This window comes from Paraburkholderia sp. CNPSo 3274 (assembly GCF_024206475.1).
GTDB lineage: Bacteria > Pseudomonadota > Gammaproteobacteria > Burkholderiales > Burkholderiaceae > Paraburkholderia.
This window is the reverse complement of sequence record NZ_JAMBPR010000030.1, coordinates 57,285-114,553: the sequence shown is the minus strand read 5'-3', so window position 1 is coordinate 114,553 and position 57,269 is coordinate 57,285. Positions and strand designations below refer to the sequence as shown.

At 62.7% G+C, this 57,269-nt stretch carries 50 protein-coding genes and 4 pseudogenes (2 of these 54 cut by a window edge); 36 read left to right on the top strand and 18 right to left on the bottom strand.

Annotated features, from left to right (window positions below; all coding sequences use genetic code 11):
- The 5 genes and pseudogenes from M3I54_RS21340 to M3I54_RS21320 all read right to left on the bottom strand — a co-directional run.
- Positions 1-230, bottom strand: a pseudogene (locus tag M3I54_RS21340) (electron transfer flavoprotein-ubiquinone oxidoreductase) (its annotated part extends 19 nt beyond the left edge of the window); the annotation flags it as partial.
- 5 nt (positions 231-235) lie between these two features.
- Positions 236-592 (bottom strand): HutD family protein, encoded by a 357-nt coding sequence (locus M3I54_RS21335; protein WP_254339543.1) that lies wholly within the window; start codon positions 590-592, stop codon positions 236-238.
- On the bottom strand, positions 589-1,530 hold the full coding sequence (locus tag M3I54_RS21330) for an electron transfer flavoprotein subunit alpha/FixB family protein (RefSeq protein WP_254339541.1): 942 nt from the start codon (positions 1,528-1,530) through the stop codon (positions 589-591). The genes M3I54_RS21335 and M3I54_RS21330 overlap by 4 nt, the downstream gene beginning before the upstream one ends.
- 2 nt (positions 1,531-1,532) lie before the next feature.
- Positions 1,533-2,306, bottom strand: a complete 774-nt coding sequence (locus M3I54_RS21325; RefSeq protein ID WP_254339539.1) for an electron transfer flavoprotein subunit beta/FixA family protein — start codon at positions 2,304-2,306, stop codon at positions 1,533-1,535.
- A gap of 45 nt (positions 2,307-2,351) precedes the next feature.
- Positions 2,352-3,539, bottom strand: a complete 1,188-nt coding sequence (locus M3I54_RS21320; protein WP_254339537.1) for an FAD-binding oxidoreductase — start codon at positions 3,537-3,539, stop codon at positions 2,352-2,354.
- Between the two features lie 190 nt (positions 3,540-3,729).
- Between M3I54_RS21320 and M3I54_RS21315 the strand changes: the two genes are divergently transcribed.
- Both M3I54_RS21315 and hutG read left to right on the top strand, forming a co-directional pair.
- The gene (locus M3I54_RS21315) at positions 3,730-4,695 is read left to right on the top strand and encodes a LysR family transcriptional regulator (RefSeq protein WP_254339535.1); all 966 of its coding nucleotides are present in this window, start codon (positions 3,730-3,732) and stop codon (positions 4,693-4,695) included.
- A 37-nt stretch (positions 4,696-4,732) separates the two neighbouring features.
- A complete protein-coding gene (hutG, locus tag M3I54_RS21310) occupies positions 4,733-5,557 on the top strand; it encodes an N-formylglutamate deformylase (RefSeq protein ID WP_254339534.1) in 825 nt (274 codons plus the stop codon).
- Positions 5,558-5,785: 228 nt separating this feature from the next.
- Here hutG and M3I54_RS21305 read toward each other — a convergent pair whose 3' ends face one another.
- Positions 5,786-6,388, bottom strand: coding sequence for a helix-turn-helix domain-containing protein (locus M3I54_RS21305; protein ID WP_254339532.1), 603 nt, complete (start codon positions 6,386-6,388; stop codon positions 5,786-5,788).
- A 258-nt stretch (positions 6,389-6,646) separates the two neighbouring features.
- Here M3I54_RS21305 and glnT point away from each other — a divergent pair, with 258 nt between their 5' ends.
- The 6 genes from glnT (at position 6,647) to M3I54_RS21275 (ending at position 14,350) form a co-directional block, all read left to right on the top strand.
- The gene (gene glnT / locus M3I54_RS21300) at positions 6,647-8,035 is read left to right on the top strand and encodes a type III glutamate--ammonia ligase (protein WP_254339529.1); all 1,389 of its coding nucleotides are present in this window, start codon (positions 6,647-6,649) and stop codon (positions 8,033-8,035) included.
- 12 nt (positions 8,036-8,047) lie between these two features.
- Complete coding sequence (locus M3I54_RS21295) at positions 8,048-8,956, top strand: class II glutamine amidotransferase (protein ID WP_254339527.1); 909 nt, start codon at positions 8,048-8,050, stop codon at positions 8,954-8,956.
- Complete coding sequence (locus M3I54_RS21290) at positions 8,944-9,633, top strand: protein glxC (protein ID WP_254339525.1); 690 nt, start codon at positions 8,944-8,946, stop codon at positions 9,631-9,633. Before M3I54_RS21295 ends, M3I54_RS21290 begins: the two co-directional genes overlap by 13 nt.
- Positions 9,634-9,659: 26 nt before the next feature.
- On the top strand, positions 9,660-11,021 hold the full coding sequence (locus tag M3I54_RS21285; RefSeq protein ID WP_254339517.1) for an FMN-binding glutamate synthase family protein: 1,362 nt from the start codon (positions 9,660-9,662) through the stop codon (positions 11,019-11,021).
- 77 nt (positions 11,022-11,098) lie between these two features.
- Complete coding sequence (locus M3I54_RS21280) at positions 11,099-12,532, top strand: APC family permease (RefSeq protein WP_254339514.1); 1,434 nt, start codon at positions 11,099-11,101, stop codon at positions 12,530-12,532.
- 114 nt (positions 12,533-12,646) lie between these two features.
- Complete coding sequence (locus M3I54_RS21275) at positions 12,647-14,350, top strand: bifunctional protein-serine/threonine kinase/phosphatase (protein ID WP_254339512.1); 1,704 nt, start codon at positions 12,647-12,649, stop codon at positions 14,348-14,350.
- Between the two features lie 204 nt (positions 14,351-14,554).
- Here M3I54_RS21275 and M3I54_RS21270 read toward each other — a convergent pair.
- From M3I54_RS21270 to M3I54_RS21260, 3 pseudogenes are all read right to left on the bottom strand, one after another.
- Positions 14,555-15,007: pseudogene (locus tag M3I54_RS21270) on the bottom strand (IS5 family transposase); the annotation flags it as partial.
- Between the two features lie 292 nt (positions 15,008-15,299).
- Positions 15,300-15,921: pseudogene (locus M3I54_RS21265) on the bottom strand (helix-turn-helix domain-containing protein).
- 126 nt (positions 15,922-16,047) lie between these two features.
- Positions 16,048-16,365 (bottom strand): annotated as a pseudogene (locus tag M3I54_RS21260) (PDDEXK nuclease domain-containing protein); the annotation flags it as partial.
- 292 nt (positions 16,366-16,657) lie between these two features.
- On the opposite strand from M3I54_RS21260, the gene sapR reads away from it, so the two are divergent.
- From sapR to M3I54_RS21220, 8 genes are all read left to right on the top strand, one after another.
- Positions 16,658-17,536 (top strand): sap1 transcriptional regulator SapR, encoded by an 879-nt coding sequence (gene sapR, locus M3I54_RS21255; protein WP_254339510.1) that lies wholly within the window; start codon positions 16,658-16,660, stop codon positions 17,534-17,536.
- Positions 17,537-17,541: 5 nt separating this feature from the next.
- Positions 17,542-18,108 carry a D-alanyl-D-alanine dipeptidase gene (gene ddpX, locus M3I54_RS21250; RefSeq protein ID WP_254339508.1) on the top strand — a complete coding sequence of 189 codons (567 nt, stop codon included), beginning with the start codon at positions 17,542-17,544 and terminating at the stop codon, positions 18,106-18,108.
- A 69-nt stretch (positions 18,109-18,177) separates the two neighbouring features.
- Positions 18,178-19,785: an ABC transporter substrate-binding protein gene (locus tag M3I54_RS21245; RefSeq protein WP_254339506.1), complete on the top strand. Its 1,608-nt coding sequence runs from the start codon at positions 18,178-18,180 to the stop codon at positions 19,783-19,785.
- An 11-nt stretch (positions 19,786-19,796) separates the two neighbouring features.
- Positions 19,797-20,867 (top strand): ABC transporter permease, encoded by a 1,071-nt coding sequence (locus M3I54_RS21240; protein WP_254339504.1) that lies wholly within the window; start codon positions 19,797-19,799, stop codon positions 20,865-20,867.
- 58 nt (positions 20,868-20,925) lie between these two features.
- Positions 20,926-21,840 (top strand): nickel transporter permease, encoded by a 915-nt coding sequence (gene nikC / locus M3I54_RS21235; RefSeq protein ID WP_254339502.1) that lies wholly within the window; start codon positions 20,926-20,928, stop codon positions 21,838-21,840.
- A gap of 1 nt (position 21,841) precedes the next feature.
- Complete coding sequence (locus tag M3I54_RS21230) at positions 21,842-22,723, top strand: ABC transporter ATP-binding protein (RefSeq protein WP_254339500.1); 882 nt, start codon at positions 21,842-21,844, stop codon at positions 22,721-22,723.
- Positions 22,720-23,487, top strand: a complete 768-nt coding sequence (locus M3I54_RS21225; protein WP_254339498.1) for an ABC transporter ATP-binding protein — start codon at positions 22,720-22,722, stop codon at positions 23,485-23,487. Before M3I54_RS21230 ends, M3I54_RS21225 begins: the two co-directional genes overlap by 4 nt.
- A 155-nt stretch (positions 23,488-23,642) precedes the next feature.
- The gene (locus M3I54_RS21220; RefSeq protein WP_254339496.1) at positions 23,643-24,344 is read left to right on the top strand and encodes an IS6 family transposase; all 702 of its coding nucleotides are present in this window, start codon (positions 23,643-23,645) and stop codon (positions 24,342-24,344) included.
- A gap of 175 nt (positions 24,345-24,519) precedes the next feature.
- Here M3I54_RS21220 and M3I54_RS21215 read toward each other — a convergent pair whose 3' ends face one another.
- Both M3I54_RS21215 and M3I54_RS45375 read right to left on the bottom strand, forming a co-directional pair.
- On the bottom strand, positions 24,520-24,927 hold the full coding sequence (locus tag M3I54_RS21215; RefSeq protein WP_254339494.1) for a hypothetical protein: 408 nt from the start codon (positions 24,925-24,927) through the stop codon (positions 24,520-24,522).
- Positions 24,928-25,356: 429 nt separating this feature from the next.
- Positions 25,357-25,503 (bottom strand): pirin-like C-terminal cupin domain-containing protein, encoded by a 147-nt coding sequence (locus M3I54_RS45375; RefSeq protein ID WP_375542181.1) that lies wholly within the window; start codon positions 25,501-25,503, stop codon positions 25,357-25,359.
- 432 nt (positions 25,504-25,935) lie between these two features.
- On the opposite strand from M3I54_RS45375, the gene M3I54_RS21210 reads away from it, so the two are divergent.
- The 16 genes from M3I54_RS21210 (at position 25,936) to M3I54_RS21135 (ending at position 46,885) form a co-directional block, all read left to right on the top strand.
- Positions 25,936-26,346, top strand: a complete 411-nt coding sequence (locus M3I54_RS21210; RefSeq protein WP_254339492.1) for a methyl-accepting chemotaxis protein — start codon at positions 25,936-25,938, stop codon at positions 26,344-26,346.
- 770 nt (positions 26,347-27,116) lie between these two features.
- Positions 27,117-27,824, top strand: coding sequence for an energy transducer TonB (locus tag M3I54_RS21205; protein ID WP_254339491.1), 708 nt, complete (start codon positions 27,117-27,119; stop codon positions 27,822-27,824).
- 75 nt (positions 27,825-27,899) lie between these two features.
- Positions 27,900-28,811 carry a MotA/TolQ/ExbB proton channel family protein gene (locus M3I54_RS21200; protein ID WP_254339489.1) on the top strand — a complete coding sequence of 304 codons (912 nt, stop codon included), beginning with the start codon at positions 27,900-27,902 and terminating at the stop codon, positions 28,809-28,811.
- A gap of 14 nt (positions 28,812-28,825) precedes the next feature.
- On the top strand, positions 28,826-29,251 hold the full coding sequence (locus M3I54_RS21195; protein ID WP_254339487.1) for a biopolymer transporter ExbD: 426 nt from the start codon (positions 28,826-28,828) through the stop codon (positions 29,249-29,251).
- A 9-nt stretch (positions 29,252-29,260) separates the two neighbouring features.
- Positions 29,261-29,692 (top strand): biopolymer transporter ExbD, encoded by a 432-nt coding sequence (locus M3I54_RS21190; RefSeq protein ID WP_254339486.1) that lies wholly within the window; start codon positions 29,261-29,263, stop codon positions 29,690-29,692.
- A gap of 14 nt (positions 29,693-29,706) precedes the next feature.
- Positions 29,707-30,912: a lipopolysaccharide assembly protein LapB gene (locus M3I54_RS21185; protein ID WP_254339485.1), complete on the top strand. Its 1,206-nt coding sequence runs from the start codon at positions 29,707-29,709 to the stop codon at positions 30,910-30,912.
- Between the two features lie 292 nt (positions 30,913-31,204).
- Entirely contained in the window at positions 31,205-33,961 is a 2,757-nt protein-coding gene (locus M3I54_RS21180; protein ID WP_254339574.1) for a TonB-dependent receptor, read from the top strand.
- Between the two features lie 163 nt (positions 33,962-34,124).
- A complete protein-coding gene (locus M3I54_RS21175) occupies positions 34,125-36,023 on the top strand; it encodes an extracellular solute-binding protein (protein WP_254339484.1) in 1,899 nt (632 codons plus the stop codon).
- Positions 36,024-36,031: 8 nt separating this feature from the next.
- Positions 36,032-37,087 (top strand): microcin C ABC transporter permease YejB, encoded by a 1,056-nt coding sequence (locus M3I54_RS21170; protein ID WP_254339483.1) that lies wholly within the window; start codon positions 36,032-36,034, stop codon positions 37,085-37,087.
- Positions 37,041-38,153 carry an ABC transporter permease gene (locus M3I54_RS21165; RefSeq protein WP_254339479.1) on the top strand — a complete coding sequence of 371 codons (1,113 nt, stop codon included), beginning with the start codon at positions 37,041-37,043 and terminating at the stop codon, positions 38,151-38,153. The genes M3I54_RS21170 and M3I54_RS21165 overlap by 47 nt, the downstream gene beginning before the upstream one ends.
- A complete protein-coding gene (locus M3I54_RS21160) occupies positions 38,153-39,784 on the top strand; it encodes an ABC transporter ATP-binding protein (protein ID WP_254339472.1) in 1,632 nt (543 codons plus the stop codon). Before M3I54_RS21165 ends, M3I54_RS21160 begins: the two co-directional genes overlap by 1 nt.
- Complete coding sequence (locus tag M3I54_RS21155) at positions 39,781-41,217, top strand: TldD/PmbA family protein (protein ID WP_254339471.1); 1,437 nt, start codon at positions 39,781-39,783, stop codon at positions 41,215-41,217. The genes M3I54_RS21160 and M3I54_RS21155 overlap by 4 nt, the downstream gene beginning before the upstream one ends.
- Positions 41,217-42,578 (top strand): TldD/PmbA family protein, encoded by a 1,362-nt coding sequence (locus tag M3I54_RS21150; RefSeq protein ID WP_254339470.1) that lies wholly within the window; start codon positions 41,217-41,219, stop codon positions 42,576-42,578. The genes M3I54_RS21155 and M3I54_RS21150 overlap by 1 nt, the downstream gene beginning before the upstream one ends.
- A gap of 74 nt (positions 42,579-42,652) precedes the next feature.
- Complete coding sequence (locus tag M3I54_RS21145) at positions 42,653-43,150, top strand: GNAT family N-acetyltransferase (protein WP_375542178.1); 498 nt, start codon at positions 42,653-42,655, stop codon at positions 43,148-43,150.
- Between the two features lie 5 nt (positions 43,151-43,155).
- On the top strand, positions 43,156-43,713 hold the full coding sequence (locus tag M3I54_RS21140; protein ID WP_254339468.1) for a GNAT family N-acetyltransferase: 558 nt from the start codon (positions 43,156-43,158) through the stop codon (positions 43,711-43,713).
- A 16-nt stretch (positions 43,714-43,729) separates the two neighbouring features.
- A complete protein-coding gene (locus tag M3I54_RS21135) occupies positions 43,730-46,885 on the top strand; it encodes a multidrug efflux RND transporter permease subunit (protein ID WP_254339467.1) in 3,156 nt (1,051 codons plus the stop codon).
- Positions 46,886-46,919: 34 nt separating this feature from the next.
- Here M3I54_RS21135 and M3I54_RS21130 read toward each other — a convergent pair whose 3' ends face one another.
- From M3I54_RS21130 to M3I54_RS21120, 3 genes are all read right to left on the bottom strand, one after another.
- Positions 46,920-47,492: a cupin domain-containing protein gene (locus M3I54_RS21130; RefSeq protein ID WP_254339465.1), complete on the bottom strand. Its 573-nt coding sequence runs from the start codon at positions 47,490-47,492 to the stop codon at positions 46,920-46,922.
- Positions 47,493-47,762: 270 nt separating this feature from the next.
- A complete protein-coding gene (locus M3I54_RS21125) occupies positions 47,763-48,017 on the bottom strand; it encodes a hypothetical protein (RefSeq protein ID WP_254339578.1) in 255 nt (84 codons plus the stop codon).
- Between the two features lie 68 nt (positions 48,018-48,085).
- Positions 48,086-48,568 carry a DUF1016 N-terminal domain-containing protein gene (locus M3I54_RS21120; RefSeq protein WP_309249628.1) on the bottom strand — a complete coding sequence of 161 codons (483 nt, stop codon included), beginning with the start codon at positions 48,566-48,568 and terminating at the stop codon, positions 48,086-48,088.
- 227 nt (positions 48,569-48,795) lie between these two features.
- On the opposite strand from M3I54_RS21120, the gene M3I54_RS21115 reads away from it, so the two are divergent.
- From M3I54_RS21115 to M3I54_RS21105, 3 genes are all read left to right on the top strand, one after another.
- Positions 48,796-49,194: a type II toxin-antitoxin system CcdA family antitoxin gene (locus M3I54_RS21115; protein ID WP_254339463.1), complete on the top strand. Its 399-nt coding sequence runs from the start codon at positions 48,796-48,798 to the stop codon at positions 49,192-49,194.
- Positions 49,194-49,517: a CcdB family protein gene (locus M3I54_RS21110; protein WP_254339462.1), complete on the top strand. Its 324-nt coding sequence runs from the start codon at positions 49,194-49,196 to the stop codon at positions 49,515-49,517. The genes M3I54_RS21115 and M3I54_RS21110 overlap by 1 nt, the downstream gene beginning before the upstream one ends.
- A 579-nt stretch (positions 49,518-50,096) precedes the next feature.
- A complete protein-coding gene (locus M3I54_RS21105; RefSeq protein WP_254339459.1) occupies positions 50,097-50,717 on the top strand; it encodes a sulfite exporter TauE/SafE family protein in 621 nt (206 codons plus the stop codon).
- Between the two features lie 41 nt (positions 50,718-50,758).
- On the opposite strand, the gene M3I54_RS21100 is transcribed toward M3I54_RS21105, so the two are convergent.
- The 4 genes from M3I54_RS21100 to M3I54_RS21085 form a co-directional block, all read right to left on the bottom strand.
- Positions 50,759-51,082 carry a calcium-binding protein gene (locus tag M3I54_RS21100; RefSeq protein ID WP_309249137.1) on the bottom strand — a complete coding sequence of 108 codons (324 nt, stop codon included), beginning with the start codon at positions 51,080-51,082 and terminating at the stop codon, positions 50,759-50,761.
- A gap of 267 nt (positions 51,083-51,349) precedes the next feature.
- On the bottom strand, positions 51,350-51,646 hold the full coding sequence (locus tag M3I54_RS21095) for a hypothetical protein (RefSeq protein WP_254339455.1): 297 nt from the start codon (positions 51,644-51,646) through the stop codon (positions 51,350-51,352).
- Between the two features lie 32 nt (positions 51,647-51,678).
- Positions 51,679-55,029 (bottom strand): DEAD/DEAH box helicase, encoded by a 3,351-nt coding sequence (locus tag M3I54_RS21090; RefSeq protein WP_254339453.1) that lies wholly within the window; start codon positions 55,027-55,029, stop codon positions 51,679-51,681.
- Positions 55,030-55,105: 76 nt separating this feature from the next.
- Positions 55,106-56,284: a tyrosine-type recombinase/integrase gene (locus tag M3I54_RS21085; RefSeq protein WP_254339451.1), complete on the bottom strand. Its 1,179-nt coding sequence runs from the start codon at positions 56,282-56,284 to the stop codon at positions 55,106-55,108.
- 177 nt (positions 56,285-56,461) lie between these two features.
- On the opposite strand from M3I54_RS21085, the gene M3I54_RS21080 reads away from it, so the two are divergent.
- Positions 56,462-57,269 carry the 5' portion of a DNA-binding protein gene (locus M3I54_RS21080; RefSeq protein ID WP_254339449.1) on the top strand. The gene runs 137 nt beyond the window's last position, so the window shows 808 of its 945 coding nt (coding positions 1-808); the start codon lies at positions 56,462-56,464; the stop codon falls past the right edge of the window.

The following is a 57,269-nucleotide window of genomic DNA, read 5'->3' as shown; positions in this document are numbered from 1 at the left end:
GTGTTCGAGATGAACACCGAGGAGAGCCGCTCGAACATGAGCTTGCCGTCGGGCTTCGGATACTCGATCGGCTTGCACTGCGAAGCGGGCTTGAGCATTTCGTGGTCGCGATGCTGGTGATGCAGCGTCCACGGCACGTTGCCGCCCAGCAGCTTCTGCTCGATGCCCACCATCAGCGTGCCCAGGTACAGGCCCTTGCTCATCCACTGCTTGAAGTTGCGCGCCTTGTAACGCGCTATCCACATTCCACTGTCCGGCGAGACTCACGATCACCGGAAAAATGCACTGGCTGGCCGGCGCGCGCCAGCAACTGACCGTCCTGCGAATGCAGGTCGATCGCTGCGGTGTCGATGGGCAGCAGCGTACGGTCGTAGCCTGCGAACTGCGAGAACTTCGCGGGGCCATCGAGGGTCGCGATGCTCACGCGCCACGGCGGGGCACCGAGCTGCTCCGCGCCGCGCGCGAGGGTGCGCGTCGTGCCTGCGCCATTGGCCCAAGGCTCGGGCGGCAGACGCGTGCCGTCGATGAAACGCACGGCGCAGACTTCGGCGGCGCTTGCATCAGCAGAAGGAGCGGGCAGGCGTGCGCTCATGCGCTCGTCCCCGCACGCTGCACGTGAGATTCGAGCGCGCCGACCACGTCGAAGAGGTCGCCGACAAGCCCCACATCGGCCACCGAGAAGATCGGCGCGTCCGGGTCCTTGTTCACGGCGACGATGAACTTCGAGTCCTTCATGCCGGCGAGGTGCTGGATCGCGCCCGAGATGCCGAATGCCACATACACGTCGGGCACGACGCTGCGACCGGTCTGTCCGACCTGCGCGGCGTTCGGCGCATAGCCGGCATCCACGGCGGCGCGCGAGGCGCCGAGCGCCGCGCCGAGCTTGTCGGCGAGCTTGCCGAGGCGCGCCATGTTCTCCTGTGAAGCGAGGCCGCGTCCACCCGCGACCACCACGCGCGCGCTGCCGAGGTCTTGCCCGCTCTGCCCGGCGGCGCGGCGCTCGACTAGCCGCGTGGCTGTGAACGGCGAAATAGGTGCGAGCGCAACGACCTGCGCCGCGCCGCCTTCCGCCGCGACCGGCGCGAATGACGAAGACCGCACGCTCGCATAAGTGCGCGCCGTGGCGCTCGTCACCGTCGCGACCACGCTGCCCGCATAGAGGCCGCGCACGAACTGCCTGCGCTCGCGAATGGCGATCACGTCGGCGATAAAGGCGCCTTCGGTGAGCGCCGCCGCGCGCGGCAATGCAGCGCGGCTGGAGGCGCGGTGCGCCGCGAGCACCGCCGAATACTCTCCGGCGAGGGCGTGCAATTGCGCCGCGATCGTTTCCGGTGTGAGCGCATCGGCTGCGCCAGCGGATGCGACCAGCACGCGCTCGACACCACTCACATGCGCCGCCGCTGCCGCACTCGACGCATCGAATACGAGCAGATCGAGGGGTTGCCCCAGTTGCAGCGCCGCGCCCGTCACGCGCAGCGTCACATTGGAAATCGATCCCACGTCGGTGTCGGCCAGGACCAGCGTTCTCATAGTCAAACTCCCACGGTTTCGAATACGCGTTGATCGGCGAGCGCTGCGAGCAGCGCTTCGATACTGTCCACTTTCACGCCAGGCCCGCGCACGGGCGGATCGTTCAGTTTCAGCACGTGGCTGCGGGCGTTCGACACGCCGCCGAGCGCCGCCGCTTCGCGCGTGGCGAGCGGCTTCTGCTTTGCCTTGACGATGCTCGGCAGCGTCACGCGGCGCGGCTCGGCCAGGCGCAGATCGGCGCTGATCACGGCGGGGCCGTCGAGCTGCCACGTGGCGGTGCCCGCATCGTCGCCACAGCTCGCGCGCCAGCCGCCGTCGATGGCGTCGAGCGTGCTCGCGTTGAGCGCCTGCGGCCAGCCCAGCAGCGCGGCGAGCATGGCGGCCACGCCGCCCACGTCGCCGTCGATGGCCTGCTTGCCGCACAGCACGAGACCGTAGTCGACCTCGTTCATGTGTGCGGCCACGAGCCGCGCGACGGCGAGCGAATCGAGCGTGGCCGTGGCCGCCCCCGTGTCGATCAGCACCGCGTCGTCGGCCCCCATGGCGAGCGCGGTGCGCAGCACGTCCTGGTGCGCGGACAGGCCGCAGGTCAGCACCGTGACGTGCGAGGCCACCCCGGCTTCCTTCAGTTGCAGCGCTTTTTCGAGCGCGCATTCGTCGAACGGATTGAGCGACATCTTGAGCCCCGCCGTTTCGATCGCGCCGGCTGCGCTCACGCGCACGCGCACGTTCGGATCGACCACGCGCTTGACGGGCACGAGAATGCGGACAGTCATCTGTTTTTCTCCTGTTTGCATGCAAAAGCACATTGCGTGCTGGCGTTACGACACCGCGCCCAGACCGTACTTGCCGGTCAGCAGCGCGCCGCTTGCAAAGCGTTCGAGTGCGTACGGTTGGAGAGAGACGTCGGTGGGCAGGCCGAGCGCGTGCTGGGCGAGCAGCTTGCCGATGCCCGGCGAGAGCTTGAAGCCGTGACCCGAGAAGCCGAAGCCCACCGTGAGGCCTTCCACGTCGGCAACGTTGCCGAGCACGGGGTTCCAGTCGGGCGTGACGTCGTACACGCCGGTCCACGACGAGGCGAGGCCCGCCGTTTCGTAGGCGGGAAAGTGTTCGGCCACCTGTGCGCCGACTTCGGCCACATAGTCGAGAGAGATTTCGCCCTGCTCGGTCTCGGGCGCATTGAGCGTTTCGCCCACTACACCTTCGGAGACCAGCATCTGGCTGCCGCCGTAGCTGCGGAAATAGAGCATGCCCGGCGAGCCGAGGTCCTTGAACGCGGGCATGGCGAACGTGTAGGGGGCGGCTTCGCATTCGAGCGCGAGCACGGTATGGCGCTCGGGCTTAACCGGCAGCGGCACGCCGATCCATTCGGAGAGTTCAGGCGTCCAGATGTTTTGCGTGCTGACGAGCGTGCCGCAACCAAAGCGTCCCGCCGACGTTTGCACGCCCACCACGCGGCGGCCTTCGCGCACGAGGCCGGTCACGCGCACCCCTTCCATGATCTTCACGCCGCGGCGGCGCGCAGAGCGTGCGAAGCTGGTCGCGACGAGGTAGGCGTCGGCGAAGCCGGCTTCGGGCTCGAAGCCGATCAGCGCGGCGTCGTCGAAGGTGGCGATCGGCAGGCGCGCCTGCGCCGTCTGGCGGTCGAGCAGTTGTACCTCGATGCCCATTTCCTGCTGGGCGCGCAGCGAGGCTGCCAGCGGGTCGAGCTTGTCGCCCTCGGGCGCGCTGATCATGTAGCCGCATTTGACGAGGCCGCAGGAGGCTTCGTCGTCGCCGAGATAGTCGGCGAAATTGTTGAAGGCCCACCAGGAAGCGCGGGCGAGTTCGACGTTCTGGCGCACCGAGTAATGCGTGCGCAGCAGCCCGGAGGACTGCGAGGTGGTGCCCGCGCCGATCGTGCCCTGATCGAGGACGAGAACGCTTTTCGCGCCGAGCGCGGCGAAATGGTGGGCGACGGACGTGCCGATCACGCCGGCGCCGATCACGACATAGTCAAAGTGGCTCATGGGGCCCCCGTGGGTGAACGATGGGCAAATTCTGCGTCCCAGGTGCGCGCCATTATTTTGTATTAGGCAAACTTATGGCTCATCACCGCAAGCACTGATCCTCCGCGTGTTGGCCGTCCAGGGCCGCATCATGCGCAGACGGAGCGCAAAGCGGCCCGCGTCATTTGCACAAACATCCGTGGAGCTCCTCATGAGACGTACCCACGCGCCTATCGACCTCAACGCCTTGCAGGCCTTTCTCGCGGTGTGCGAGACCGGATCGATGACCGGCGCGGCCAAGCAGCTAGGCGTGAGCCAGAGCGCAGTAAGTCAGGCCATCGCGGCGCTGGAGCGCGATCAGGGCGTGGTCCTGTTCGATCGCGAAAGCCGGCCTCCACGGCCGAACGTCGCGGGCCGCGCGCTGCTCGAACTGGCAGGCTCGCTGCTCGAGCATGCGCAGATGGTCAGCGCGCGCATTGGCGACGCATCGAACGCGGGCACGTTGCCGGTACGGCTTGGCTGCGTGGATTCGTTCGCGGCGACCGTGGGCCCGGAGCTGATTCGCGCGGTGTCGGGCTCGGCACGGCAGATTGCGTTGTGGTCCGGCTTGACCCCTGGCTTGAGCAAGCAGTTGCACGATCGCGAGCTCGATCTCGCGGTGTGCACGCAGACGACCCTCAACGACGCACGCATCGTCGAGGTGCCGCTTTTTTCGGAGGCGTTCGTCGTGGTCGTCTCGCGCGCGTTGCTTGCGGAGCGCGGGAACATCGACTGGCGCACGCTTGTGCTCGAAATGCCGATGATCCGCTACACGCCTCGCTCGGTGATCGGACAGCAGGTCGAGCGCTATGCGCGGCACCTCGGCATCAACAGTCCGCGCCGCTATGAATTCGACGCGACCGATCCGCTCCTGAGCCTCGTCGCGGCCCGGCTCGGCTTCGCGATTTCCACGCCGTTGTGTCTCTGGCAGGCGCGCCATTATTTGCCCGAGATCGCCGTGTTGCCGCTGCCGGCCGGACGGCTCGGGCGGCGCGACTTCTTCCTGCTGCATCGGCAGGGCGAGTGGGACGCGTTTGCGCACGAGATCGTTGCGTTGACGCGGCGCGTGCTGGACGCCCCCATCAGGCCGGCACTCGCGCGCGCGCTGCCGCAACTGCCCGAAGACGCATTGATGTAGCGGATCTGCAATATTTTTGTACGAGAGGAGTGTAGCGATGTCCGAATTGTTTTCGCTGGAGCGCGGCGACGCGCCGTTGCTGGTATCGATTCCGCATCTGGGCACGCGGATTCCCGCGGCACTGCGCCATTTGTATACGGACGAAGCGCTCACCGTTGCCGATACGGACTGGCATCTCGATCGCCTTTATGCCTTTGTGCGCGAGCTTGGCGCGACGGTGATCGGCGCGCGCGTCTCACGCTATGTGATCGACCTGAACCGGCCGCCTGACGACGAAAGCCTCTATCCGGGCCAGACGACGACAGGCCTGTGCCCCGGCGAAACGTTCCGCGGCGAACCTATATACAAGCCCGGCTGCGCACCCGACGCGGCGGAGCGGGCCACGCGCGTCGCGCAATACTGGCAGCCGTATCACGACGCGCTCGCGGCGGAGCTTGCGCGGCTGCGCGAGCGTCACGCGAACGTGCTGCTTTGGGAAGCGCATTCCATCGCGAGCGTGCTGCCGCGCCTGTTCAACGACAAGCTGTCCGACCTCAACCTGGGCACGCAGGACGGACGCACGTGCGCGGCAGCGGTGCAGCAGGCCGCTGTCGATGCGATGGCCGCGAGCCCGTACAGGTGGGTCGCGAACGGCCGCTTCAAGGGTGGCTACATCACTCGCCACTACGGCGCGCCGGAACGCGGCATACATGCGGTTCAACTGGAGATGTGCCAGTCCACCTACATGAACGAGCATGCGCCATTCGACTACAGGGCGGAACTCGCCGAAGCCATGCAGCCCACGCTTTCCCGCATGGTTGGGGCGGCGCTCGACGCGGTGAAGGCGCTCGCACCGACGCTCCGCGTTCATAAGTATTTCTGATAATCGAGCGTAAGCCCGCGTCCCGATTCAGTGCAGCAGCGCACGGCAGGCAGGAAAACCGCGCACCGTCAGCAGGCAAACGCCGGTGCGAGCGAATCGGGAAGGTAAGCGGGACAGGGCCGGCGTGCACGCCAGGCGTTTATCAGCAGGAATTTTTAGTTCATGACGATAAACATGGCACGGACGTTGCATAAGAAGCAGCACAGGCGAGATTGCAAGGCTTGCGTCTCACTCGGCGGTTCCCGGCGGATAGATGAAGATCGACAGGAACTGGATGGGCGTCTTGATGAGGCGCTCGGGGCCGTGCGGAATATCGGCCTGGAAGGTGAGCGTGTCGCCGGGATGGAGGATGTAGGTTTGCTGGCCGTGGCGGTATTCGATCACCCCCTTGAGCATGTGAATGAACTCGGTGCCCGGATGCTCGAAGGTCGGAAAACGCTCCGCTTCGTCTTCGAGGGTGATGAGGAAGGGCTCGAAGGCTTTGCGCGGGCCCTGGTCGTAGGCGAGCAGATGGTAGGTGTGGCCGCGTTTGGTGCCCTTGCGAACGACTTCCATGCCCGCGCCTTTCTTGACGAGTTGCGCGTCGCCTTGCGGCACGTCGAAGTTGCGAAAGAGCGCGGAAAGGGAGACGCCGAGCGCCTGGGCGATGCGGTGCAGGACGTCGAGCCCCGTCGAGGTCTGCGCGTTCTCGATCTTCGAGAGCATGCCGCGGCTGATGCCGGCTTGTTCGGCCACCTGCGCGATGGTCAGCGCGTGGCGCTGGCGCAAGTCGCGAATGGTGGCGCCCAGAAAGCGCTCGAGCGCAGTTTTGCTGTCGTCCCCAGTGTGCATGATCGGCCTCGGTAGAAATGCTTGACGCGTAGCTGGCCGGCACGCGGTGGCGCGCGCCGGCTGTTTCACGTCATGAAGCATTGTTGCATGGGAGGAAAAGGAATTCCAGACGGAGCGCGTAACGAGAAGTGCGTAACGAGTGCAATGGCGGGTGCGCGTGAGCGCCCTGAACGATGGCCAGCAAGTCCCCGGAACCGGCCCAGGCGCGATGTGCCCAGCCTCTTTCAACCGCAAACGGAGTTGGTGCAAGGAGTGACGATGAATCTGAACGACGCGAGTAAGCTGCCGCTCAGCGAGCCCGGAAGCGTGCCCAGTTTCGACTCGGCAGAAAACGCGCAAGGCTGGCTTGCTCAGCAGGGCGTGAAATACGTTTTGGCGCAGTTCGTCGACATCCATGGTGTCGCAAAGGCCAAGTCGGTGCCGGTCGCGCATTTGAAGACGGTGCTCAAGGCGGGAGCCGGCTTCGCAGGGTTTGCGATCTGGGGTGTCGGCATCGAGCCGAACGGCCCCGATTTCATGGCAGTCGGCGATCTCGCGACGCTCACGCCCGTTCCGTGGCAGCCGGGCCTCGCACGCATCGTCTGCGAGGGGCACGTGAACGGCGAAGCGTGGCCGTTCGATTCACGCGTCACGCTCAAGCGCCAGGTAGCACGCCTGACCGAGCGCGGCTGGACCCTTTTCACAGGGCTCGAGCCGGAATTCTCGCTGCTGCGCCGCTCCGCTAGCGGAACCCTCGAACCGTGCGACCCCAGCGACACGCTGGCGAAGCCGTGCTACGACTATAAGGGGCTATCGCGCACGCGGGTGTTTCTCGAGCGGCTCACCGAAGCACTGCGCTCGGTCGGCATCGACGTCTACCAGATCGACCACGAGGACGCCAACGGCCAGTTCGAAATCAACTACACGTACACCGACTGCCTGACGTCGTGCGATCACTACGTGTTCTTCAAGATGGCCGCGTCGGAGATTGCCAACGAGATAGGCATGATCTGCTCGTTCATGGCGAAGCCGTTCGCGAACCGGCCCGGCAACGGCATGCACATGCACATCTCGATCGGCGACGGCAAGCGCAATCTGTTCGCCGACGGCGGCGACCCGCTGGGCATGGGCCTGTCGAAGCTCGGCTACCGGTTCACCGCCGGCGTTCTTGCGCACGCCCCCGCGCTCACCGCGCTGTGCAATCCGACCGTCAACTCGTACAAGCGCCTCGTGGTGGGGCGCTCGCTCACCGGCGCGACGTGGGCGCCGGCCTATGTGAGTTATGGCGACAACAACCGCTCGACCATGGTGCGCATGCCCGGCGAGCGCATCGAACTGCGTCTGCCGGACGGCTCCTGCAACCCGTACCTCGCAACGGCCGCCGTGATTGCCGCGGGGCTCGACGGGATCGACCGGCAACTCGATCCGGGCGCGCCTGCAAACGAAAACCTTTACGAGTGGTCGTCGGAGCGACTTGCCGCGCACGGCATTGCGGTGTTGCCGCAAAACCTCGAGCAGGCGCTCGACGCGCTCGAGGCGGACACGCTGATCTGCGAAGCGCTCGGCCCCGTGGCCGGTGAGTTCCTCAAGCTCAAGCGCATGGAGTGGCTCGAATACATGCGGCACGTGTCCGACTGGGAACTCAAGAGCTACCTCGAATTTTTCTAAGGAGAACACACAATGTGTGGAATCGTAGGGTTGCTGGTGAAGACGCCGGCGCTACGCGAGCGGCTCGGCGAGCTGATGGTGCCGATGCTGATCGGCATGACCGAGCGCGGACCCGATTCGGCGGGGCTTGCGGTGTTCGGCAGCGAGGTGGATGCGACCCAGCGCAAGCTGAGCCTCTACGCGGGCTTCACGGACGAGGGCGCGCAATTTCCCTGGGCCGCACTCGCCGACGCACTCAATCACGCCATGGACGTCACCGCGCGCTTCGACGCGAAGGGCAATCATGCGGTGCTCACGCTTCAGGGCGATGCGGAGCGCGTCAAGGTGTGGTTGCGCGAGCATTGTCCGAAGCTCTATCTGCTTTCCACTGGACGCTCGATCGACCTCTACAAGGACATCGGCTCGCCGGCCGAAGTGGCCGCGCGCTATGACTTCGCGAACCTCAAAGGCTCGCACCTCGTCGGCCACACGCGCATGGCCACGGAATCGGCCGTCACGCCGGACCGCGCGCATCCGTTCACGGCGGGAGAGGACTTCTGCCTCGTGCACAACGGATCGCTTTCGAACCCGTATGGCGTGCGGCGCAAGCTCGAGCCGCTCGGCATCCACTTCGAGACCGACAACGACACCGAAGCCGCTTGCCGTTTCATCGAATGGCGTTTGCGCGAGGGCGATGCGCTGCCCGAGGCGCTGCAAAAAGGCTTCGAGGACCTGGACGGCTTCTATACGTTCCTGATGGGCACGACGACCGAGCTCGCGCTGATCCGCGATCCGTTCGCGTGCAAGCCGGCCGTGGTCGCGGAGAACGACGACTACGTAGCGATTGCCTCGGAGTTTCGCTCGCTCGCGCATCTGCCCGATATCCGCAATGCGAAGGTCTTCGAACCCGCTCCCGAGGAGATGTACGTATGGAAAGCCTGAATTTCGACCTCGATACGCAGACGGTCCGGGACCTGAACCAATACCTGCACGGCGACACCGCGGCGCTGGCGGGGCAGCGCATCGCCGTCACGTCGCCGAATGGGGCACACAACATCGCCGTGGGCCTAGATGCCGACCTGCATGTGACGATCAAGGGCCACGCGGGCTACTACGCCGGCGGGATGAACCAGCAGGCGACGATCGTGATCGAGGGGAGCGCCGGCACGGGCGTCGCCGAGAACATGATGAGCGGCAAGGTGCATGTGCGAGGCTTCGCCTCGAACGGCGCGGGCGCTTCTGCGCACGGCGGACTGCTCGTGATCGACGGCGACGCGGGTCTGCGCTGCGGAATCTCGCTCAAGGGCGGCGACATCGTGGTGGGCGGCTCGGTGGGCAGCTTCTCGGCCTTCATGGCACAGGCGGGCCGCATGGTGATATGCGGCGACGCGGGCGACGCGCTGGGCGATTCGCTCTATGAAGCAGTGCTCTACGTGCGCGGCGAAGTGAAATCGCTCGGGGCGGACGCGCAGTACGAACCGATGAGCGATGCCGATCTCGACGCAGTGCGCGTGTTGCTCGCGGCGGGCGGGCTGGATCACGATCCAGCGTCCTTTAAGCGAATCGCGTCGGCACGCACGCTCTATCACTGGAACGCCGACGCCAACCAGGAATATTGAACACACGCTCTCTGAGAAGGTTCCCCATGGATGCCAAACCCGTTCAATTCGTTCGTTTGCAGCACGAAGAGTCGCACGGCTACGACCGCAAGACGATCGACTATATCCACTCGGCGGCACAGCGAGGTCTTTATGAAATTCGCGGTCTGGGCGCGAAGCGCCACGTGCCGCATTTCGACGACCTGCTGTTTCTCGGCGCCTCGCTGTCGCGCTATCCGCTCGAAGGGTACCGCGAGAAGTGCTCGACCCAGACTGTGCTGGGCACTCGCTTCGCAAAGAAACCTGTCGTGCTGGATATTCCGGTCACGATTGCGGGCATGAGCTTCGGCGCACTGTCCGCGAACGTCAAGGAGGCGCTCGGGCAGGCCGCGACGGCGATGGGCACGTCCACGACCACTGGCGACGGCGGCATGACCCAGGAGGAGCGCCGCTCGTCGAAGACGCTGGTTTATCAGTGCCTGCCGTCGCGCTACGGCTTCAATCCGGACGACGTGCGCCGTGCCGACGCGATCGAAATCGTGATTGGCCAGGGCGCAAAGCCGGGTGGTGGCGGGATGCTGCTCGGGCAGAAAGTCAATCCGCGCGTGGCGGCGATGCGTACCTTGCCAGCCGGCGTCGACCAGCGCTCGGCGAGCCGTCACCCGGACTGGACCGGTCCCGACGATCTGGCGATCAAGATCCAGGAACTGCGCGAAATTACTGACTGGAACACGCCCGTGTATGTGAAGGTCGGGGCAACCCGCACGTTCAACGACGTCAAGCTTGCCGTACATGCTGGCGCGGACGTGGTCGTGATCGACGGAATGCAGGGGGGCACCGCGGCTACACAGACCTGCTTCATCGAGAACGTCGGGATTCCGACGCTGGCTGCGGTTCGCCAGGCGGTGGACGCTCTCGAAGAACTGGACATGAAAGGGCAGGTGCAGCTGATCGTGTCGGGCGGCATACGGACGGGAGCCGACGTAGCCAAGGCGCTGGCGCTTGGTGCAGACGCCGTCGCGATCGGGCAGGGCATGCTGATGGCACTCGGCTGCAATAGTGACAGCTACTTCCAGAACGGCGCACTGCATTCGGCGGCTGCCGACTATGCAGCGCTTGGCACGTCGCCGGGCTTCTGCCACCACTGCCACACCGGTAAATGCCCCGTTGGCGTGACGACACAGGACGCCGTTCTCGAACAGCGCGTCCTGCCCGACGAAGGTTCGCGCCGTGTGCGCAACTACCTGAAGACGTTGAACATGGAGCTGACGACGATCGCGCGTGCCTGCGGGAAGCAGAACGTGCATCACCTCGAGCCCGAGGATCTGGTCGCCCTGACCGTGGAAGCCGCAGCGATGGCACGCGTGCCGCTCGCGGGCACTTCGTGGATTCCCGGCTGGAACAATTAAATTCAGTTGGCTGGAATTTTTGACTCTGGGAAATTTAAGCAAAGTCCGTTAAATCACCAATCTTTCAGGAGCCCTACATGAGTACGCAAAGCACCACACAGGCAGCGCCGGCATCGTCAACCGGCCTGCGTGCCGGTACTTTAGGTTTTGCCGAGGTGATTGGCCAATCTATCGCAAACGTTTCGCCAACCTTTACGCCTTCGATCAATGTGACCGCGATCGCGGCGCTGGCGGGCGCGGGGACCTGGCTGATTTATGGACTTTCGACGCTCGGGCTGCTGCTTGTCAGCATGAGCATCATCGCGCTCTCCAGCCGGATTGCAACCGCTGGGTCATTCTTCATCTATATTTCGCGCGCGCTGGGGCCGATAGCAGGGGGCATGGCCGGCTGGGGGTTGATCGCGGCATATGTGGGCACCGCGATGGGGGTAGGTGCCGCGGGTGTGGTGTTCGTGCAGAATGCCTTCTCTTCCTGGGGCATCAATATCCCGTCGTGGGCGGTCTACACCGTTTTCATTGCTCTCGCCTGGTTCTTCTCCGCACGCGACGTGAAGCTTTCCTCGCGCCTCTCACTGGCAATCGAGGCAGCTTCGGTGGTGATCGTGGGCGGCGTGCTGATCTACGTGCTCGCCCTGCATCCTGACCATATCATCGACCATACGCAATTGAGCCTGCAGGGCGTGAGCGGGAAGGGTATGGCGCAGGGCATGGTGCTGGGCATCTTCTCGTACGTGGGCTTCGAAAGTGCTGCCTCGCTCGGCCAGGAGACCAGGAACCCGCTGCGCATCATTCCGCGCGCCGTGGTCTGGAGCGTGATCCTGTCGGGCCTGTTCTTCATGTTCGTCGCCTATTCGATGACGATCGCCTACCACGACGATGCAGCCAAGCTCGGTGCCGATTCGGCCGTGCTTACTACCTTGCTTGCAAGCGTCGGCGCCTCGCCGCTCGGCCCGGTGTTTTATCTGATCGCTTCGGTCAGCGCGTTCTCGTGCGTCCTTGCGTGCATCAACTCGTCCAGCCGCCTGCTGTACTCCATGGGGCGCTACCAGTTCGTGCACCGCTCGATGGGAATGATTCACCGCACGCACCAGACACCGTATCTCGCTGTGGCGTTTTCCTCGATCGTGACGCTCGTTGTGTGCATTGCGATGCTTGGCACCGGTCCGCTCAATACCTTCGGTTACACGAGTACGTTCGCCACCTTTGGCTTTCTGGTGACCTATTTTCTCGTCGCGGTTTCCGCGCCTATCTATCTGAAGAAGCTGGGCGTGCTCAAGCCGGTCAACGTGCTGTGGAGCGTGCTTGGCGCGCTGGCGATGGTCGGCGCAGTGATCGGCAGCGTCTATCCGGTGCCGGACTATCCGTATAACATACTGCCGTATCTGTTCGTGGCGTACATGCTGGTCGGCACGGTCTGGTTGCTCATGCTGAAGAAGCGTTCGCCGCAGGTGCTCGAGAAGATCGAACACGATCTGGAAACCAGCGACGTGATGACTCACGGCAAAAAGTAAATGACTGAACCGCGCTCCCTGGACCGCCTGTCTGCACCGGCTGGGGACCGGAGGTCGGTCCATGCAGCCGGGACGGCCGTTGCAACTCGCGAAGCGTATTCTCAGGAAGTCGACTTGCAGTTGCAGCCCGAGCGCGGCGAATGCGCCGCGCTCGAGATCGGCTGCGTCTCCCGCCCGGCGCGTCTGCGCGGGCAAAATCGCGTCAACGAGGACTATTTCGGCGTGATGCTCGGCGACCTGGCTGCGCGCGCCGCGCGTGGCAGTGTGATCGCGCTGGCTGACGGAGTGAGCGGAAGTCAGGGTGGCCGGGTCGCGGCCGAACTTTCAGTGCGTACCTTCATCGATGCGTATTACGGGCTACCCGAAACGCTCCAGCCCAGCGTGGCCGCTGCGCGTTCGCTACAGGCGCTGCACGGCTGGCTGCACCACATGGGCCGCGTCGATCCAAAGCTTAAACAGATGGCCGCGTCATTTGCAGCGCTGGTCATACGGCGCGCCACAGCGTATCTGGTAGCGGCCGGAGATGTGCGGCTCTATTTGCTGCGCGACGGGCAACTGGCACAAATCGGCGAAGACGACATTGTGCCGGTTGCTTTTGGTTCGTACGTGGCGCACGCCGTTGGCATGAACCCGGCGCTCGTGACCCGCTTCGAAACGTTCGAACTGCGCGAGGATGATCGCCTGCTATTGTGCTCAGACGGTCTTTATCGTCATGTGCCAGTGCGGGAACTGCAGACGGTGCTCGCGACGCGCAATGGCGCGCTCGAAACTGCGCGCCGACTCGACGCGCTGGCACTGACGCGCGGCTCCCAGGACGACGTCACGAGCGCGGTGATTGACGTCGGCAGCCTGCCTTTGCTCGACGTCGGCTACCTGGAGCGAGTGGTCGGCATGCTGCCGATTCTCGCCGTGCCCGACGCCGGCGACGTGATCGATGGATATCTGCTCAAGAGCGTGCTCAGCGATGGCTTCTATTCGCGGATCTTCGCCGGCTACGATCTGGCCGATCCGGACACGCCACTGGCGCTCAAGTTTCCCAAACCGCGCGTCGAGCAAGACGAGAACATACGCCAGTCGACCGTGCGGGAGCGCTGGCTCGCAGGCAAGGTCGGCGACGCCGGCGTGCTCGCGCCGCTGCCTGTTGACGCCAATCGGCAAACCCGGCTTTATGTGGTGATGCCGCTCGGCGCGGGAGTCACGCTCGAAAAGCTGCTTTCGGCGCCCGAGCCCATAGGGCTGCCGCGCGCGATCGGAATAGCACGGCAATTGGGCCGCTCGATCGACGCGCTGAATCGGCGCAATGTCTTCCATCGCGATATCAAGCCCGAGAACGTGCTGGTGATGCAGGACGACAGGACGTGCCTGCTCGACCTGGGCTTTGGTTATATGCCCGGTATGGAGCTACCGGGCCCAGCCTCCGCGCCTGGCTCACCCGCGTACATGGCGCCTGAGTTGATGAGGGGTGCGCAAGGCGATGCGCGCTCCGAGGTATTTGCGTATGGCGTGACGCTGTACCGTCTGTTCAGCGGCGGCAAACTGCCGTACGGCTTCAATGGTCGCGTGCCGCTCTACGAGTACCGGCTCGACGCGCCGCATTGGCTTGACCTCGTGCTGGAGAAAGCGCTGCAGTCCGATCCCGCACGCAGGTATCAGGACGTACTCGCAGTCTGCGCCGATCTCGAGCGCCTTTCGAGCGGCCAGGGTGCGATGGCTCCGGTTCGACGCAAGCCCTTGCTCGAGAGCGAACCAGTGCTGTTCTGGCAGGGGATCTCGGTTCTATTGCTGGCGCTGCTGTTGTGGTCGCTGATACGGCGATGAGCTTTCGCGTTTACATGCGGACAGATTGAACCGCGAAACCGGCTCGCGGTGGTGAGTTAAGGCAATGCTGATCAAGCCGTGTAAACGCAGCTGATCGTGATGGCACATGCGTAAACTTTCCGAATCACCAATGAAGATGGTCATTCCGGTTCGTTTTTCGCGCCGCGGGCGCTTTGCGCGGGCTTTTCGCCCGTGTTTCGCCCATTACGGGCGCACCTGTGCCGTAAATCGACCTCGCGAAAGGTAAAGGTTCGCCAGCGCGAGCGTAACGAAGGCGCGATTAGCGTTCTTCGCCAGACCCCGATAGCGCACCTTCGTGAAACCCCACAACCGTTTGACCACAGCAAACACATGTTCGACGCGGGCGCGAATCTTCGACTTGTTGCGGTTCTTGCGACGCGCCGCTTCATCGACGCTGTCCTTGCGGCGCGTGCGCTGATTCGTGAAGTCGCGGGCCTTCGGGGCCTTGCCATGGATCAGTGCTTTCTGGCTCGCATACGCGCTGTCGCCATAGACGCGCTGCTCCTGCCCATGCAGAAGCTGTGGCAGTGGGTGTTTGTCGTGCACGTTGGCCGCCGTGACGACCGCGCTATGTGCCAGTCCGCTCTGGCTATCCACACCAACATGAAGCTTCATGCTGAAATGGTGAGTAGACCCGGGGACTTGCACCCCGAGCCTCTCCTAGAACCGTACGTGACACTCGCGCGTCATACGGCTCTCTATGAACGCGTCCCGCTTTGCAACAGCTTCGAGTGGTCTGACTGACAGGGTGGGTTGCAGCTCTCTATCCGGCCTTGTTGCAGCCTGTAATTCCCGCTGCGGGCCCCTATGAAATCCGCTGACCCGCACCTCATTCCCGTCGCGAGCTCGAAGCTCAGTGCCGCATACAGGTTTAGCGGGTCCCGGTCCTACCTGGTTTGAAAATCATCGGACCTCCCACCGCCGCCCGCTAGTGTCCCGAGTTAGAAAATTCGTAGACAAAATCGCTTGACGCTGGCGAGGATGTCGTCGGCCGATTTGGTCCAGTTGAAAGGTCTCGGATCAGTGTTGTTGATCTGGATGTATTGGCGAATCGCCTGTTCGAGTTGCCGGGTGGAGCGATGAGTGCCGCGGCGGATGTATGTCTCGCTTAGCGTGGCAAACCATCGTTGATGCGGCTGCAATCCGAAGGCACGCCAGATCCGCGACACGGCTGTCTGCGACATTCCCATCTCGCGGGCCATTGTCCGCGTGCTCCAGTGAGTCGCACCCATGGGCACGGATTCGAGCGTACGTGCGACGACCGCGTCCACCTGCGCGTCTTCGATCGTCCTCGGTGCGCCCGGGCGCGGTGCATCGAGCAACCCGTCCACGCGGTGACTGATGAATCGCGAACGCCACTTCGAAACCGTATGCGAGGCGACACGTTGTCTTGTCGCGACCGTCCTGTTGTCGATGCCCTCGGCGCAAGCCAGCACAATACGCGCTCTCAGAGCAAGCGCCTGTGCCGTCTTGCGTCGCATCGCCAGCGCTATGAGTTGCTCGCGTTCCAACCCACTCAGAACCAGTGGCGCCTTCGGTCTTCCTCTCATCGTTGCCTCGCTTATCTGCGAACCATGCAACCCAGGGTAGTACACAACGCAAATAAGGCAATGAATTTATAACTCGGGACACTAGCACCTGCTGGTAAAAATGGCGTCGGCGTTGCCCGACGATGCTTACACAATGCCGTCCGGCAGGTCGGGACGCAGTTCGGCCTCGATCTGATCGATGGTCGGCAGGCCGGTCTCCAGCGAGGGTGGCACCTCGCGCATCAGCTGGTACTCAGCAACACCCATTGGCTTGGCCACGCCACGCAGCGCATATTCCGCCACGAGCCGGTTCTTTTCCTTGCACAGCAGCAGGCCGATGGTCGGCTGGTCCTCGGGCGCCTTCACCTGCGCATCGATTGCGGACAGGTAGAAGTTCAGCTGGCCCGCATATTCGGGCTTGAACGGTGTCGTTTTCAGTTCGACGACGACATAGCAACGCAGCTTGGGGTAATCGACCTTATTGTGCAAAAAATGGCGTAAGCGGACATCCAGCCGCCTGCGGCAAGGCTTTTCGGGTCGCTATGTTTGGCGCGATCGAAGTGCTCTGCAAGTCATTGATTAATCTATCCTTTTCAGTTTTAATCGCAGAATTCGCGCGAAAAGGTCGATTCCCCTATTGGATTTCGCGATTCGATAAAGAAATTAAGTTAGCACTCGCTTTATTGTCCTTGTCATATACATACCAGTTCGCTGCGCAATGACAGATAACTAACGAGCAGACCGGAAGCACGACTCGATGTCCACCGCATTCGCTCATACAGTCGAAGCGAGTTTTGCGACGCTCACGCCCACGGCCAAGCGCATTGCCAGTTATATGCTTGCGAATCTGGAGCGCCTCGGTCTGGAGACGGCGGATCAGATCGCGCAACAAACGAGCACGAGCGGCATTTCGGTCGGGCGCTTTCTGCGCAGCGTCGGCTATCGCAATCTCGACGACCTGAAGCGCGAATTGCGCGGTGCACAAACACGGCCGTGGTTCATCACTGATCGCCTCGACGCCTGGCGCGGCGAGCGCCTCGCCGACTACGCGAACGGCGTGGAAAACACGAGTGACACGCTCGCGCGCTCGCTCGATCTCGAGGTCGATGCGATTCGCTATGTGTACCGGCTTGCACTAGGCGACACATTCGCCCGCGTCGCGCAGCGCATTGCCGCTGCGGATGCCGTCTTTATTCTCGGCATTCAATCGACGCGCTGCATTTCGAATGCGTTCCACAGCTACCTCGAATATCTGCGGCCACGTATGTTCTTTTCCAACGGCATGTCAGGCTCGTATGTGGAGTCGCTGAATTCGGAGTTCGCGTCGCCGTATCTGATCGTCACCGACACGCGTGCCTATTCGCGCATCGCGCGCCGCTATTGCGAGGCGGCGGCACGGCGTGAATTGCCGTTCGCGCTCGTCACCGATCTCTATTGCCCGTGGGCGCGCGACTTCGCCTGCGATCTGCTGCAGGTGAAAACCGATGTCGGTCAGTTCTGGGATTCGCTTGCGCCGCTCACGTGCCTGTTCAACCTGCTGATTACGTCGATTGTCGAGCGGCTCGGTTCGACTATCGACAAACGTGTCGCGCGCAACCGCGAGTTGCAACGTGAACTCGATCAATTCGATCTTTGACAATCATGACCGATACACCGCACCTCATTCACATCACACCGGAAACGCACGGCGTCGAACTCGACCTCGTGTATGCGACCGATCGCAATTTCACCGGCGAGGCGATCTACAAGGAAGCGTACGCCCTGCTGCTCGCGCCCGCTGAAGCGAGATTGCGCAAAGCCGTCGAACTTGCTGAAAGCGTCGGCATGAAGCTGCGCATTTTCGATGCGTACCGTCCGCCGCAAGCACAAAAAGTACTGTGGGATTTTCTGCCCGACCCCACGTATATCGCAGAACTTGGGCGAGGCTCGAACCATAGCCGGGGTACGGCGCTCGATCTCACCTTAATCGACAGCAACGGTGAAGCGCTCGACATGGGCACGAGCTTCGATGCGATGATCAAGGATTCCGAGCACTTCCATCACGGATTGCCGCAGCATGTGCAGCGCAATCGCCTGCTGCTGCTCGGCATCATGCATGCGGCAGGATTCACGCATATTCCAAGCGAATGGTGGCATTACGAAATTCCGGGTTCGCGCTCGCTGCCCGTTATTGACAATAGCGAAAGCGGCCCCCTGAGATTGATGTAATCGTGTTCTGGTTCTTTGCTGTCCGTTTGCGGGTTTCTCACCGCTTTTCCCTCTCGATACGGAGCGAGTATGAATCTGGTTTTGCGCAATGCGCTGGCGGCAGTCGCGGTCGCGTCCGCACTGACGCTTACGATGACGACAACAAGTACTGCATTTGCGGCGACGCCGAAAGACATGCTGGTGATCGCCACCACGCTCGACGAATTCTCGACGCTCGATCCGGGCGAAGTCTATGAGCTCGTGCCGGAAGAATATGTTGCGAATACCTATGACCGACTGGTGCGCGTCGATCTGAAAGACCCGGCGAAATTCAATGGCGATGTCGCGCAATCGTGGACGGTCAGCCCCGACGGACTTACCTTCACGTTCAAGATTCGCCCGGGTCTCAAGTTCCACACGGGCAATCCGCTGACAGCCGATGATGTCGCGTGGTCGATCCAGCGCTGCGTGCTGCTCGATAAAGGCGCGGCGGCGGTATTGCAAGGCATTGGCCTGACCAAAGACAACGCGCTGCAAAACGTCAAGAAGATCGACGACTCGACCGTCAGCATAACGACCGACCAGAAATACGCGCCTACGTTCGTGCTGAACGTGCTGGGTGCGTGGCCCGCGTCCGTGGTCGATAAGCAGCTCCTGATGTCGCATCAGAAGGGCAACGATTTCGGCAACGAATGGCTGCGCACGAACGAAGCGGGCTCTGGCGCGTACAAGCTCGTCAAATGGACGGCGAACGACAGCATCATCCTGCAGAAATACGACGGCTACCGGCTGCCGCTCGCGATGAAACGCATCGTAATGCGCCATGTGCCGGAAGCCGCGAGCCAGCGCCTGCTGCTCGAAAACGGCGACGCGGACGTCGCGCGCAATCTGAGCCCCGACGATCTCGCCGCATTGACTAAGGCCAACGAGGTACAGGTGATGTCGGTGCCGCAAGCGACGTTGCTCTATCTCGGCCTGAACGTGAAGAACCCGAACCTCGCGAAACCGGAAGTGCAGGAAGCCATGAAATGGCTGATCGACTATGACGGCATTCAGAAGAACGTGACGAAGAGCACGTTCAAGATTCATCAAACGTTCCTGCCCGAAGGTTTCCTCGGCGCGTTGAATACCAGTCCGTATCACCAGGACGTTGCCAAGGCCAAGGCGCTGCTCGCCAAAGCGGGCTTGCCCAATGGCTTCAACGTGACGATGGATGTGCGCAGCGCCTACCCGTACAACGAAATTGCGCAAGCCGTACAGGCGAATCTCGCGCAAGGCGGAATCAAGGTCGAGATCATTCCAGGCGACAACAAGCAGACGCTCGCGAAGTATCGTGCGCGTCAGCACGATATTTATATTGGGGAATGGGCAGCGGATTACATCGACCCGCACAGCAATGCGCAGGGCTACGCATGGAATCCGGACAACTCCGACAAGTCTGCGTACAAGATGCTCGCTTGGCGTAATTCGTGGGACATTCCCGATCTGACGAAAGAGACCAACGCGGCGCTTGCCGAATCGTCGACGACGAAGCGCGCGCAACTCTACCAGACGATACAGAAGGAAATGCTCGCAAAGTCACCGTTCGTCATCATGTTCCAGCAGGTGTCGCAAGTGGCGATGCGTCCGGGCGTGTCGGGCCTCGAAGTCGGTCCAATCAACGATCTCGTGTCGTATCTGCATGTGAAGAAGCAGTAAGAGCGCGAGACATGTCGACAACGATCACTCCCATAGACCAGATACGCGCTGCGTCCGCGCGCAGCGCGACCGTGCGCTGGACGTTGCGCGTGCTGCGCTGGGCGCTCACGCTCGCCGTCACGTTCACGGGCTTGCTGGCCGTGACCTTCGTGATCGGCCGCAAGGTGCCGATCGATCCCGTGCTCGCAATACTCGGCGATCGCGCGTCGGCGAGCGCTTATGCGGCTGCGCGCATTCAGCTTGGACTTGACAAGCCCCTTGCCGAGCAGTTTTTCATCTACGTCCGCGCGGTGCTGCACGGCGATCTGGGCGTATCGCTGCTGACGGCGCATCCCGTGCTCGACGACATCAAGCGCGTCTTCCCGGCCACATTGGAACTTGCGACACTGTCGACGATCATCGGCGTATTGGTTGGTGTGCCGCTCGGCGTGATTGCCGCGACACGGCACAACCGCTGGATCGATCACGTCGCGCGTTTCATCGGCCTGATCGGCAGTTCAGTGCCCGTGTTTTGGCTTGGTTTGATGGGACTGCTGTTGTTCTATGCGAAGCTGCATTGGGTGTCGGGACCAGGAAGAATCGATCCCGTGTTCGATGGCATGGTCGATATGCACACGGGCAGCCTGTTGATCGATTCGCTGATCGCGGGGGAGTGGGATGTGTTTTTCAATGCACTGTCGCATATCGCGTTGCCCGCTGCGATATTGGGCTACTACTCGGTCGCCTATCTGAGCCGGATGACGCGCTCGTTCATGCTCGACCAGTTGAACCAGGAGTACATCACGACGGCACGCGCAAAAGGCTTGTCCGAGCGTCGAGTCGTGTGGGTGCACGCATTCGGCAATATCGCGGTGCCGCTGCTGACAGTGATCGCACTGTCGTATAGTTTTTTGCTCGAAGGCTCGGTACTCACCGAAATCGTATTCGCGTGGCCGGGTATCGGTTCATATCTGACAGGCGCGCTGCTCAACGCCGATATGAATGCGGTGCTCGGCAGCACGCTCGTGATCGGCATTACTTTCATTGCGTTGAACCTGCTGACGGATGCGCTCTATCGCGTGTTCGATCCGCGCGCCCGCTGATGCAACGGAGATTTGCAACGTGCGTCCACCTGTTGAAACTTCAACGCAGGACTTGCCGATGAACGTGCCTCGCCCAACGTGGAGAGCCTGGCTGCTGACCGATACGCCAGCTTCGCGCAGGCAGGCGGCGCTCGGTCTTGCGTATCGTCGCTGGCGGCGTTTCTCGGGTAATCCCCTGTCGGTGTTCGGTCTGTCGATACTCGTCCTGCTCGTGATCGTCGCCGTCATCGGTCCTTGGATCGCGCCGCATGATCCGCTTCGGCAGGTGTTGTCCGATCGTCTGCTGCCGCCCGGTTCGGCCTCTCATTGGCTTGGCACCGATCAACTCGGACGCGATATTCTTTCGCGCATCATTTACGGCTCGCGCCTGACGCTGTCGATTGCGATCCTCGTTGTCGTGGTCGTCGTGCCGATCGGCTTGATGATCGGCACGACGGCGGGCTTCTTCGGAGGCTGGGTCGACAACGTGCTGATGCGCGTGACGGATATCGCGCTAGCGTTCCCGAAGATCGTGCTCGCACTCGCATTCGCCGCGGCATTGGGGCCGGGTGTGTTCAATGCGGTGATCGCTATTTCGATCACCGCGTGGCCCGCGTATGCGCGTCTTGCACGCGCCGAAACGTTGAGGCTCGTGCAAGCCGATTTCATACACGTCGCGCGGCTGCAAGGCGCGTCGAACCCGCGCATCCTGCTGCGCTATATCGTTCCGCTGTGTTCAGCGTCGGTGATCGTTCGCGCGACGCTTGATATGGCGGGCATCATTCTGACCGTCGCGGGCCTTGGTTTTCTGGGGCTCGGCGCACAACCACCCAGTCCCGAATGGGGCTTCATGGTCGCGTCGGGCCGCAACGTGCTGCTCGACGCGTGGTGGGTGGCGACGATACCGGGCTTCGCGATCCTGCTCGTGAGCCTTGCATTTAATCTGCTCGGCGACGGCTTGCGCGACGTGTTCGACCCCCGCCATGGAGACTGATATGGGCACGAACGAAACGCGCTCGCCTCTCTGTGAGATCGACGATCTGCGCATCCGTTTTCGCGTGCACGACGGCACACTGAATGAAGCCGTGCGCGGTCTCTCGCTGACGCTGAATAAAGGCGAACGGCTCGGCATCGTCGGTGAATCGGGTTCGGGCAAGTCGCTGACGGGCCGCGCGCTGCTCGGACTTCTGCCGCCTGCCGCGCATTGCACCGCGAAAACGTTGCGCTTCGACGGAAATGATCTGCTGAATATGCGCGCCGACAGGCGCCGCCGTCTATGCGGTCAGCAAATGGGCATGATCCTGCAAGATCCGAAGTACTCGCTGAACCCGGTGATGACTGTCGCGCAGCAAATGCGCGAGGCGTTCGCACTGCATTGTCCGAAGCTCAACCGGCGTGCGATGCGCGAGAAGATCATCGCGGTCCTCGAAGCGGTGCATATCCGCAACCCCGCGCGCGTCGCGGATTCATATCCACATGAGCTTTCTGGAGGCATGGGACAGCGCGTGATGATCGCGATGATGGTATCGACGGGACCACGCGTGCTGATCGCCGATGAGCCGACCAGTGCGCTCGACGTGCTCGTATCGATGCAGGTGCTCGCCGTACTCGACGAGATGATCGCCAAACACGACACCGGCCTCATTTTTATCAGCCATGACTTGCCGCTCGTGATGTCGTTCTGCGATCGGGTGGTGGTGATGTATGCGGGGCGTGTCGTCGAAACATGCGCAGCGCGCGATCTCGTGCATGCGCAACATCCTTATACGCGCGGGTTGCTTGCGGCGAATCCGCCGCTTGCCAATCCGCCTGCCGAATTGCCCGTTCTGTCGCGCGATCCTGCATGGCACAACGACACGAAAGGAGCGTCCGCATGATCGACGTCGATGCGCTGACAGTGCGCTTCAAGACGGTCGCGGGCGCGGTCGATGCCGTCCGCGATGCGAGCTTTCATGTCGCGCAAGGCGAAGTATTCGGGCTCGTCGGTGAGTCGGGTTCCGGCAAGTCGACCATTCTTCGTGCGTTGAGTGGATTGACGCCTATCGCGCAAGGCACGGTGCGCATTGCGCGGCAAGGCGGTGTCGCGCAAAAGCGCGCTGTGCAAATGGTGTTTCAGGATCCATACGGCTCGCTGCATCCACGCTTCACTGTCGATCAGACATTGCGCGAACCGTTGCGTATCAACGGGATCCGCCAGCATGAAGAACGTATCGTCAATGCGCTGCGTGAAGTCGGGCTCGATGCGTCGTTTCGATTTCGCTATCCGCATCAGCTATCGGGTGGGCAGCGGCAACGCGTGGCGATTGCGCGCGCGCTGATCGTCGAGCCGCGTGTGTTGCTGCTCGACGAGCCGACATCGGCGCTCGATGTCTCCGTGCAGGCTGAGATATTGAACTTGCTCAAGCGCTTGCATCGCGAGCGTAATCTGACGATGATTCTTGTCACCCACAATCTCGCTGTCGTGAGCTTTCTGTGCTCGCGTGTTGCGATCATGCGCAATGGCGAGATCGTCGAAGAACTCGATGTGGAGAAAATCAGAGCGAAGCAGGTCGATAACGAGTATTCACGCAGCCTGTTGCTCGCGACGAATGGCTATCAGCGCAAGGCTGCCGACGCGTTGGGTATCGACACGGCTCCTTGAAGGAGCTCATGTCTGCGACGGTCCAGGCAAACACATACCCCAGGCCGCCGCAGACAGAAAAACGCACCACTCAACCCGGAACAGCACCGACAGAGAGTTTTGTCGCGATAAGGCGAGCTGCTATGCTGGCAGCGTGAAGGCGAAGACTTTGATCGATGAAACAGAACCTGAATCCGGCCGTGGCAAAGGTGCTCAAGCGCCTGCGCGACCCGCTCGACGTCATCCTGATGTGCGTGCGGTGGTACGTGGCGTATCCGCTGAGCCTGCGCCATCTTGAACAGATGATGGCCGAGCGTGGGATTGAGGTCGATCATTCGACCGTGCACCGCCGGGCCATCAAGCTGTTGCCGGTCATGGAGAAGGCGTTTCGCCGTCACAAGCGCCCGGTTGGCAAGAGCTGGCGAATGGACGAGATCTATATAAAGGTGAAGGGTCGGTGGAAATATCTGTACCGTGCAGTTGACAAGGCCGGTAACACGATCGACTTCCTGCTGCGGGCCCATCGCGACAAGGCTGCGGCCCGCCGATACTTCGAAAAATCGATCGCTCAAAACGGCGAACCGGAAACGGTGACGATCGATAAGAGTGGTACGAATCTGGCCGCGCTCGAGGCCATCAATGTCGAGCGTGAAACGCCGATCAAGATCCGCCAGACGAAGTATCTGAACAACATCGTAGAGCAGGACCACCGGGCGATCAAGCGCCGTACCCGACCAATGCTCGGGTTCAAGGATTTTCGTTGTGCACGCATCCTATTGAGCGGCATCGAAGTGATGCATATGATCGCCAAGGGGCAGATGAAAGACCGCGGCATCGGGCTGACTCCCGCCGAACAGTTCTACTCGTTAGAAGAATAAGTATTCCTCATCGTCTGATCATTATTCAACCCACTTTCGTTATCGCGACAGAGCCATAATAAGTTATCTTTACTATACGCTGTCGCCGCCGTGAGCGACACGCTTGTGGGGGCCGCGACAGGCCTCGCCGGTTACCTTCTCTTCCGAAGCGGGCGCCGCACTTTCCCGCCAGTACTCATCTGGAAAGTTTTGCCCGCTTGCGCGCAACGCCGATTACGCGCGTGGCGAGCGATCCGTCAGGCGGCGTCTCCTGCAAGGGCGCCTCTCGGAGGAACGTGACGAGCACCTTGATCTTCTCGATCGGCATCTGCGGTGCGATGGAATTGCCAATACTGTCCGAGCCCAACAGGAGGCCCTTACCCGGAAAGAGCTCTCCCGGGTAGAACTTCCGAATGGCCCAGAAACGCCGCTCCGCAATGGGCGTGAGGAGCCTTTCGCTGTCGACGTAGATCGCGTCCCCGTTGGGTAGCAGCACGGCATCAAACAGCGTGCATTCTATGAGTCGGGATATTTGCTCGTAGTCGCCGTTGCACCTGATCTTTCTGATCGTTGTTGTATATGGGTCGATAAGGATGGCCTTCACCTTCTGTCTCCTTTGTCCCAAGGTAGCTGGATAGCTGGAGCTTCGCTGGCCAAAAAAAAACAAAAAAACAAATGTGCTGAGGCTATCTGCGTAGCCTCAAAAACGCCCGCGGGAGGCCGAGACAGAACTCAACACGGGCCGTCATGCGAAATGGCGCGTGGTTCCGATGGGCATTCCTTACATCCGACCGCTAACATGGGTGGCTTCTGCCGCATTACGAGGCGCTGTGGATCGACGCGAATGCGATTTTCGTCGTGTACATGGTGGCCCGGCCTGGCCTGAATTCGGTCCGCATCCGCCTCCCGCTCGTGCCGCTGGCCGCAGACAAGCGCGCCAGCGTTGACCCGCAATGGTGCGACGCGGACCCTGCTTGCCAAGGGCAAATCGTCTTGGCGTACGATTTTCCCCAAAGTCTGAATTCCAGCCCAACTAGACAAAGCGCCCTGCCTCAAGGTCAGCGAACGCCTCCGCAATTTCGCTATTGGTATTCATCACGAAGGGGCCGCAGATGGCAAAGGGTTCATCGATCGGTGCACTCGAGCAAATCAGCAGTTCGGTTTCAGTATCGGCGACGATCGGAAGCTACTCCGCTCGCGACGTCGGTTGCGATTGCGCGGCCCAGGCTACATTTCCCCGTGCAACCACCTGGCGAGCCGCACCCGGCTGCGCCGCCCCTTCCATCAACCAGGCAAAGCAGCGATCGCCGCCCGGTATGGGAAGGTCATAAGAAGCGCCAGCCTCCAGCGTCAAATGAATGAACGTTATAGGCCACGTCGATCCGAGCGGTACGGTCTCGTCGCCCAACTTGCCCACGTAGTCCCGAGCTATCACCCCGGGAGCTTCCACAGTTGGCGCATCGGAACAGCGAACATAGGCGTATCTGGCCGGCACCCTCTTTAGCGCGCTGGGCAGGTTCAGCCGTAGCTGTAACGTATGCACACTTCCTGCCATCCTGCCGTGACCAATCCGATTCCTCGCAATTGCGACGCACCCGCCCGGCTTCATGGCGTGACGACCGTCGTCGCACGCGAGGTGCGCACACTCGCTCAGCGCCGCGCACAGTCCCCGAAGGAGATCAAGGCATTGATCAGCGAAAGCGTCGAGAAAATCGAAGCAGGAAGCGGGCTGGTCGATCGCGCGGGTGAAGCGATCGACGGAATCACCGCGCACGTCGCGTGCGTTTCGTCGATGATCGACGAAATCACCGCGCACGTCGCGTGCGTTTCGTCGATGATCGACGAAATCAGCTCTGCTACAAGCGAGCAGTCCAGTTCGATCGGCGAGGTCAATCTCGCCATCGCGCAGCTCGACCAGACGACCCAACACAACGCGGCGCTGGTCGGGCAATCGGCCGCAGCCGCAGAGAGTCTGCGAGACCGCGCTCAGCGCTTGCGTGAGGCAATGGCTGCGTCCGTATAAACGCTGGCTGGATGCATCGCTTTCGGCCTGGCGGCCGGCGCGATGCCCGGATCAATGGCCGACATCTGGCCGCTCGTCTGAAAGCCGGTGCTCCGCGCCCCGCAGGCAGTTCTGGAGCGCACGCGCCCTTTTCGATGCCTGCCCGCAAGAGTGCGGGCCGTCTGGCCACGCCCGGGGACCAGGCGTGGCCAGATCGAGGCTCCGCACACTCTCACCGAAAGCTCGCATGTGCCGAGATCAGAGGCGCCCGAATTAACGATGTAAACGTGAAATCATTCAATGATGAATTTGTAATTAATGAAGATTTGCACCATTGCGATGATTGCCGGGAAAGCGTTTGAGCCACATTGGTGCCGGAATTCGCAATAAGAGAGCAAATGCCTAAACATGGTATTGCTCCATCAAAAAAAGTTTTCTCACCGGCATTTTTTTTTGCTATCTTCAATCCGCTTCAACAAAACTGACACATAGAGCTGCTGTCCTCAAGTGCCCGAAGGGTTCAGGCGGAAAGCAAAGAGCGGACAGCTGGCCGGATCGGTGTCGGCACGAAAGGTATTGAGTTAGGATGACTATCAAATAGTCGCAAGGAAAAAGCATTGTGGGTCCCTGAGCGGCTCGAAATTGCCGTACAGAATCAGTTTTTGTAATTCGTAGTGCTAATGTAATTTCGAATCGAGTGAATTTCGGTCACGCGGACTAGTGGTCATGACGTGACGAGGGTTTTCTGCGGCAGGATTGGGGCGTACTGCGCCGAGGGAGCGAAGGTGGTGATGAAAGTGCAAGTGGGAGCGGCAGCCGAAGGCGTGCGCTCGGGCGGATCAGGCCGCCCACGCGAATTCGGGCGTAGGCAGCAGAACCCTGTGCGCCGCTACGGCGGAATTGGCGCGGTAATCGTATTGCACATTGTGCTCATCTACGCGTTGGTCAATGGTCTTGCAAACAAGGTCGTGCAGGTGATTCAGCATCCGGTCGAAACGAAGATCATCCAGCCCGTGGCGCCTCCGCCGCCGCCCCCGCTGCCTACCGTGCAACTGCCGCCGCCGAAGTTCGCGCCTCCTCCGCCGCCTTTCGTGCCGCCTCCCGAAGTGCCGGTGCAGGCGCCACCGCAGCAGTCGATCGTGCATCAGGCTGCGCCCGTGGTCAGCGCGCCTGTCACCGCACCGCCTGCGCCGCCCGCGCCGCCTGCACCCGTGCAGAAGCCGGTGAGCCACGAAGTGGGCGTCGTGTGTCCAAACTCGGATGAGATCCGTTCGTCGATCCGCTATCCGAAAGAGGCACAGGACAACGGTGTGACCGGCGACGTGCTCATCGAATTCGTGGTGGATCCGCAAGGTCACGTTACGAACGAGCGAGTGGCGCAGTCCGCCAACGACGACAGTCTGGATGCCGCTGCATTCAACGCAGTCAAAAAGTTCAACTGCATTTCGCAAGGCCAGCCGGTACGCGTGCAGGTTCCGTTCTCGTTCAGTCTCAGCTGACATGCGGACTGCATGTATCGGGTGGCGAGTCATTACCCGGATTTTTAGATGTTCAACGGATGAATTGGAGCAGGCATGAAAAAGCGTTCCTACGCCGCACTCGCGGCAAGCATGTTGATCGCCGTAGCCACGGTCGATACCTTTGTCGCACCGCAGCTTGCCAACGCGCAGGCTAGCGCCCCGACTGCAGTCGCGTCGGCGCCCGCCACTGCGGCCATCGCCGCACCGTCACCCGCCGCGAGCGCGGACCAGCCGGCGCCGCCCCCGGCACCGGCCACCTCGGAGACGGTCACGAACCCGTACGGTCTCGGCGCGCTCTGGAAGAACGGCGACTTCGTCGCGCGCTTCGTCCTGTTGTTGCTCGTGGTGATGTCGATGGGCAGCTGGTACATCATGATCACCAAGTTCTTCGAGCAGTTCCGTGCAAACCGTCGTGCGAAGAGTGCAGACGAGCAGCTCTGGAGCGCGCCGTCGCTAGCAGAAGGCGCAAAGCAGCTTGAGGAGTCGTCGCCGTTCCGGTTCATCGCGGAAACCGCGATCGAGGCCGGCGAGCATCACGACGACGCGCTGCTCGAAGCCGTCGATCGAAACACGTGGATCGACGTTTCTGTCGAGCGCGCCATCACCAACGTGTCGAACCGCCTGCAGGACGGCCTGGCATTCCTCGGCACCGTGGGCTCGACCGCGCCGTTCGTCGGCCTGTTCGGTACGGTGTGGGGCATCTATCACGCGCTGACGGCTATCGGTATTGCAGGTCAGGCTTCGATCGACAAGGTCGCCGGTCCGGTCGGTGAGGCGCTCATCATGACCGCCATCGGTCTGGGCGTGGCCGTGCCGGCGGTGCTCGGCTACAACTTCCTCGTGCGACGCAACAAGGCGGTGATGGAGCGTGTCCGCGGCTTCGGCGCGCAACTGCATACGGTTCTGCTGGCTGGCGGCAAGCGCGTCGCGCGCTCCGCGCCGCGCGCCGCCGTCATGGCCGACTGAGCGAGGAGTACGCCATGGCCATGAGCGTGGGAGGCGAGGGCGATGACGACGAGGTCATCTCGTCCATTAACACGACGCCGCTCGTCGATGTGATGCTGGTGTTGCTGATCATCTTTCTGATCACGATTCCCGTGGTGACGCATACGGTGCAGCTCCAGCTACCGAAGCAGACGGTGACGCCGCTGCAGACGCAACCGAAGAGCATCGAGATCGCGGTGAATCGCGATGGCGACTTCTTCTGGTACGAGCAACACGTCGATGCGCCGACGCTGCTGGCACGCCTGAAGACAGTGTCCGTGCAGACGCCGCAGCCGGAAGTGCATATCCGCGGCGACCAGGCGACGCGCTATGAGGCCATCGGGCGCGTGATCACGTCGTGCGAGCGGGCGGGAATCGCGAAGGTGTCATTCATTACGGAGCCGCCGGCGCGCGGCGGTTAAGGGGCGGTTATGGGCATGAACGTATCGTCGGGCGGTGGCGGAAGCGAACCCGAAGTGATGGTGGACATCAACACCACGCCGCTGATCGACGTGATGCTGGTGTTGCTGATCATGCTGATCATCACCATTCCGATCCAGATGCACGCGGTGAAGATGAACTTGCCGGTGGGCAATCCGCCGCCGCCGGCCGTGCAGCCGGAGGTGGTGCAGATCGACATCGACTTCGACGGCACCATGACCTGGAACGGCACACCGGTGCCCAACCAGGCGACGCTGGAGCGCAGGTTCGCGCAGGTCGCGGCCGAACCGGAGCAGGCTGAAATTCACCTGCGTCCGAACCGGCTCGCGCCATACAAGGACGTGGCCGAAGTGATGGCCGCGGCCCAGCGCGAAGGCGCAACGAAGATCGGCTTGATCGGCAACGAACAGTACATGCAGTGAGGCATTCGAAAGCGATGAGCATTCCTTATCGATTCAAGAGGGCGGCGCTTGCGCTCGCGGTGAGCGGATTGTCGACGCTGGCCATGGTGCCGACAGCGGCGCGGGCGGCGGACACGCTACGTCCCGACGTGGCGAAGCCGCTGAACGACGCGCAGAACCTGTACCGCGCGCACCACTACGAGGACGCGCTCAACAAGATTGCGCAGGCCGCGGCCGTACCGAACAAGACGTCGTACGAAACGTACATGGTCGAGGAGATGCGCGGCGCCGCCGCCATGGCGGCAGGCCAGAACGGCGTTGCCGCGCAGGCGTATGAATCGCTACTCGCGAGCGGGCGGCTCAAGGGCGAGGACGCGCAGCGCACGACGGCGGCGCTTGCGGGCATCTACTTCCAGCAGAAGAACTATGCCCAGGCGATCAAGGTCGCGCAGCGCTACCAGAAGGCTGGCGGCAGCGATCCCCAGATGGCCACGCTGCTGGTCGAGTCGTACTACCTCTCGGGCGACTACGCCAGCGCGACGCGTCTGCTGAATGCGAGCGTCGAAGCCCAGGTGCGCGGTGGCCATACGCCGGAGGAGGCGCAACTGCAGCTGCTCGGTACCTGCGCTCAGCATGCGAACGACCAGGAGGCTTATCGCGGCGCGCTCGAAAAGCTCGTGGCTTATCACCCAAAGCAGTCATATTGGGACGACCTGCTGCACGCAATTCGCAGCAAGCCCGGCTATCTCGGCGCACTCGATCTGGACACGTATCGCCTGCGCCGCGCGACGGGTTCGCTCTCCAGCGCCGATGACTACATGGAGATGACGCAACTGGCGATCGTTGCCGGGTCTAGGGCCGAAGGCAAGCAGGTCATCGATCAGGGCTTTGCGTCTGGCGTGCTGGGTCACGATGCTGGAGCCGATCGCGAACGTCGCCTGCAGGCACTAGCGGCAAAGCGCGCCAGTGCCGCGCCCGACCCGGCCAATCCCGTCGCACCGTTCGATGCGGCATTCAATCAGGTATATGCGGGGCAGGCAAAGCAGGGTCTTGCGACCATGGAATCGCTCATTGTGAAGGGTGGCCTTGATCACCAGGATCTAGCGCGACTGCGCCTCGGCGAGGCTTATTTTGCCTCGGGGCAGAAAGCACGAGCCATCCAGGCTTTCAATGCAGTACGGGGCAACGATGGCAGCGCTGATCTGGCGCCGCTCTGGGTGCTGGTGGCATCGAAGCCGTGAGTGTTTGAGCGAACCCAACAACGCATCAAAGTTCGGTAGTTAATTAGGTATACGTAAGAAATGAGGAGTGGCGTGGCGCGGTTTGGCTCGGCAGGGGTGGATGTGACAGAAGTGAAGCAGCACGAGGTTTTGGGGGTAAGTGGTCGGCGGTAAATGGAAGAGCCCTGGGGAGGGCGAATCCAGGTAAAAAAGTGGCGCGATGCGACAGCGTCGTCAAATCTAATGCGGGGGTTCACGAGACCTTGCTTCGCATAACGAAGTAGACGTGACCGACGAGAGAGAAGGGGGAACTGTGAAACAAAGGGCATTGGCGGTGGCCATTCGAAGGATAATCTGGGCTGAACTCGCGTTTTCGGCTGCGTTCGCCGTACCGGTATTTGCGCAGAGCCAGGCGGCGACTAACGGCGGTGTGGCTGTCGCGGCCGATAATGCAACCGCGCCAGCGGCAACGCCGCAATCAGGCGCGAGCGCGCAGTCAGATGCTACCGGAACAGGCAGTGCGGCCGCCACGACTGGGGACAAAACAGCCGTCAAGCAGATGAAGAAGTTCGAAGTGACCGGTTCGCTGATCCGGCAATCGGACAAGACGGGCTTCCAGCAGGTGCAAACAATCACCACGAAGGACATTCAGAATAGCGGCGCGACTACCGTGGCCGACTACCTGCGCTCGGTCTCGGCCAACTCCGCCAATAGCTGGAGCGAGGGCCAGGCGGGCAACTTCTCAGCGGGCGCGTCGGGTATCGCACTGCGCGGCTTGAGCGAGAAGTACACCCTCGTGCTCGTCGACGGTCAGCGCGTTGCGCCGTTCGCCTTCTATTCGAACAGCACCGACAGCTTCTTCGACCTCAATACCATCCCGCTCAACACGATCGACCGCATCGAGATCGTGAAAACCGGCGCCGTGTCGCAATACGGCTCGGACGCCATTGCGGGTGTAGTCAACATCATCACGAAGCACGATTTCCGCGGTCTTCAGCTCGACGGCAGCTACGGCAGTTCGGTGAGCGACGGCGGCGGTAACGGCACGACGAAGTTCGGCGTTCTGGCGGGCTTCGGCGACCTCAATGCGGACCGCTTCAACGTCACTGCGTCCGCGAGCGTCTATCATTCAGCGGGCTCGACGCTGGCCGACCGCGACTCCACGGCGGCGCAGGACTTCACGAACAAGCCGGGCGGCCTCTCGCTGCTCGCGCCGTCCTATTGGCAGACGAGTCCCACGACGGCGCAAGCGCTGACTAACTGCCCATATGGTGGCTCGGTCCATCCGGCCGCGAGCAATTACCTGGGAGCGGCTGCGGGGCTGGGTGGAACGGTATGCGCGTTCAACACCGCCAACAGCATGTCGATCGCGCCGGAGACCACGCGCGCGAGCGCGAAGGTGCATGCTGACTTCAAGATCGACGACACGACCACTGCCTTTGCCGATTTGTGGGAAAGCTATAACCAGACGACGCAGAACGACGGTCTATGGAACAACACAGTGGGCAGCCCGCAAACGCCGACGCTGGTGTATACGCCGGGCGTCGGTCTGACGCCGTTCAACAACGTCGTGCCGGCAAGCAATCCGTACAACCCATATGGCGTGGATACGCCGCTCACCTATTCGTTTCCGCGTACCGTGGCAGAAGAAACGGACGCGAATTTCTGGCGCGCGTCCACGGGCATCCACGGTTCGTTCACTGTGCCGAAGTATGGCGACTGGGACTGGTCGACTGCGTATAGCCACTCGCAGAGCAACGTTTCGAACACCTACACGAACCAGCTCAACGCTGCGACGCTGAATAACATCTATCAGAACGGCACGTACGACTTCGCCAATCCGTCCGCGACGCCGAACGGCTTGAATGGCCTGTACATGAACGCGAACAACCAGGGCATCTCGAAGCTCGATACGGTTGACGCGACGCTGGCCACGCCAAACGTGTACCACCTGCCGATGGGCGATGTTGGCGTTGGCTTCGGCGCGCAGTTCCTGCACCAGAGCGAAGTCATCAACCCAGGCGCGGAGTTTTCCCAAGGCCTCGTGGCGAACCCGATGCTGCAAACCGTCAACGGCCAGCGCAACGTCGCGGCGGTGTACTACCAGTTCGATGTGCCCATCATCCACAACCTGACGTTTAGCCAGTCGGGCCGCTACGACCACTACAGCGACTTTGGTGGCGCGTTCTCCCCGCGCTTCGCCCTGCGCTATCAGCCCGTCCAGGCGCTGACGATGTACGGCTCCTATAACCGCGGCTTCCGCGCACCGACGTTCGTCGAAAACAGCACTTCGCAGACGCTAGGTATCCAGCAGTCGGCCACCGGCACGGTTACGACGATCACCGAGGGCAATCCGAACCTGCAGCCGGAGCGCACGCGCAACATCAACCTCGGCTTCCAGACGTCGCCGACGCGCACGACCGATTTCGGCTTCGACTGGTACAAGATCCGTGTCGATCACGTCATCGGCGAGCCGGCTTCGCCGTCGCAGGTCGTTACAAATGCGCAAGGCCAGGTGGTTTATGAAGTTTTCCCGTACGAGAATCTCGGTTACCTCGACACGAACGGCTTCGAAGGCACCCTCCGTCAGTCGTTGCCGACGAAGGCGGGCACGTTCACGCTGACGGCCGACTGGGCGTACGTGAAGGACTTTACGCTGGGGCAGTCCACTGGTCCGATCAACGGTGCGGGCAACAACTACACCATCACGCAGCCGTTCGGCGGCAGCTTCCCGCGCTGGAAGGGCAATACGACGCTCGACTGGGCATATCACGGCTGGAATGCGGCGCTCACCTGGATGTTCACGGGCCCGTACGCGCAGGCGCTTTCCGTGGCGGCCCCGACGGCGGTAGCGGACAAGGTGGGCTCGTATAGCCAGTTCAACCTGATGGTCACCTACACGGGCATCAAGCACTGGACGATCTACGGCGGCATCAACAACATCTTCAACCGCACGCCTCCGTTCGATCCGATCTTTGCCAGCAGCTCGCTCGACCAGACGGGCTACGACACGTCGCTGTACAACTATATCGGCCGTTTCGCGCAGATCGGAGCGACCTACAAGTTCTGAACATTCGGCGCAACGTAGTGAGCAGTGCATGAAGCAGGCGGCCCTGGCCGCCTGCCTCGAATATTTCCTGTAGTGGCGAGCGACGGCGGCAGACCCCTGCCACGTCGAACCGACGAACCGTGCATCGGCCACACGCCGGCGCACGTCCTCATGCAGACAGACGATGAGATTGAAGAAGTTGAGGTTGTCACGATTGTCGCCGCATTGGTTTCGTGCTGCTTCCGCACTGGTACTGGCAGCTGGTGTGGGTGCGCTTTACGTGGTGCCGGCGCAAGCGGCTACGGCGCTCGCACAGTACGACCAGCCGAAGTATCCCGCCGGCTTCACGCATTTCGACTATGCGGACCCAGATGCATCGTCGAATGGCGTCCTGAGTTTCGAAAACTACAATGATTTTCAAAGCTACGATTCACTGAACCCATTCCTTGTGCGAGGTGCACCCGCGCCGGACATCCAGAATCTGATGTTCGACACGCTAATGCAGCGCAGTTGGGACGAACTGGCCTCCGAATATCCGCTGATCGCCGATAACGTTGAAGTCGCGGCCGACCTTTCGTCAGCGACGTTCCATATCAACCCGGCTGCGCGCTTCTCGAACGGCGATCCAATAACGGCCGCCGACGTCAAATATTCGTTCGACACGCTCACGAGCCCCCAAGCTTCGCCGCTCTTCAATGCGCAGTTTTCGGTGATAAAGAAAGCGGTCGTGGTGAACCCCTCGACGATCCGTTTCGAGTTCCGTCGTGCGGAGCGTGACGCGCCGCTCATTGCGGGCGACTTGCCCATCTTCTCGCCGAAGTGGGGGATGAAACCCGACGGCACGCGCGTTCCATTCGACCAACTCGCTAACGTGCCGCCCATCGCGAGCGGTGCTTATCTGATCGCCGAACGCAAGAACGACAAGCAGATTGCGTATCGCCGCAATCCCACGTACTGGGCGGTCAACCTGCCCACGCGCCGCGGCATGTACCACTTCGAGCGCATCACGTTCAAGCTTTACCTCGACCTGTACACGCAGCTCGAGGCGTTCAAGGCCGGCGACGCCGATGTGCACGTGGAAGACAGCGCGACGCAGTGGGCGCGCAAGTATGTGGGCAAGAATTTCCGTAACGGCATGCTGAAGCAGACCAATTTCCCGGACGGGCCTGCACAGATGCAGGGCATGCTCTTCAACCTGCGCAAGCCGATGTTCCAGGACGTGCGCGTGCGCCACGCGCTTTCTCTCGCGTTCGATTACGACTGGATGAACCGCATGATGTTCTACGGTCAGTACCTGCGCCTGCACAGCTATTTCGAGGCAAGTCCTTTTGGCGCGACCAGCATGCCGGGTGAGAAAGAGTTGAAGCTGCTCGAACCGTGGCGCGCGAGCCTGCCGCCGGAAGTGTTCGGGCCGATGATCAAGCAGCCTACGACGCTGCCGCCCGATTCGCTGCGCGGCAATTTGCGCGAGGCGCGCGATCTGCTTGCGCAGGCCGGGTGGCATTATCGCGACGGCGCACTGCGCAATGCCGCGGGCGAGCCCATGAACATCGAAATTCTGGACGACCAGCCGGGCATGGATCGCGTGATCCTGCCTTATACGCAGGCCCTCGCGACGCTTGGCATCAATGCGCATCTGCGCGAAATCGACAGTGCGCTGTACCAGAAGCGCCTGGACAACTTCGACTACGACATGACTACCTGGCTCTACAGCCCGGTGACGATTCCCGGCGCGGAGCTTGCACGGCGCTTTGGCAGCGCGGCTGCCTCGGAGGTGGGCTCGGAGAACTATCCCGGTGTGCGCTCGCAGGCCGTCGACGCGCTCGTGAAGGCAGTGCAGGCCGCGAACACGCTCGACGACCTCGAAGCGGCGACACGTGCCCTCGATCGCGTGCTGATGAACGAGTACTACCTCGTGACGGAGTACTACGCTCCCAATGCGCGCATCGCTTACAAGACGTCGCTCGGCTATCCGTCCGTCGTGCCCGTATCGTTCGGGGCCCAGGACTGGATCGTCGACTTTTGGTATCGCAAGCCGCAAAGCGCGAAAGTCGCCCTGACCGCGCAAGCGCCTGCCCGCTGAGGAGCACCATGTTCGCCTACATTTTTCGACGTCTGTTGCTGATGGTGCCGACGCTGATCGGCGTTGTCACGCTCACGTTCGTCGTCACGCAGTTCGTGCCCGGCGGCCCCGTCGAGCAGATCATGGCGCAACTGCGCCATGGCAATGCGACCCGCGGCGGCGAGACCGGCGCAGGGGGGGGCGGGTATCACGGCAGCCAGGGCGTGGATCCGCAACAGATCGAGCAGATCAAGAAGGAGTTCGGCTTCGACAAGCCGCCGCTCACGCGCTACTTCCTCATGCTCAAGAACTACGCAACGTTCGATCTGGGCCAGTCTTACTACCAGCACGACAGTGTCTGGAACGTGATCCGTTCGAAATTGCCGGTTTCAATCACGCTGGGGTTATGGACAGTACTGCTAACATACGCGATATCCGTGCCGCTCGGCATCGCCAAGGCGGTGCGCAACGGGTCGCGATTCGACACCGTGACCAGCGTACTCGTGCTCTCCGGCTATGCGGTGCCGGGTTTCGTGCTCGGCGTCCTCCTGATGATGCTTTTCGGTGGTGGCACATTCTGGCAGGTGTTCCCCATGCGGGGTCTCACGTCCGATGACTTCGCGGACCTGAGCCTCGCGGGCAAGGTGCTCGATTATCTGTGGCACATCGTCCTGCCGGTTACGGCCTCCGTGGTCGGCAACTTCGCGATCGTCACGATCCTCACGAAGAATACCTTCCTCGAAGAGATCGGCCGCCAGTACGTGCTGACCGCGCGGGCAAAGGGCGCGCCCGAGCGCGACGTGCTGTGGAAGCACGTATTGCGCAACGCCGCCATTCCGCTCGTCACTGGCCTGCCCGCCGCGTTCGTGGGTGCTTTTCTGAACGGCAACCTGCTCATCGAAACGCTGTTCTCATTGGACGGCATGGGCCAGCTCTCTTACGACTCGGTTATCCGCCGCGACTACCCCGTCGTCCTTGGCTCGCTGTTTCTGTTCACGCTGATTGGCCTCGTAACCAAACTTATTGCTGACGTCTGCTATGTCCTCGTCGACCCCCGCATCCAGTTCCACCGCCTGGACCGCTGATTCCGCAGCCGTTCCGCACGCGCCGTCGGTCTCGCCATGGCGCCGCACCTGGCATCGCTTTCGCGCACAGCCGCTCGGCTATTGGAGCCTCGTCATCTTCGTCACGCTGTTTGCGATCAGCATGCTCGGCGAGGTGCTCGCAAATGACCGGCCGGTCGTCGTGCGTTACGACGGTCAATACTACTTCCCGATCGTGAAGGATTATCCGGAAACGATCTTCGGTGGCGACTTCCCGGCGAGGACCAATTATCTCGACCCGTATATCCGGGAACGTCTGGAATCGAACGGCAATTTCGCGATCTACCCGCCCAATCATTTTCATTACGACACGATCGACTACTTCGCGGCGCGACCGTATCCGTCCGCGCCCTCGGCCACAAACTGGCTTGGTACCGATCAGTTCGGCCGCGACGTGCTTTCGCGGTTGCTCTACGGCTTCCGGCTTTCGGTGCTGATGGCGTTGGCGCTAACGGTTTCGGGCATCGCGTTGGGCGTGTTGACGGGCGCGGTGCAGGGTTTCTATGGAGGACGAACCGATCTCATCGGGCAGCGACTCATCGAAATCTGGAGTTCGATGCCCGATCTGTACCTGCTCATCATCTTCGCCTCGATCTTCGAGCCTACGCTTTGGCTGCTATTTATCCTGCTTTCCATGTTTGGATGGCTTGTGCTTTCCGATTACGTGCGCGCTGAGTTCCTGCGCAACCGTTCGCTCGACTACGTGAAGGCGGCGCGCACGATGGGCCTCTCCAACTGGCAGATCATGTGGCGCCACGTGCTGCCAAACAGCCTGACTCCGGTCATCACGTTCCTGCCTTTTCGCATGAGTGCGGCCATTCTCTCGCTCACGAGTCTCGACTTCCTCGGGCTCGGTGTGCCGCCACCTACGCCGAGCCTTGGCGAGCTACTCCAGGAGGGCAAGAACAATCTCGAGGCATGGTGGATTTCGCTCTCGGCTTTCGCGGCGCTCGTGATCACGCTGCTGCTGCTCACGTTCATGGGCGATGCACTGCGTAACGCACTCGATACGCGTACGCGTGGCTCGGCATTCGGCGGAGGTAAATAATGAATCGTCCTTTGCTGGAAATCGAGCGCTTCAGCGTGCGCTTCGGCGAGAAACAGGCGGTGCGCGAACTGAGTCTTTCGATTGAGCGCGGCGAACGCGTGGCGCTCGTCGGCGAGTCGGGCTCGGGCAAGAGCGTGACGGCATTGTCGATCCTCGGCCTCGTCGAGCATGCAAGGTACACGGGACGCATTCTGTTCGACGGCGAGGATCTGCTGCAGAAAACCGAGCAGCAGATGCGCGGCATTCGCGGAGCCGATATCGCCATGGTCTTTCAGGAGCCGATGACTGCCTTGAACCCGCTGTACACGGTAGGCAAGCAAATCGCCGAAAGTCTGCGCCTGCACGAGGGTTTGAGCACCGGCGCGGCGCGTGAGCGTGGCATCGAGCTCTTGCGGCGCACCGGCATTCCCGAGCCGGAGCGCCGCATCGACAGCTTTCCGCATCAGCTATCCGGCGGACAGCGCCAGCGTGCGATGGTCGCGATGGCGCTCGCGTGCCGCCCGCGCCTCTTGCTCGCCGACGAGCCCACCACGGCGCTCGATGTGACCGTGCGCCAGCAGATCGTCGATTTGCTGATCGACCTCCAGAAGCAGGAGGCCGCAGCCCGTGGCATGGCCATATTGCTCATCACGCATGACCTGAATCTCGTGCGGCGCTTTGCGCAGCGCGTGGCGGTAATGGAAAAGGGCGTCCTCGTCGAAACAAACACGACCGCAGAGCTTTTCTCGAACCCGCAGCATCCCTATACGCAGCGCCTGCTCGATAGCGAGCCGCGTCGCGAGGTGGCTCCGGTCGCGGTGGATGCGCCGCCCATCCTCGAAGTGCAAGGCCTCGCCGTGGATTACCTCACGGCGGTCAAGGGTTGGCGCTCGGTGTTCGGCAGCTCGACTTTCCGTGCCTTGCACGAAACGAACCTGACGCTGCGGCGCGGCGAAACGCTCGGTATCGTCGGCGAGTCGGGCTCGGGCAAATCGACGCTCGCGGCCACCGTGCTCGGCCTGAAAGGCGCGGCAGCGGGCGAGATCCGCATCGACGGGGTCGCGCTCTCGGCGCAACGCAAGGCGAGGGCCCGCCGCGCACTGTACTCGCGCATGCAGGTGGTGTTTCAGGATCCGTTCGGGTCGCTTTCTCCGCGCATGACGATCGAGCAGATAGTCGGGGAGGGGCTGGCCGTGCACAGACCGGAGGTTGACGGACCGGCGCGGCGTATGCGTATCGCATCACTGCTCGAGGAAGTGGGCCTGCCCGCCGATTCGATGCAGCGGTACCCCCACGAATTTTCTGGCGGCCAGCGCCAGCGCATCGCCATTGCCCGTGCACTGGTAGTGGAACCGGAACTGATCGTTCTCGATGAGCCAACCAGCGCGCTCGACGTCTCGATTCAAAAACAGGTGCTCGCGTTGCTGACGAACTTGCAGAAGAAGTACAAGCTGAGTTATTTGTTCATCACGCATGATCTGGCCGTCATGCGCGCGATGGCGCATCGTGTGATCGTGATGAAAGCGGGCCGCATCGTCGAGCAGGGTGACACGCTCGACGTGCTGCACGCGCCGTCTCATCCTTACACGCAATCGTTGCTGGCGTCGTCGATGCTGGACGAGCCGGCGGTGCTACAGGAGAAGTTCGCATGATCGAAGAGCGTTGGGTGCAGGGCGCGCGCACGCTGAAGAGCAGCGCCGATTTCTGGTCGTTGCGCATGATGGACGAAGTTGTCGAGGACCACGTGGTGCGCAACGACATCGCGCAGCCGCTGCGTGTAGTGCGCGAGCGGGGCGCAATGCTGACGGCCTGGGCCGGCGCCGGTGCCGGCTATGCGGCTACCGCCGATCTCAGTGCCGAGGGCCTCCAGTGTGCACTCGATATCGCCACGGCGCGGGCGTTCGCATGTGCGCAAGTCTCGTTGATCGATCACCGCCGCATTGCCCGGCCCGTTGCGAGCGGCAGCTATGCTTCGCCGAACATCGACGCGCCGCTTCCCACCCGCCGTGAGTGGCTCGGCCAACTCGCGCACGAATGCGCGTCGGCGAACCTCGACGCGCGCATCGTCGAGCGCGTAGCGAGCATGCACGTCGCGCACACGGATCAACTCTATCTCACGAGCGACGGTGTGCGCATCGAGCAGCGCTTTCGCTACCTCATGCCAGGACTGAGCGTGGCCGCGCATGCGAACGGCGACACGCAGGTGCGAACGCTTGCCGGCGACCACGGCGCGCTCGGGCAGGGAGGTCTGGAGATACTCGCACGGCACGGCTTCAATGGCGCTGGCGCCCGTGTGGCGGACGAGGCGCTGCAACTGCTCGCGGCGCCGAATTGCCCGTCGGGCACGCGCGACCTGCTGCTGATGCCGGACCAGATGATGTTGCAGATTCACGAATCGATCGGTCATCCACTCGAACTGGACCGGATTCTCGGCGACGAGCGCAACTTCGCTGGCTGGAGCTTCGTGAAGCCGGAGATGTTCGGCAGCTATCAGTACGGCTCGCCGTTGCTGAACGTGACGTTCGACCCGGAGTTGCGCGAAGAAGCCGCTACCTATGCGTTCGACGACGAAGGCAGTTCGGCAAGCAAGCAATACCTGATCCGCAACGGGGTGCTGGAGCGGCCGCTCGGTGGGGCACTCTCGCAGCAGCGCGCCGGGCTGCCGGGGGTCGCGAACTCGCGCGCGGCCAACTGGAATCGCCCGCCTATCGACCGCATGGCGAACCTGAACATCGAGCCCGGTACTGAAACACTCGCCGCGATGATCGCAAACATCGAAAACGGCATTCTGATGACTTCGAATACGTCCTGGTCGATTGACGACCATCGCAACAAGTTCCAGTTCGGTTGCGAATATGGCCGGCTCATCGAGAACGGCAAGCTCACGGAGGTCGTCAAGCGGCCAAATTATCGCGGCATTTCGGCGAACTTCTGGTGCAGTCTCGTCGCCGTAGGCGACGCGAGCACCCGAGAGGTCTACGGCACGCCCTATTGCGGCAAGGGAGAGCCCGCGCAGGTCATTCGTGTGGGGCACGCGTCACCCGCGTGCGTCTTCAGCAACGTAGACGTTTTTGGAGGCGCCTGATGAGCGACACACTTTTTGCGAGCGAACGCGTGGCGGTGGATTGGCACACGCATTTCATGATGCTCGCCGATGCGATCGACCGGTTGTTGCTGGCCGGTGAAACGGCGCTCACTTCTTTTGCCGCAGAGCAGTCGGACTTCATTCGCTTCAACGGTGGCAAAGTCCGGCAAATGGGACTCGTCTCCCAAGGCAAGCTCACGCTCCGGATGATCGATGGCGCGCGCCAGGCGTATTCCACGCTCGACATCTGCGGCAACGCTGATCGGGATCTGCGCGATGTAGGCGCGACGTTGCAAACGCTTCGCTCGGACCTGCGTGATGCACCTGATGATCCGCATCTGCTCTACGACACGACAGCGTGGCAGCGTTCGACGCGGCGCACGGGACGGCTGCGGGATCCGCATGCCCTCATCCATGTGGTGGCCGAATGCGCGCGCGGGCTCGATTTCGTGGGCTTCTACGCGGGCGGCATGCTCGCGCGCGGCTTCGCCTCCAGTTGCGGCAGCCGTGGCTGGCACGAAGTCGAAAACTTCTGTTTCAGCTGGTCGCTCTATCATCCGGGCGGCCGCGCCATCAAGACGACATATGCGGGCGAGAACTGGGACGATGCGAAGTTTGCCAGCAAGGTGCAGGAGGCGGCGGCACGCCTGCCCGTGCTAGCGCTCGCACCGCGAGCGCTTGGGCCGGGCCGGTACCGTGCATGGCTCGCGCCAGCGGCGCTCGAAGAGCTGCTGGGCGTTGCTGCGTGGGGCGGCTTTTCGGCGCGCGCGCAGGCGACGTCGCAGAGCCCGCTTTACCGGCTGCATGGCGGCGAGCTTTCACTCGACGCGCGCGTCTCGATTACTGAAGACCTCGGGCTTGGTATTACACCTGCGTTCAACGACGACGGCTATTTGCGTGAAAGCGTGCCGCTCGTGCGTGAGGGGAGGAGCGTCGCGCAATTGACAAACGCCCGGACGGCGCGCGAGTACGGCCTGCTCCCTAACGGTGCGCTGGCGAGCGAGGCGCCGTCGTCGCTTTCGATGCCGGGCGGCGACCTCGCGGATGCGGATGTACTCACGGCGCTGGGCACGGGTCTGTACGTCGGCAACCTCTGGTACGTGAACTTCTCGGATCGCATGGGCTGCCGCCTGACCGGCATGACGCGTTTTGCGACGTTCTGGGTGGAGGAGGGGCGTGTCGTTGCGCCGGTAGACGCGATGCGCTTCGACGACAGTCTGTACGGCCTGCTGGGCGAGCGCCTCGAGCGTCTGGGTGCGCAGCCCGAGCTGCGCCTGTCCGAAGACACCTGGGGCCAACGCGCGACAGGCGGCGTGCAGCTTCCCGGGGTGCTGGTGAAGTCGTTTGAACTGACGCTGTAGCTTGCCTGACCGTCCCTGAAGTCTCAAACAAGAAGGAAACAACAATGCAGTCGAGCTTACCCGAGGGGCTCGTCGTGCGCGCATTGCGCCCCGGCGATGCCGAAGCGTTGCATGCGCTGGGGCACAGCCCGTCAATAGTGCGGGGCAATGCAGAGCCACCGTATAGTTCGGTCGCACAGACCCGTGAGTGGATCGCGAACGTGGTATCGCCGGCTGTCATCATTGGCGCGTTGGTGGGCGAGACAATCGTGGGCGAAGCTGAACTGCATCCGCAGAAGCTGCGCCGCGCGCACGTCGGCGAGCTCGGCATAAACGTACACGACGATTGGCAGCGTCGGGGCGTCGGAACGTTTCTCATGGGCCAAATCCTCGACTTCGCCGACAACTGGCTCGGCCTACGGCGGCTCCAACTTCACGTCTACACCGACAATGCTGCCGCGATCGCGCTCTACCGAAAGTGCGGTTTCGAAATCGAGGCGCGTTTGCGCGGCGCAATATTGCGCGAAGGAGTGCTCGCCGACTTCTTCTTGATGGCGCGCCTGCACGATCCGCTGCCTCTCGCCCCGGAGTGATTCCCATGCACGTCCCGACACCATCGCCCGCGTTCGCGTCACCCGGTGCTATCCGCGTGCGCACCTGCGAGCCCGCCGATTTCGAGGCGATCGCCGACTTGATGAATCAGCCAGGTGTGCGCCACGGCACGCTATTGAGCGGGTGGCGCACCCCCGAATCCTTGCGTGCGTGGTATGAGAGCCGGGCGCCCGGCTGCATCACGATTTGCGCCGATATCGACGGACGCGTGGTGGGACAATCGCAGCTCGATGTCGCGAAGGCGCGCCGCTCACACTGCGCTTCCGTGGGCTTCGGCGTGCACGACGCCTGGCAGCGTCGTGGCGTGGGCAGCGCGCTGATGGCGGCGATCGTCGCCTGTGCCGACCATTCGCTGGGCCTGCGCAGGCTCGAACTCGAAGTGTTCGCCGACAACGAAGCCGCGATCGCGCTCTATCGCAAGTTCGGCTTCGTCGTAGAGGGCCGCTCGCGCGGTGCCGCAATGCGCGCCGGCGTACTTGCCGATACGCTTCATATGGCGCGCTACGCGGAAGCACCACCGTTCGCTTCCCCCTTGTTCCCCTAACCGTACCGGCGAGCGCGTGCCCTTCTTTTTTATCGACAGGCCGGTCTTCGCATGGGTCATCGCACTCGCCATAATGGTCGCGGGTGTGCTCGCGATTCCCATGCTGCCGGTCGCACAGTATCCGCAGCTCTCGCCGCCGCGCATCGTCATCAGCGCGGAATATCCGGGTGCGTCGGCGGAGGAGGTGGGCAACAACGTCGCGAGCGTGATCGAAGAGAGCCTCGATGGCGCCGAAGGCCTGCAGTACTACGAAACGACAAGCGATGCGCTGGGGGACCTGGAAATCGACGTGACCTTCACGTCGGATACCAATCCCGACATCGCGCTCGTGGACGTGCAGAACCGTCTGAAGCAGGTCGAGGCGCGGTTGCCGCAGCAGGTGGTGCAGCAGGGCATCGACGTGGAGAAGGCGTCGAATACGTTCCTGATGCTCGTCGCGCTCACGTCCACCGACGGCACGCGCGATTCCGCGCAACTCAGTGACTACCTGAACCGCTTCATCCTTCGCGACCTCAAGCGCGCACCGGGCGTTGGCGCGGCGGAGCTCTGGGACGCCGACGAGGCCATGCGCATCTGGCTCGATCCGGTGAAGCTGCGCGAATACGGCCTCAAGGCGGCCGAGGTCAACGCGGCCATCGCCGCGCAGAACTCGCCGGTGACGGCGGGCACGCTCGGGAACGCGCCGTTCGTGAACGGGCAGCAAATCACCGAGTCGGTGAGCGTGAAGGGGCAACTCGAAACGCCCGACGAGTTCGGACAGATCGTGCTGAAGGCGAAGCCGGATGGCTCGCTCGTGCGCTTGCGCGACATCGCGCGCGTTGAACTGGGCCGCGCCGACTACTCGTTCTACTCGCGCCTGAACGGCAGATCCGCGGCGACCGTGGGCATCCATCTCGGGCCACGCGGCAACGCGCTGGAGACTTCGAACAGGATCCGTGCGCGTCTCGCCGAGCTGTCCAGACGTCTGCCGCCGGGCGTAGCGATCGAAATTCCATTCGATACCGCATACTTCGTGCGCGTGGCGATTCACGAAGTGGTGATCACGCTCATCGAAGCCGTGGTGCTCGTATTCGCGGTGATGTGGCTGTTCCTGCGCGACCTGCGCTCCACCCTCGTGCCCACGGTGGTGATCCCCGTCACGCTCATGGGCGCATTTGTAGCACTGTATTGGGCCGGGATGTCGATCAACGTGTTCACCATGTTCGGCCTCGTGCTCGCTATCGGCATACTCGTGGACGATGCCATCGTTGTCGTGGAGAGCGTGCAACGCATGATGCACGAGCGCGGGCTTGCACCGCGCGAAGCCACGCGCGCCGCGATGAAGCGCATTGGCGGCGCGATCGTCGGTGTGACGGCGGTGCTCACCGCCGTATTCGTGCCGATGCTGTTCTTCAACGGCGATGTAGGCGGCATCTATCGGCAGTTCGCAGTGACGATGATCGCGTCGATGCTGTGTTCGTCGTTCATGGCGCTCACGCTAACGCCGGCCCTTTGTGCGAGTCTGCTAAGGATTCCGAAGCGAACGTCGAAGCCCGAGCGCGGTTTGACGGCGCAAGCGGCGCGGGCCTCGCGCGGCTACCGGGCGGTCGTGGCTGCGCTACTGCGGCGCGGCCCGCGTGTGCTAGCGATCTACGTAGTGCTGTGCGCGGTTGGGGCGCTCTTGTACTGGAAGCTGCCGCAGGGCTTCCTGCCGAGTGAGGACGAGGGGCAGTTGCAGGTGATGATTCAGTTGCCAGCGGGCGCCACGCAGGCGCGCACGCTTGAGGTGGTAAAGCGCGTGGAAGCGATGCTTGGCAAGCGGCAGGCCGTAGGCAACGTGACGAGCGTGGTGGGGTGGAGCTTCGCGGGCAGCGGGCAGAACGTGGCGATGGCGTTCGTCGAGCTCAAGCCGTGGGGTCAGCGCGGCAAGGACGAAATCGACGCGCAGACTGTGCGCGACGCGCTAAACGAGCAATTCGGCACCATCCTCGACGGCGACGTGCAGGCTATGCTTCCTTCCGCGGTACCGGGCATCGGCCACTCCGAGGGCTTTACGTACCGGCTGGAGGATCGCGGGGGCGTCGGCATGGACGGATTGAAGGCCGCGCGTGACCAACTGATCGACGGGGCCGGCAAGAGCCGCATGGTGGCGCAGGTCCACTCGGAGGACCTGCCTGACGGGCCGCGCGTGGAACTCGAAGTCGACCGCGATAAGGCCTACGCATATGGCGTATCGTTCGACCGCATCGCGGACGTGCTGGGCAGCACGTTCGGCTCCAGTTATGTCGACGACTTTCCAGCAGGGGGGCGCATGCGCCGCGTCATCGTCGCCGCCGACGCACCCACGCGCATGAACGCCAGCCAGCTGCTCGACCTGCCTGTGCAAAATACATTCGGCGGGTCCGTGGCGATGTCGTCGATTGCGGCCACGCACTGGACGCTCGGCCCCGTGATGCTGAGCCGCTACAACGGTTATCCGTCGCTCGACGTGACGGGGCGCGCGGCGCCGGGGCATAGCTCGGGCGAAGCGATGGCGGAGATGGCGCGGCTCGCGCTCGCTTTGCCCGAAGGCGTGTATGGCGAATGGACCGACGCCGCGTTCGAAGAAGTCGAGGCCGCGCGCCAGACGCCGCTCCTCATCGGCCTTTCGCTGCTCGCGGTGTTCATGGTGCTGGCGGCCCTCTACGAGAGCTGGATCACGCCTCTTTCGGTACTGCTGGTCGTTCCGCTCGGCGCGCTCGGCGCGGTGAGCGCGATGCTCCTGCGCGGGCTGCCCAACGACATTTATTTCAAGGTGGGTATGGTGACCGTGATCGGCCTCGCGGCGAAGAACGCCATCCTGATCGTGCAGGCCGCGGCCGTGCGCCGTACGGGCGGGGTGCCGCTGCGCGCCGCGGTTGTGGACGCGAGCGTCGAACGCCTGCGGCCTATCGTGATGACTTCGGCGGCGTTCGTGCTCGGCGTGCTGCCGCTCGCTTTCTCGCAGGGCGGCGGCGCGCAGAGCCGGCACGCCATCGGTACGGGAGTCCTCGGCGGCTTGATCGCGGCGACGCTGTTCGGACTCGTGTTCACGCCAGTGCTTTACTACGCGGTGGCGTCGCGCGTGGCGGCAAGACCCGTGCATCGCGTACCGCCGCGCCGAAGAGAGCAAACTGCGCAACGCACGAAGGAGACGGAAACGGAGGAACCCTGACCGCTACACGCACATATGCCCGTATGGTCGCAGCTCAGAACAGACGCGGCGTCCCGACCCAGACGAGTACGGTCTCCTGATCGGACATATTGCTCCAGGCGTGCGGCACTGTCGATTCATAGTGCGCGCTGTCGCCCGCGCGGACCACGAAGGTTTGACCTTCTAGCGTGAGTGTCACTTCACCAGAGAGCACATGCAGGAACTCTTCACCTGCGTGCGTGGTGACTTCGCTGGAGCGCTCGCCGGGTGGCATACGCACGAGAATGGCTTCGAGCTGGCGTCCGCCGGACGGATTAGTCAGGCGTGCATAGAGGTCGGCAGAATTTGCGAAACCGAAAAACTTCAGATCCTGGCCACGGCACACGCAGCCCGCTTCGGTGGGCGCATCGACGAAATAGCTTACCGGCACGCCGAGCGCCTTGGCGATGCTCACGAGCGAGGTGATCGAGGGGGTGGCGCGATCGCGCTCCACCTGCGAGAGAAAGGGTTTGGAGAGCTGCGCCGCGGTAGCGATGTCTTCGAGAGTACGGCCTTGTCTCTTGCGCAGTCCGCGAATCTTGCTGCCTACGGAGACGACGTTCAGTGATTCAACGGGTTTCGAAACCATGGCGGAATTTTGTTGTCTGGTGAATATGTTTGAGTCCGAAAACCGGACTGGGTGAAAGCCCGACTTTGTCGTACGCCATTGGGTGTCCAATAATTTTTATCGCCAGAGGTGGTCTCACGGTGTGTATCTGGCAATTCCAGAGACAAATCGGCCAATAGGCGATGGGATATGCCCTTGGGAGTCTAATTCTAATTCTCGGGCGTACGTCGGCGTTCACGCCTTGACTGTAGTTGACGGAACCGCTCACCGCACTGGCCTGCCGTTTGCGGCTCATGAACGATAGAATGAAAGCTGCAGCGTACCACTGTTCGACAGCGTGCTAAAAATCGCCAAACGTTTCAGGCAATGGCTGAGATACCCCGCGAGTTTGGTCCGTGAAATCATTTCCAACATCGAGATAATTCGTCGCCGGACACGCTTTAACCAGGCGATCTCGCGTTCAATGTGCATTTCGGGTTCCTCGCCGTCATGCGAAGGCAGGGTTCGGTGGTGCGAGCGAAGAACCTTGTTGAGAAAATCCGCCAAGCAGTCGTGCTGCGAGCGGTCTTCGGACGCGATCGGGGCCTTTAACCGGCCAATCGCTGGTCAGCAATCTAAACACTTGCTGACCCGTAGGTTGGCGGTCTGGGGTCTCGATCTGCATGGTCAGCGCGCGACCAGCCATGTTCGAGCGACTTTTCCGCGTGCCAGAACCGCTGCGGGGCGTCGTCCAGCTTGTCGAGCAGTGTCACGACGTGCGACCACGGTAATTGTGCAACAGGCTGTTGCACAAATTCCGGCTGCGGAAAGGCTTTCGCGAGCGCGCACATGTACTTGAGGTTACGCGGCGAGAACCCGCGCATGTCAGGAAACGCTGCCTTCAGATCGCGCGCGAGCCGGTCAACAACGCCAGCCCCCCAGCCTTGTTCCTGCTGCCGCTCGAGAATGTCGCCGCGGATCTGCCAGTACAGGATGGCCAGCTCCCGGTTCGCGCTGGCCACAGCACGCTGTCGCGCCTGTTCGACGCGCTGCTTGAGTTCGGCGAACCAGTGACGATAGTCATCAGCCCACGCGGGCGTGCCGAGATCTTTGCTCATGCGTTTTTGGCCGTCGGGTACCAATTGTTGCGCCCGGAAGGAAATTATCCTTGGGGGAACCGGCAGTCGATAAGCGCAGCCGGAGTGGAGTCACGTGGATTATAGCATCGCACCCCATCAAAAAATGCGATAATCTTTATTATGTAAAATATTGCATCAGACTAGGTCTTCGACTGCCTCACGCCAGGGACGCTGTCCCTGCCCGTCCGCATGCCGAGGCGCCCAGATTGGGCTCTCTGAAATTTTCAGGGACGGAAAGTCAGTCTGAAGCAGCTATCTCTGCGCCGGGAAGTATGCCAAACTATGCGCATGGTTCATGCACACTGGAGATGCACATGATTAATGCGCCTGTGGTGCGACCTGAAGGCGTCAAGCGGGTCGCAAAAGCGCGCGTGCCGTCAAAGACTACGCGCAAACCCACCAACGTCTCGCTTCCGACGGATCTGCTCGAGCGCGCCAGGGAACTGGACGTCAACGTTTCGCGGGCAAGCGAACGCGGCTTGCGCGAAGAGGTTCAGGCGGCCGAGGCTCGTGCCTGGGCGGAAAAGAACGCGGACTTCGTCGCCGAAATGAATGCACGTATCGAGCGTGACGGCTTGCCCCTGGAAGAATATCGGATGTTTTGATGGCGCGGTTTGACCTTTACAACAACCCTTCGACAAGATCCAGGGTCGAGTCGCCGTTTCTGCTCGATGTGCAAAGCGATCATCTCGGCAATCTCCTGTCACGCGTAGTCATTCCCTTGACGCGCGTTGCCGGCAATTACACGACGAGCAAGGTCGCGCAGGATCTCTCGCCCATCATCGAGATCGAGGGAGAACCGTTCGTGCTGGAAACGCCGTTGCTCGGCGCGGTCAGGACAAGTGATCTCGGCCCCGCGATTGGTACGCTCAAAGGTGAGCAGGACCGGATCAGTGCCGCGCTCGATCGTCTACTCGGCGCTTACTGATCCCGTCCAGAACTGATGGACGGCGCCGCTCGACTCGTCCAGGACGGCAGTCGTGGCGTGCCGAGGCGGCCCATCTGCATGTGAGACGAGGTAGGGCTCTCCGTGCAGACCGTTCACGGCGGGTGCGCCGGCGCGGTCGGCTTCGGTAAAGTTGAGCCCAGCGGGGGCAAGTGCCGGGATCAGGCCTTTGCCCCAAGGTAGCTACGGAACCGCCTGGCATCGAGGACCAGGGCCAGACGAATCGACAGTCCGCCGGGAACGCGCTGCACGGCGTCTCGCCCGATCGCATGATGGTGGAGGCCACTTTGGCGTGTCCGGTTGCACAGATCAGGACGTCCCTACCTCGCAGCTTACGTTGCTACCGTGCCGGGTCATACAGCGCCGGCGTTCTGCTGACGGTGGCGCGCAAAGGCCCTGATCCTAATGCGACACGGGCGCAATTTCAGCGGGAATGCGGCCTCCGGTGATAGTAGCGTTGCGTCGGAAGCGCTTAGGACAGTTCGAAGCAAAGACCGGAGCGGCCGGTGAGCCAGTTTTGAATGCGATACTGTGATTCCAGCCTCCCGGTTGAAATGCGCGATGATCGATCTGCAAACACTACTCACCTGCAGCGCTTTTCTCGCCGTTGCGCTGCTTTACGCCAGCACAGGCCAAGCCGGGGCTTCTGGATACATTGCCATAATGGCACTCGCGGGATACGAGCCCGAAAGCATCAAGCCAACCGCGCTTGTCCTGAATATCTTGGTCTCGCTGGTGGTGAGCTGGCGCTTCATTCGCGACGGTCATTTTAACTGGCAGTTGTTCTGGCCATTTGCACGGCCGGCCGTACCCATGGCGCTATTGGGTGGTTATATAACACCCCCAAAAGCATGGTTCGAATATCTGCTTGGCGCTCTGCTGTTAATCGCTGGAACACTGTCGCTGGTGCGCAGACCGTCGAAAGACCAGGTTGTGCGGCCACCCCGCAAGCCCGATGAATGCGCCAGTGAGATTGATGTCGATCACGCGCTGCCAGATCCGCTCATTCCCGGCGTGCATTTTGAGGTCGGATACAACCTGCTCAGCCTTGGCCTCGTTGCGAGCAACGATCGTCAGATCAGCGCCTCGACGCGCAAAATCGGTCGCCGCCGCGTTGCCAATACCATGGCTATTTCTTCCCATCCCCCGAAATCTGAAAATCCGCCGCAACCCCTTACTTGACAAGGCTCCGCGTGGCCTTACCCGGGTGGGCGGCAGGGGAATCAGAACGAATAGCCCTGATCGTGCCAGTAATGCCAGTCGGCCACCGCCTCCCGTGTGTTCCGGTCGGCTCCAACGGGAACAAGCTGGGCCAGAGGCGCGACAACTTCGCGTTCGCCGTGCCGTGCCATGACAAATATCGCGATGCGGCAAAGTTGGTCGTGAGCGAGGGCGATGACAGTGACGTTCTCGCCGCTCTTTAGCGGTGAGGCATCCATCGTCTTGCGCACCCGGGCCTTGAATGGAAACGAGAGCTGATCTTCAAGGTAGCAATACCAGCCCATCGCGCATTCTTCTTCGGTATAGGTGTCGACCACGATTTCCATCGTGATCCGATGTTCGCGTCTGGCGTCGATTTTAGATCTGGCCATGATGGGGGCAGCGATGATGGGTTAGACATCGACAACGTGTCGCAGCAATCCATACGACACACGCCAGTGCCCTTCGATGCCGCTGCACGCAATCGACGCCGTTTTCTGGTTGAGTCTGACGATGGTGCCGACGCGCTCGCGCAGGTGCTTGTCGGTAAAGCCAACGGTATCGCCGACGAAAAACTCTTCCGGGTTTGCGCGTGGCGGCGGCGCGGGTTCTGGTTACGCTTCGGGGTACGAACCATCCGGTACGATGGCGGCATAACGAAGGGCCCATCTCTGGCGCGAATTCAGGTCCTCGATGACGTCCTGGGTCGCGCGCAGTTCGACCACTCGCCCCTGACGCGCTGCGCCGAATGGGTCGTCCGCCACATAGCCGACGGTCGTGCCCAGGCGCAGGCTCTGCCGCACCTGCAGGGTGCGCTGGGGATCGTCGAGCATTTTGCCGATGATCAGGTAGAGGCGATACAGTTCGCCGCTGGGCGCCCGCCGAAGGTTATCGAGAGAGAGCTGGCTCATGGAGACGGGGATGTTGAAGGTGACTATGCTCGCTATGTTCCGGTCCGGGTACGCGAGCGACGTTGAGCGGCCGGTGCGCGCGCCGGTACGCCAGGAATGGGTTCGAACAGCGCCTCCAGATCATCGGCTGAGAACTTGACGGTACTGGCGGCATCGTCGGAGAGGATCGCGTTGGCCAGCGCAGCCTTCTTTTCCTGGAGGGCGACGATTTTTTCCTCCACGCTGCCAGCGGTAATCAGCTTGTAGACAAACACGGGCTTGTCCTGCCCAAGCCGGTGCGCGCGATCGGTGGCCTGGTTTTCCACGGCCGGATTCCACCACGGATCGTAGTGGATGACGGTGTCGGCTGCGGTCAGGTTCAGACCCACGCCTCCAGCCTTCAGGCTGATGAGGAAGAGCGGCACCTCGCCCTGCTGGAAGCGGCCGACCGGGGCCGCCCGATCGACCGTCTCGCCGGTCAGGACAACGTAGGGAATCCCGGCCCTGTCGAGCGCGGAAGCGATAAGATCGAGCATGCTGGTGAACTGCGAGAAGAGCAGGATGCGGCGACCTTCCTCGATGAGTTCAGGCACCATCTCGAGCAGCAGCGCAAGCTTGGCGGATTCCTTCACGCGAGCCGCCTGCGTGGTCTTGAGCAATCCTGGATCGCAGCAGACCTGCCGGAGCTTGAGCAGCGCGTCGAGCACGATCAGATGGCTGCGCGCCAGACCATTGACGGCGATCGCATCGCGCACCTTCTTCTGCATTGTGGCCCGCACGGTCTCGTACAGGTCGCGCTGTGCACCTTCAAGCTCGACCGTGCGTACGATGGTGGTCTTCGGCGGCAGTTCAGTGGCCACTTCGTCCTTGCGCCGGCGCAGCATGAAGGGGCGCAGGCGGCGCGCGAGCAGTTCACGTCGCACCGCATCGCCGCCTTTTTCGATCGGGGTGCGCCAGCGCCGCGTGAAATCGTCGCGCGAGCCCAGAAACCCGGGGAGCAGGAAGTCGAACTGCGCCCACAGTTCGCCCAGGTGATTCTCCAGCGGCGTGCCGGTCAGGCACAGGCGGTGTCTTGCCCGCAGGGCGCGAATGGTCGCGGCGGCCCTGGTGGCCGCGTTCTTGACGTACTGGGCCTCGTCCAAAATCAGCAGGTGGTACTCGTGCTGCACAAGGACGTCCTCGTCACGCCAGGCGAGTGCATAGGTCGTGAGCACGAGGTCATGCTCCGCGATCTCCTCGAAACGCGCGTGGCGTTGCGCGCCATGCAGGTTCAGCACGCGCAGCGCGGGCGCGAAGCGTTGCGCCTCGTCACACCAGTTGTGTACGAGCGTGGTGGGCACGACAATCAGCGCGGGCTGTCCGAGCCGGCCGGCCTCCTTTTCGGCGAGAATGTGCGCGAGCGTCTGCACCGTCTTGCCCAGGCCCATGTCGTCGGCCAGCACGCCGGAGAGGTTGTGTTCGCGCAGGAACTGCATCCAGGCGAGCCCCTGACGCTGATAACCTCGCAGGTCGGCCTTCAGTCCCTGCGGCACGGACACCTCGGTGACGCCGGGTCCGGCCACCAGGCTCTGCGCGAGCTGACGGACCGACTCGTTGCCATGAAACTGCCAGCGGCCGGTATCGTCGAGCGCCGCCAGGCGTGCGGCATCCCACTCTGGAATCTGCATGCCGCTGCCAACGTGCTCGAGCAGATCGACCAGGACACGTACGACCGGTTTCAGGCGCCCGGCCGGCAGGCGCAACCGCTCGTTGCGTGGCGACCTCAGCTCCACCGCCTCATCGTCGGCAATGCTCTCAAGCTGCCCGGAGAGCCAGCGCCCGTCCCGCGCAAAAAGGCTGGCCAGGAGAGGCTCAAGGCGTACCATCTCGCCGTTGACCGTAATGCCCATCTCGACGTCGAACCAGCCTTCGTCGGTCTGCCGCAGGCTGCCCTCGATCGCGTCGATCTCGATTACGTTGTGGCGGAATTCCGGCGTCATCTCGACCTGCCAGCCCTTCTCGCGAAGCGCGGGTAGTGCATACGTCATGAAGCCGGACCAGCCGGTCTCCTGGGCGGGTTCGAGCATGCCCTGCGGAAACGGTCTCGCGCCATGGGCCTGGCTGGGTGGAATGGCACGCAGGCCGACGCGCTGCAACTCTGTCAGCCGGCGCTTCTCACCAACTGCATCGCGCTGGATCTGCATGACCTCACCGTTCGCACCGAGACGGATGAGCGCCGTCTCGCCCCTGGCTGGAATGCGTTCGCCGTCGTAGTCAAAGCTCACGGTCGCGAAATCGAGCGCATCCTGTGCCTTTGTCGACGCCCAGTTCATGTTCCAGGTTGGCAACGTATCGAGCACGAGCACCGGGACCGGCGCGCAGCCGATCATGCGCACGCGCGACTGGTCATTCGCGGGCGGCAGCGGCAGGCCGGGGGCCACTTCGCGCAGCACGTTACCCACAAGAGGCGCCTCGTCGAGGGTGATGGCGGGCATCGAGAGCACGTCCGCGATATTCCGGGCGGGCCCGGCCAGCTCGACGGGACCGGCAACGCCCGCCTGCGCGTCCAGATACCAGCAGGGCTGCGTGGTCGTGATGAGCGCGGGGGCGGCTGGCTCGGTTTGCAGCACGGGACGCACCCGCATGTCGGGCAGTTTCTGCCAGGCAAGGTGCCCCGGGCGGGCCGGACCGCCCTGCAGCGCGCAGGGTTCTGCGTAATCCATGGTGCTGGCCGCGGGAAAAGCAAAGACGCGGCCGGTGGCAACGAGTTTTTCGAGCAGGGCTGCGCCCGTGGTGCCCTGCAGGGAGAACTGGCCGCCAAAGGAGTCACGCGAGCGCCCAAGCCACAGGCCGCGCAGGATCGGCAGATCGTCTTCACTCACAAATTTCGGTGGCTTGACGAGCGCTTTCTCGATGTTGTACCACGCGTCATCGAGCGAGCGGATCGTGCCGTCGGTGCTCACGCGTGACTTGTAGATCACGATCTGCGGATAGCCCTCGTACGCGCCGGTGATCACGTAGGCAAGCGCATGCGAGGCCCGGGGGCTCGCCCGCTTGCCAGCGGCAGATGTGTCCAGATTCCGGGCCCGGAAACCTTCGAGCCAGCTCACCAGTTCGGGGCGCACTCCGGTGATGGCCTGCCGGGGAACATGGGTCAGGCCCGCGAACAGGAGCGCGGCGACGTGCTTGCAGTGGCCGCCGACCGGGCAGGAGCATTCACTCTCGATCCACAGGTCGTCCTCGGGGGCGTTGAACCAGACCCGTACGTTGTAGGGCCGCGAGCGGGTGCCCTGTACCTTGCCGACAAGGATATCGTCACCCTGCCACCGTAAATCCGAGACAGCCTGCACATAGTCGCGCGCCTTCGCGACCGTGTAGGCGTCCAGCCATGCGGTGATCTGTTTCCGGTCGTACTGGATGGCCATCGGCGGGAGATCCTGATCAGTCGTACTTCGAGGCGCTTGCAGGCCTGCCTGGCTGCAGGCTGAAGCGCTGCGTATTTTACGCGGGCACGTCATCCGGTTGGGCGGCGGAATTTGTTGGGGTGTGCGCATCAGTGGTCTGCGCGTGCCGGCGGTCGTCCTCCGCGTGCAGGTAAAGCCCCGTTGTCTCGATCGAGGCGTGCCGCAGGTTTCTCTGGATAAAGCGGATGTCGGTGCCGGCGTCGGCCTGGTGCGAGGCTGCCGAGTGGCGCAGCCAGTGCGTGGAGGCGCGCCGCAGGGTTGCCGCGCCGACCGGGTCGGCCGCAGCGAGCGCGTCGGCCGCGCGCAGGAATACTTCCTTTGCGATCAGGTAGATTGCGGACGGCGTCAGATGCCGCCCGGGATCACCGGCGATGCTCATCACCGCCGGGGAGATCTCATCGGGCGCTGGCGCCGGCGGCAGGCCGCAGAACGTGCGGTAGCGCGCGAACTCGGTCATCAACGTGTCGCTCACGGGCACCTCTCCCTCGGTGCCGCCCTTGCCGACCACATGCAACCACCAGCGCCCGCGCCGCTGGAAGAAGTCGGCCGCCTTCGCGTGAGCGGCCTCGCTGGCGCGCAGGGCCGTGTGATACAGCAGCCGCACCAGCCAGCGGCTGCGCTCGTAGTGCTGGCATTCGCGCGGCGTGTCGCGGGGCCAGCGCTCCACCGAGTCGAGCACGCTCTGCCAGAGCGCGTGATCGAGGTAGCGCTCGATGCGGCGCGTGCGAGCAGTGGACGTTGGGCGTGAGCGGCGCAGCGCCAGCGGGTTGCCGGCGAGATAGCCGGCGGCGACCAGGTAATTGAGCAGGCCGCAGAGGATGCCGAGGGCCTGCCGCTGGCTGCGCTCCGAGAGCGGTCCGTCAAACAGGCGCCGGGTGCCCCCGCGGCGTGGGAGCGCCGGATCGGCCCAGTCTGCAGCGGGATCGGCCAGAAACCGTTCATAGAGCAGGAAATCCTCACGCGTGAGGCTCGAGAGCGGCTTGCCAAGGGTCCGGGTGGCCCACACGAGGAGGCGCACGGCTTCCTTGCGATAGCTGCGCAGCGTGTGCGGCGAGCCCGCGTATTCCGCGAGCCACAGGCGCACGGCCTCAACGTCCGTGTCGGCGGCGATCTGCCGGTGGACGCCGTGTGCCCGGTTGGTGCCGTCACGGCCGTCGAGGGCGGCAGGCAGGGCGAGCGGCAGGATCGCCTCAGGGGCTGTGGCGGGCAGGTTCATGGCTGACGCGTTTTGAAAAGGCGATGGGGGAGCGTACACCGGAAATACTTTCGATTATTGGCCTTATCATAAATTTCCAGCGCTGATCATTATGTGTATAACGAAATACATAGATATACAGTTATACTCGGCCACGAAACCCGACTTCCTCGACCACTTTCACGCCAATACCCGCCTATGAGCCGCATCAGCGACACCCGCCTTCGCACCCGCGAAGCTGCTGCACGCCTCGTCGCCGCCGGCCGGCGCCCGCATGAGCTCACCGTCGACCTCATCTATGCCGAGATCCGACAGGGCAGCCGCACCACGATCAACGACGAGCTGAAACTCTGGAAGGACGAGCAGGCCCGCAATGACGCGCTGGCCGCAGCGTTGCCCGCGTCCGTGGCCGACGCGATGCGCTCGCTCTGGGCGCTCGCTGTCGAACATGGCGAGCAGGTGTTCGCCGCGCGCGGCGAGGAACTCGAGCGTGAAGCCGTGGAGTCCACCGCCCGCGCCGAATCGCTGGGCACGACCCTGGCGGCGCTCGAAGCACAGGTACAAACGCTGCGTACGCAACTCGAGGAGCGCGAGACACGGCTCGCGGCGGCTGCCGCCGGGCTTGCCCGGTCCCAGGCCGAACGCGAGGCAGCACTCCAGACAGCGCAGGCTGTCGCAGCCGAGCGCGACGCCGCACGCGTGCAGTCTGGCGAGGCGCTGCGCACGGCGCAGGCCACGCATGCGCGCGAACTCGAGGCCCAGCGCGCAGAGCACGCCGGGCGTGAGGCCGCCTTGCGGGCACAGATCGATCAGGCGGCCTCGCGGCTCGAAAGCGTGCAGAAGCACGTCCTGCTGCAAACCGAAGAGGCACGCGGCGCACAGCGGCGCGCGGAAACCGCGCTCGACAGGGTGCACCAGCGTAACGAGCAGCTCGCCGGCGAGGTCCAGCGGCTTGCGGCCGAAGCGGCCGAGCAGCGGCGCCTGGCCGATCGCCACGAAAAGCAGC

What these genes read in the sequence shown, in the direction of transcription:
- M3I54_RS21335 (WP_254339543.1), bottom strand. Translation starts at nt 592, where the DNA reads ATGAGCGCACGCCTGCCCGCTCCTTCTGCTGATGCAAGCGCCGCCGAA.
- M3I54_RS21330 (WP_254339541.1), bottom strand. Translation starts at nt 1,530, where the DNA reads ATGAGAACGCTGGTCCTGGCCGACACCGACGTGGGATCGATTTCCAAT.
- M3I54_RS21325 (WP_254339539.1), bottom strand. Translation starts at nt 2,306, where the DNA reads ATGACTGTCCGCATTCTCGTGCCCGTCAAGCGCGTGGTCGATCCGAAC.
- M3I54_RS21320 (WP_254339537.1), bottom strand. Translation starts at nt 3,539, where the DNA reads ATGAGCCACTTTGACTATGTCGTGATCGGCGCCGGCGTGATCGGCACG.
- M3I54_RS21315 (WP_254339535.1), top strand. Translation starts at nt 3,730, where the DNA reads ATGAGACGTACCCACGCGCCTATCGACCTCAACGCCTTGCAGGCCTTT.
- hutG (WP_254339534.1), top strand. Translation starts at nt 4,733, where the DNA reads ATGTCCGAATTGTTTTCGCTGGAGCGCGGCGACGCGCCGTTGCTGGTA.
- M3I54_RS21305 (WP_254339532.1), bottom strand. Translation starts at nt 6,388, where the DNA reads ATGCACACTGGGGACGACAGCAAAACTGCGCTCGAGCGCTTTCTGGGC.
- glnT (WP_254339529.1), top strand. Translation starts at nt 6,647, where the DNA reads ATGAATCTGAACGACGCGAGTAAGCTGCCGCTCAGCGAGCCCGGAAGC.
- M3I54_RS21295 (WP_254339527.1), top strand. Translation starts at nt 8,048, where the DNA reads ATGTGTGGAATCGTAGGGTTGCTGGTGAAGACGCCGGCGCTACGCGAG.
- M3I54_RS21290 (WP_254339525.1), top strand. Translation starts at nt 8,944, where the DNA reads ATGGAAAGCCTGAATTTCGACCTCGATACGCAGACGGTCCGGGACCTG.
- M3I54_RS21285 (WP_254339517.1), top strand. Translation starts at nt 9,660, where the DNA reads ATGGATGCCAAACCCGTTCAATTCGTTCGTTTGCAGCACGAAGAGTCG.
- M3I54_RS21280 (WP_254339514.1), top strand. Translation starts at nt 11,099, where the DNA reads ATGAGTACGCAAAGCACCACACAGGCAGCGCCGGCATCGTCAACCGGC.
- sapR (WP_254339510.1), top strand. Translation starts at nt 16,658, where the DNA reads ATGTCCACCGCATTCGCTCATACAGTCGAAGCGAGTTTTGCGACGCTC.
- ddpX (WP_254339508.1), top strand. Translation starts at nt 17,542, where the DNA reads ATGACCGATACACCGCACCTCATTCACATCACACCGGAAACGCACGGC.
- M3I54_RS21245 (WP_254339506.1), top strand. Translation starts at nt 18,178, where the DNA reads ATGAATCTGGTTTTGCGCAATGCGCTGGCGGCAGTCGCGGTCGCGTCC.
- M3I54_RS21240 (WP_254339504.1), top strand. Translation starts at nt 19,797, where the DNA reads ATGTCGACAACGATCACTCCCATAGACCAGATACGCGCTGCGTCCGCG.
- nikC (WP_254339502.1), top strand. Translation starts at nt 20,926, where the DNA reads ATGAACGTGCCTCGCCCAACGTGGAGAGCCTGGCTGCTGACCGATACG.
- M3I54_RS21230 (WP_254339500.1), top strand. Translation starts at nt 21,842, where the DNA reads ATGGGCACGAACGAAACGCGCTCGCCTCTCTGTGAGATCGACGATCTG.
- M3I54_RS21225 (WP_254339498.1), top strand. Translation starts at nt 22,720, where the DNA reads ATGATCGACGTCGATGCGCTGACAGTGCGCTTCAAGACGGTCGCGGGC.
- M3I54_RS21220 (WP_254339496.1), top strand. Translation starts at nt 23,643, where the DNA reads ATGAAACAGAACCTGAATCCGGCCGTGGCAAAGGTGCTCAAGCGCCTG.
- M3I54_RS21205 (WP_254339491.1), top strand. Translation starts at nt 27,117, where the DNA reads ATGAAAGTGCAAGTGGGAGCGGCAGCCGAAGGCGTGCGCTCGGGCGGA.
- M3I54_RS21200 (WP_254339489.1), top strand. Translation starts at nt 27,900, where the DNA reads ATGAAAAAGCGTTCCTACGCCGCACTCGCGGCAAGCATGTTGATCGCC.
- M3I54_RS21195 (WP_254339487.1), top strand. Translation starts at nt 28,826, where the DNA reads ATGGCCATGAGCGTGGGAGGCGAGGGCGATGACGACGAGGTCATCTCG.
- M3I54_RS21190 (WP_254339486.1), top strand. Translation starts at nt 29,261, where the DNA reads ATGGGCATGAACGTATCGTCGGGCGGTGGCGGAAGCGAACCCGAAGTG.
- M3I54_RS21185 (WP_254339485.1), top strand. Translation starts at nt 29,707, where the DNA reads ATGAGCATTCCTTATCGATTCAAGAGGGCGGCGCTTGCGCTCGCGGTG.
- M3I54_RS21175 (WP_254339484.1), top strand. Translation starts at nt 34,125, where the DNA reads ATGAGATTGAAGAAGTTGAGGTTGTCACGATTGTCGCCGCATTGGTTT.
- M3I54_RS21170 (WP_254339483.1), top strand. Translation starts at nt 36,032, where the DNA reads ATGTTCGCCTACATTTTTCGACGTCTGTTGCTGATGGTGCCGACGCTG.
- M3I54_RS21165 (WP_254339479.1), top strand. Translation starts at nt 37,041, where the DNA reads ATGTCCTCGTCGACCCCCGCATCCAGTTCCACCGCCTGGACCGCTGAT.
- M3I54_RS21160 (WP_254339472.1), top strand. Translation starts at nt 38,153, where the DNA reads ATGAATCGTCCTTTGCTGGAAATCGAGCGCTTCAGCGTGCGCTTCGGC.
- M3I54_RS21155 (WP_254339471.1), top strand. Translation starts at nt 39,781, where the DNA reads ATGATCGAAGAGCGTTGGGTGCAGGGCGCGCGCACGCTGAAGAGCAGC.
- M3I54_RS21150 (WP_254339470.1), top strand. Translation starts at nt 41,217, where the DNA reads ATGAGCGACACACTTTTTGCGAGCGAACGCGTGGCGGTGGATTGGCAC.
- M3I54_RS21140 (WP_254339468.1), top strand. Translation starts at nt 43,156, where the DNA reads ATGCACGTCCCGACACCATCGCCCGCGTTCGCGTCACCCGGTGCTATC.
- M3I54_RS21130 (WP_254339465.1), bottom strand. Translation starts at nt 47,492, where the DNA reads ATGGTTTCGAAACCCGTTGAATCACTGAACGTCGTCTCCGTAGGCAGC.
- M3I54_RS21120 (WP_309249628.1), bottom strand. Translation starts at nt 48,568, where the DNA reads ATGAGCAAAGATCTCGGCACGCCCGCGTGGGCTGATGACTATCGTCAC.
- M3I54_RS21110 (WP_254339462.1), top strand. Translation starts at nt 49,194, where the DNA reads ATGGCGCGGTTTGACCTTTACAACAACCCTTCGACAAGATCCAGGGTC.
- M3I54_RS21105 (WP_254339459.1), top strand. Translation starts at nt 50,097, where the DNA reads ATGATCGATCTGCAAACACTACTCACCTGCAGCGCTTTTCTCGCCGTT.
- M3I54_RS21100 (WP_309249137.1), bottom strand. Translation starts at nt 51,082, where the DNA reads ATGGAAATCGTGGTCGACACCTATACCGAAGAAGAATGCGCGATGGGC.
- M3I54_RS21095 (WP_254339455.1), bottom strand. Translation starts at nt 51,646, where the DNA reads ATGAGCCAGCTCTCTCTCGATAACCTTCGGCGGGCGCCCAGCGGCGAA.
- M3I54_RS21090 (WP_254339453.1), bottom strand. Translation starts at nt 55,029, where the DNA reads ATGGCCATCCAGTACGACCGGAAACAGATCACCGCATGGCTGGACGCC.
- M3I54_RS21085 (WP_254339451.1), bottom strand. Translation starts at nt 56,284, where the DNA reads ATGAACCTGCCCGCCACAGCCCCTGAGGCGATCCTGCCGCTCGCCCTG.